Here is a 52,684-nt window from a genome sequence, read left to right as displayed (position 1 = left end):
CCCTCGGCGCCGGGGGTGGGGGAGCGGTGGTCTGTGGACACGGGGACCATCCTGCCAACCGCGACCGGTCGCGTGCGGCAGGATGGTGATGTGTCCGATCCCGCCGCCGCCTCCAGCGCGCCCGCCCCCGACTCCGCCGCCGAACCCGACCAGGACCTGGTGATCGACTTCCGCGGCGTGAGCCTGCGGCGCGACAGCCGAACCCTGGTGGGCCCCATCGATTGGCGGGTCGAGCTCGACGAGCGGTGGATCGTCATCGGCCCCAACGGCGCGGGCAAGACCTCGCTCATGCGGCTCGCCTCCGCGCAGGACTTCCCCAGCGCGGGCACCGCCCACATCCTGGGAGAGGTGCTCGGGAAGACGGTGGTGCAGGACCTCACCGCGCGGATCGGCGTGTGCTCGGCGGCCCTGGCGTCGCGGGTGCCGGACGACGAGCTGGTGACCGACCTCGTCGTCTCCGCGGGCTACGCCGTGCTCGGCCGGTGGCGCGAGCGCTACGACGAGGTGGACATCGGTCGCGCCGTCGACGTGCTGGAGTCCATGGGCGCCGAGCACCTCGCGAACCGCCGCTTCGGCACGCTCTCCGAGGGCGAGCGCAAGCGCGTGCTCATCGCCCGCGCGCTCATGACCGACCCCGAGCTGATGCTCCTCGACGAGCCCGCCGCGGGCCTCGACCTCGGCGGCCGCGAGGAGCTGGTCGCCCGCCTCGACACCCTGGCGCAGGATCCCGACGCCCCCGCGACCGTGCTCGTGACGCACCACGTCGAGGAGGTGCCGCCGGGCTTCACGCACGCGCTGATGCTCAAGGAGGGCGGCGTCGTGGCGCAGGGCCTGATCGGCGACGTGCTCACCGCCGAGGTGCTCTCGGAGACCTTCAGTCAGCGCATCCTGCTCGACGAGGTGGACGGCCGGTTCTTCGCCCGACGGGCCTCGCGCCCCGGACGCCGGAGGCTGCAGGCATGAGCGGCGACGAGGCGGCGCGGGCGCACCGCGCGGAGGGCGCCGACCATCGGCGTGACCTCCCGGACGTGCCCATCCGGCCCGCGGCCACCGTCCTGCTGCTGCGGACGGCATCGTCCGGCCTGGAGGTCTTCGTGCAGACCCGCGCGAGCGGGATGGAGTTCGCGCCCGACGTGACGGTCTTCCCGGGCGGCGGCATCGAGCCGTCGGACGGCGACGACTTGCGGGTAACCGCGGCGCGGGAGACGCACGAGGAGTGCGGCGTGCGCGTGCACCCGGATGACCTGGTGCCGCTGTCGCGGTGGGTGACGCCGCCCGGGCGGCCGCGCCGGTACGACACGATGTTCTACCTGGCCGCGCTGCCCGCGGGGCAGGAGGCGACGTGCGTGACCACCGAGGCCGTGTCGGCGGGCTGGCACGCGCCGCAGGCCGTGATCGACGCGTGGCTCGCGGGACGCAACAAGCTCATGGCGCCCACCTACTCCCAGCTGTTCCAGCTGCTGCCCTTCGACACCGTCGAGGACGTGCTGGGCTGGGCCGCGGAGGCGGCGGACCTGACGCCCGTCGCCATCGTCGACGGGATGACGCGCGAGGAGCGACGGTTCCCGGGCTGGGCGGAGTACGCCGAGGGCTCGACGATCTACTGACCGTGGCGCCCGCCGGATTTACGTGGACGTCCAACTAAATTTTCCGGCACCCGGTAGCCTCTGGGGTCATGACTGAATTCGTGACCCTCGAGACCTCCGACGAGCACCCCGGCATCGGCACGATCCGCCTGAACCGCCCGCCGATGAACGCCATCAACTCGCAGGTCCAGGACGAGCTCATCGCCCTCGCCGCCGAGGTGAACACGCGCGACGACATCAAGGCCGTCGTGGTCTACGGCGGGCCGAAGGTCTTCGCGGCCGGCGCCGACATCAAGGAGATGCAGGCGATGGGCTACGCGGACATGAGCGAGGCCATCGCCAGGCTGCAGGGCGGCCTGTCGGCGATCGCGTCGATCACCAAGCCGACCGTCGCCGCCATCACCGGCTACGCCCTCGGCGGCGGCCTCGAGGTGGCCCTCGGCGCCGACCGCCGCATCGTCGGCGACAACGCCAAGGTGGGCGTCCCGGAGATCCTGCTCGGCGTGATCCCCGGCGGCGGCGGCACGCAGCGCCTCGCCCGCCTCGTCGGCCCGGCCAAGGCCAAGGACATGGTCTTCACCGGCCGCTTCGTCGGCGCCGAGGAGGCCCTGCAGATCGGCCTGGTCGACGAGGTCGTCGCCCCGGACGACGTCTACAACGCCGCCCTGACGTGGGCGAAGCAGTTCTCGGGCGCCGCCTCGCAGGCGCTGCGCGCCGCCAAGCAGGCCATCGACCAGGGGCTCGACACCGACCTGAACACCGGCCTCGCCATCGAGCGGCACCTGTTCGCCGGGCTGTTCGCCACCGAGGACCGCACCATCGGCATGACCTCGTTCATCGAGAACGGACCGGGCAAGGCGAAGTTCGTCGGCAAGTAGCCCGAACGCCCCGCGGCGGGCCGCCCGGCGCTCCGGGCGGCCCGCCGGGGGAGAACCTGTTCTCATCACGCGGGTTGGCGGTGATCTGACCGGGCGGTAACCTGGCGGGAACAATCTTCTCGAAAGGCCTTCATGACCGACCAGCAGCCGGCCCCCAACCCGCACGCCACGGCGGACGAGGTTGAGGCCGCATTCTCCGATACGAAGCTCGCCCAGGTGCTCTACCACGACTGGGAAGCCGAGACGTACGACGAGAAGTGGCACATCAGCTTCGACGAGCGGTGCATCGACTACGCCCGCGAGCGTTTCGAGGCCGCCACCGGCGGGGAGAACGAGAAGCCCTACGGCCGCGCCCTGGAGCTGGGCTGCGGCACCGGCTTCTTCCTGCTCAACCTCATGTCCGCGGGGGTCGCGGAGACCGGCTCGGTCACCGACCTCTCGCCCGGCATGGTGAAGGTCGCGCTGCGCAACGGTGAGGCCCTGGGCCACACCGTCGACGGGCGCGTCGCGGACGCGGAGACGATCCCGTACGAGGACAACACCTTCGACCTGGTCGTCGGCCACGCCGTGCTGCACCACATCCCCGATGTGGAGCAGTCGCTGCGCGAGGTCCTGCGCGTGCTCAAGCCGGGCGGCCGGTTCGTCTTCGCGGGCGAGCCGACGACCATCGGCGACTTCTACGCCCGCTGGCTGGGGCGGATCACCTGGGGCATCACCACCAACGCGACGAAGCTCCCGTTCCTCGCGGACTGGCGCCGCCCGCAGGCCGAGCTCGACGAGTCCTCGCGCGCCGCGGCGCTCGAGGCCGTCGTCGACATCCACACCTTCGACCCCGACGAGATGGAGGCCATGGCGGCCCGCGCCGGCGCCGTCGAGGTCGAGGCCACCACCGACGAGTTCACCGCCGCCTTCCTCGGCTGGCCCGTGCGCACCTTCGAGGCGGCCGTGCCGCCGTCGAAGCTCGGCTTCGGCTGGGCCGGCTTCGCCTTCGGCGGCTGGAAGAAGCTCTCCGCGCTCGACGAGGCCGTGATGCGCCGCGTCGTCCCGCGCAAGTTCTTCTACAACCTGGCCATCACGGGCACCAAGCCCGAGTAGTCCGGGCACGCCGGGTTTGGACGGGGCCGATCTCGCCTATCTGCGCACGGCCGACGGCGCCGCCGCCGTCGCCGCGGCGGGTCGGCTCGCGTTGACCGATCGCACCCTCCTCGCGGACGTGGGGACGGTGCGCGGCATCGCGGGTGCGCACGCCCCGGCCGTCATCGAGCAGGTGCGGGCCCGCCGCCGCGCGGCCGCCAAGCTCGGCGACGTCGACGGCTGGCTGCTCACCGACGAGGCGGTGCAGCAGGCCACACCGTCGGCGGTCGCGGAGCACCGCGCCCGCCGCCTGGCGTGGCTGTCGGTGCACGACGTCACCTGCTCGATCGGCGCGGAGCTGCGCGCGCTGGTGCAGGTCTGCCCGCGGGTCGTCGGCAGCGACCTGGACCCGCTGCGCGCCCGGATGGCCGCGCACAACGTGCCCCGCGCGCTGGTCTACGTCGCCGACGCGCTCACCCCCACGTCCACCGCCGACGTCGTCATCGCCGACCCGGCGCGCCGGGCGGGCGGGCGGCGCATCGTCGATCCCGAGCAGATGTCGCCCGCGCTCTCGGCCCTGCGCGCCGCCTACGCCGGACGCTCGCTGGCCGTGAAGACGGCGCCCGGCATCGACTACGACGGCCTGCGGCGGGGCGGCTTCGACGGGGAGGTGGAGATCGTCTCCCTCGACGGCGGCGTCCGGGAGGCGTGCCTGTGGTCCGGCCCCGTCGCCGTCCCGGGCCTGACCAGGGCGACGGTGCTGCACGGCTCCGGTTCCGGCGGCTACGAGGTCTTCTCCACCGACCCGCACGACGTGGACCCGGAGCCGGCGGGGAAGTACCTCCTCGAGCCCGACGGCGCCGTCATCCGCGCCGGCCTGGTGCGGCACTACGCCGCGCGCCACGGGTTGTGGCAGATCGACCCGCACATCGCCTACCTCAGCGGCGACGCCGTGCCCGCGGGGGAGCGCGGCTTCGAGATCCTCGAGGAGCTGAAGTTCTCCGAGAAGGCGCTGCGCGCGGAGCTGCGCCGGCGCGACGTGGGGTCGGTGGAGATCCTCACCCGCGGCGCGGGCGTGGATCCCGACGTGCTGCGCAAGCGGCTCAAGCTCCAGGGCTCGCTGCCCATGACGGTGGTGATCACCCGCATCGGCCGCGAGGTCGTCGCCTACCTGACCCGCCCGACGCGGTGATCAGGCGGTCTTCGCGTTCTCGCGCGCTTCCTCGTCGAGCACCCGCTGCACGGCCGCGCTGATGGGTCGGCCCGTCTCCTCGCTGATGTCGCGGACGATGTGCGCGGCGTGCTGCAGCGCTCGCTTCCGCCAGAACTCGTCGCGCGCGCTTCGCCGTGGGGCTTCGGCTCGCTCGGTCATGGACGTTCTCCTTCGGCCTGCTCGTCCTCATTCTTGCTGGTGACCCACTCGTCGGCAAGTGACCGGAGCATCTCCCGGTCTTCCTGTGTTGCTATCTCCGACTCCTTCAGTCGGCCGATCACTGCCCATCCGAACGACATGCGGTCACTGTCGTCGCTGAGGACCTGATCGAACGACCAGCTGACTCGCCGCCACCACTCCGCCCGACGGTCCGCCTCGACCTTCTGTCGCCACGACACCAGTACGCCGATCGCCGCGAACATCCCGACCGCCAACGTGACCCACGCCTGTGCCGGCATCGCATCGCCCCCTCTTCCATTGGACGCGTCAGCGGCTCCGACGGTTCCCGCGGCGGCCGGATCCGCGGATGACACCATGGAGCGCATGCACGAATCCCGCCGCTCCGATGTCGAGATGTTCCACGTCATGGACGTGCTGGCCGCGGCGGCGCGGCGCCGGGAGACCCACGGGGACGTGATCTCGCTGGCCGCGGGCCAGCCCAGTGCGGGGGCGCCCAAGCCGGTGCTCGCCGCCGCGCACGCGGCGCTGGACGCCGGGCCGCTCGGCTACACCGAGTCGATGGGCATCGCGCCGCTGCGCGAGACCATCGCCGCGCACTACGGCCGCGCCTACGGCCTCGACGTCCCGCCGGAGGCGGTGGCCGTGACCACCGGCTCGTCGGGCGCGTTCACGCTGATCTTCCTGGCCGCCTTCGACGCGGGCGACACCGTCGTCATGGCCCGGCCCGGCTACCCCGCGTACCGGAACACGCTGAAGGCGCTGGGCTGCGAGGTCGTGGAGCTGGACTGCGGCGCGGCCACCCGGTTCCAGCCGACCGTCGCGATGCTGGAGGCGCTCGAGACGCCGCCGAAGGGCCTCATCGTCGCGAGCCCGGCGAACCCGACCGGGACGATCCTGGCACCGTCGGAACTCGCGGCCCTGGCGCGCTGGTGCGAGGCGCACGGCACGCTGCTCATCTCCGACGAGATCTACCACGGCGTGAGCTACGGTCGGCCCACGTCGTGCGCGTGGGAGACCTCCCGCGAGCAGGTCGTCATGGGCTCGGTGTCGAAGTACTTCGCCATGACCGGCTGGCGGCTCGGCTGGATGCTGTTGCCGGAGTACCTGCGACGCCCCGTCGAGCGGCTCACCGCGAACATGACCATCTGCCCGCCCGCCATCAGCCAGTACGCGGCGGTCGCCGCGTTCTCCGACGAGGCGCGGGTCGAGCTGGACGCGCACGTCGCAGGGTACGCGCGCAACCGCGAGGTGGTCCTCGCCGGACTGCGGGAGCTGGGCGTCACGGAGGTCGCGCCGCCGGACGGCGCCTTCTACGCCTACGCCGACATCGGCCACCTCACCGACGACTCCCTTGCCTGGTGCGCGCGGGTGCTCGACGAGACCGGCGTCGCGATCACGCCCGGCCTGGACTTCGACACCGTGCGCGGCCGGCGGACCATCCGCCTCAGTTTCGCCGGCGCGACCGCCGAGATCGAGGAGGCGCTACACCGCCTGCGGCCCGTGTTCCGACACTGAGTGTCATATCCGGTGATCCATGTCACACTGGGACGGTGGAGACCTCCCCGCACCGCCCGGTGATCGCGGCCTCGTGGCTGCGGTCGGACCGCGCGGGCCTGCGCCCCGACGCGCATCCCGACCCCGAGATCGGCGCCATCGAGGCCGCCGACACCCTGCTCGACGCCGCCCGGCCGGTGCTCGCCCGGGCCGCCACCGCGCTCAGCGGGTCGAACACCGCGCTCCTGCTGGTGGACCACCGGTCCCGGCTCGTCTCCCGGGTGACGGCAGATCTGACCCTGGAGCGCCGCCTCGAGGGCCTGGGCGCCATCGCGGGCGCGGGCTTCGGCGAGGAGGAGATGGGCACGACGGCGCTGGGCACGCCGCTCGAGGTCCGGGGCGACGTGGCGATCAACGGCGCGGAGCACTACCTCGAGCAGTTCCGCACGCTGAGCTGCTTCGGGCGCCCGATCATCCATCCGGCGACGCGGCGCCTCGCCGGCGTCATCTGCATGGCGGAGATCGCGGACCGGATCAACCCGTTGTCGATCCCGCTGGTGCGCGGCCTGGTCGACGACATCTCGGGCCGGCTGCTCGACCGCTCCCATGCCTCGCACCGCGCGGTCATCGCCGCCTATCAGCGGCTGGCGCGACGCCGGGACGTCGCCGTGGCCGCGATCGGCGACGACCTGCAGCTCACCAATGCCGCCGCCGCGCAGCTGCTCGCGCCCGGCGACTTCGGCACGCTGCGGCTGTTGCTCGCCGACGGCGCGCCGCGCACGGCCGTGCTCACGCTCGTCTCGGGCGTCGTCGCCGACGTCGTGGTCAGCAGGCCCGACGGTGCGCCGCACGCCGCGGTCTTCCGGCTTCGACCGCGCCCCGGCGGGCCTTCCGCGCCGGTCATCGCCCCGCGGCCCGCGACCGCGCCGACCGTCGCCGTCAGCGGCGAGCCCGGCACTGGCCGGAGCACGCGCGCCCTGACCTGCGTCGCCGAGGACGCGCACACCGTCCTCGACGTGGCCGGCGCGATCCTCGCCGGGCGCGAGCCGGACGTTCCGGCGGTGCTGCGCGCGTGCCGGGAGGCGGGCCGCGGCCTCGTCGTCGACGGCGCGGACCTGCTCGACGAGCGCTCGGCGAGGCTGCTGCACGCGGCCGTCGCGAACCCGGCGGCGGGCCCCGCGGTCTCGATCGTGGTGGTGACGGGGCCGGCCGAGTCGCTCTCGCCCGCCGTCGGCGCGCTGGTCGCCTGCTGCCGGCGGCGGATCGTGCTGCCGCCGCTGCGGGAGCGGACCACCGAGATCGCCTCCCTCGGCCAGGGGCTCGTGGCCGCGGTGGACCCGCACCTCGAGCTCGGCGCCGACGCCGCGGACGCCCTGCTGTCGCAGGAGTGGCCGGGCAACCTCGCGGAGCTGTCGATGGTGCTCACGGAGGCGGCGGACGCCGTCCTCGCGCGGGGCGGGCGCACCGTCACCGCCGAGGACCTGCCGGCCGAGTACCGCGGCTCGACCCGTGCGGCCCGGCTGCGGGGGATGGAGCAGGCGGAGCGCCAGGCGATCCTCGCCGCGCTCGCGTCCGCCGACGGCAACAAGAGCCGCGCCGCCGCGGAACTCGGCATCAGCCGCACCACCCTGTACGCCCGCATCCGGGCGCTCGGCATCCGGGGCTGACCGGACCGTTTCGGCTGGTGAGGAAGGGTGCGCGGCCCGGCGCCGCCCGGTGACCGTCCACCCGGAGTGTCCAGTTTCCGAACACGGCCGCCCGCTCGCTCCGTGCGAGAACTGTAGGTGACGCCACGTGGCGTGCATCACATCCACGGTTCGCAAGGAGAATCCGATGACCACCATCGCCGTGCCCGATCTGCTTCCCGCCGTCGCCGATTTCGTCTCCCGGGATCGGAGGATGCTGATCGGCGGGCAGTGGGTCGACGCCCTGTCCGGCCGCACCTTCGACACCCACGACCCGGCGACCGGGCAGGTGATCACCCGGGTCGCGCACGGCGAGGCCCCCGACATCGACCGCGCCGTCGCCGCCGCCCGCGCCGCCTACGAGGGACCGTGGTCGCGGATGAAGCCGAACGAGCGGGAGCGCCTGATCTGGAGGGTCGGCGACATCCTCTCCGAGCGTGCCGAGATCTTCGGTCAGCTCGAGGCACTCGACAACGGCAAGTCGGTCGCCATCGCCACCGGCGTCGACGTGGGCTGGTCGGCCGACGTCTGGCGCTACAACGCCGGCCTCGTCACCAAGATCCGCGGCGCCGCGGTCACTCCGTCGATGCCCTTCGCGCCCGGCGGCGAGTTCCACGCGTACACCCGCCGAGAGTCGCTCGGCGTGTGCGGCCAGATCGTGCCGTGGAACTTCCCGATCCTCATGGCCACGTGGAAGCTGGCACCCGCGCTCGCCGCCGGGAACACGGTGGTGCTCAAGCCCGCCGAGCAGACCCCGCTCACGGCGCTGATGCTCGGCGAGGTCTTCGAGGAGGCGGGCTTCCCGCCGGGCGTGGTGAACATCGTCCCCGGCTTCGGCGACGCCGGCGCCGCGCTGTCGGGTCACCCCGACGTCGACAAGGTGGCCTTCACCGGCTCCACCGAGGTGGGCAAGAAGATCGTCTCCGCCGCCACCGGCAACCTCAAGAAGGTCTCGCTCGAGCTGGGCGGCAAGAGCCCCAACATCGTCTTCGCGGACGCCGACCTGGAGGCCGCCGTCGCCGGCTCGGTCGCCGCCTGGACCTTCAACCACGGCCAGTGCTGCGTCGCCGGCACCCGGATGTACGTGCAGCGGTCCATTTTCGACGAGTTCACCCAGGCCGTTGCCGACGCCGCGGCCGCCGCCAAGATCGGCCCCGGGCTGGACCCGACCACCGAGCTCGGCCCGCTCGTCTCGCAGGAGCAGTTCGACCGGGTCAACGGGTACATCCAGCAGGGCCTGGCCGACGGTGCGCGGGCGCTGACGGGGGGCAAGCGCTGGGGCGACGAGGGCTACTTCATCGAGCCCACGGTCTTCGTTGACGTCGAGCCCGGCTTCTCCATCGTCGAGGAGGAGATCTTCGGCCCGGTCGTCGCGGCCCTGCCCTTCGACGACGAGGACGACGTGGTGCGCGCCGCCAACGATTCGATCTACGGCCTGGCGGCGGGGATCTGGACCAAGGACGTCTCCAAGGCGCACCGCACCGCCGCCGCCGTCAAGGCCGGATCGGTGTGGGTCAACCAGTACAACGGCTTCGACACTGCGCTGCCCTTCGGCGGCTTCAAGCAGTCCGGCTGGGGCCGCGAGCTCGGCGACTCCGCGATCGACCTCTACACCCAGACCAAGTCCGTCAACATCGCGCTCTGACGCGGAAGGGAACATCATGAAGACCAAAGCCGCAGTGCTGCTCGAGGCCGGAAAGCCCTTCGAGATCATGGAACTCGAGCTCGACGGCCCCGGCCCCGGCGAGGTGCTCATCAAGTACACCGCCGCCGGCCTGTGCCATTCCGACCTGCACCTGACCGACGGCGACCTCCCGCCGCGCTATCCGATCGTGGGCGGCCACGAGGGCTCCGGGATCATCGAGGAGGTCGGCCCCGGCGTCACCAAGGTCAAGCCCGGCGACCACGTGGTCTGCAGCTTCATCCCGAACTGCGGCACCTGCCGCTACTGCTCGACGGGCCGCCAGAACCTGTGCGATCTCGGCGCCACCATCCTCGAGGGCTCGATGCCCGACGGGACCTTCCGGTTCCACGGCGGCGGGCAGGATTTCGGCGCCATGTGCATGCTCGGCACGTTCGCCGAGCGGGCCACCATCAGCCAGCACTCGGTGGTGAAGATCGACGACTGGCTCCCGCTGGAGACCGCCGTCCTCGTGGGCTGCGGCGTCCCGTCGGGCTGGGGGACCGCGGTCTCGGCCGGCGGCCTGCGCCCCGGCGACACCGCCGTGATCTACGGCATCGGCGGCCTCGGTATCAACGCCGTGCAGGGCGCCGTGTCGGCGGGCTGCAAGTACGTCGTGGTGGTCGATCCGATCGCGCTCAAGCGCGACACGGCGCTGAAGTTCGGTGCGACGCATGCCTTCGCGACCGCGGAGGAGGCGCAGGAGAAGGTGACCGAGCTGACCTGGGGGCAGGGCGCCGACGCCGCGCTGATCCTGGTGGGCACCGTCGACGAGAAGGTGGTCCAGGACGCGACCGCGGCGATCGGCAAGGGCGGCAAGGTGGTGATCACCGGCCTCGCCGACCCGGAGAAGCTCACCGTGCACGTCTCCGGCACCGATCTCACGCTGAACCAGAAGACGATCATGGGCACGCTGTTCGGATCGATGAACCCGCAGTACGACATCGTCCGGCTGCTGCGTCTTTACGATGCGGGGGAGCTCAAGCTCGACGAGCTGATCACCACCCGGTACTCGCTGGAGGACGTGAACCAGGGCTACGCGGACCTGCGCGAGGGCAAGAACATCCGTGGCGTGATCATCCACGACTGACCGAACGCGGGCGACGGCCCCGGGCACGCGCCCGGGGCCGTCGCGGCATGCGGAGGGACTCGACTCAGGCGAGCGCGCGGCGGAACGCGGCGATGGCGAGGTCGAATCCGGCCTGCGCGCCGTGGGTCTCGCGCAAGGCGTTGAGCATCATGAAGTCGTGGATGACGCCGCCCACGCGCACGGCGGTCACCTGGTTGCCGGCTTCGCGGAGCTTCGCCGCGTAGGCCTCCCCGGCGTCGCGCAGCACGTCGGCCTCGGCGGTGATGACGGTGGCGGGCGGCAGGTCCCGCAGCTGCTCGACGGTGGCGTTCAGCGGCGAGGCGAAGATCTCGGCGCGCTGCGCGGGGTCGGTCGTGTACTGGTCCCAGAACCACTGCATGGCGTCGCGGCGCAGGAAGTAGCCCTCGGCGAACTCGCGGTACGAGCCGGTCTCGAAGTCCGAATCGACCACCGGGTACAGGAGTACCTGCGCGGCCAGCCGCACGTCACCGCGGGCCTTGGCCTGCAGGGCGAGGACGGCCGCCATGTCGCCGCCGACGGAGTCGCCGGAGACCGCGATGCGGGTGCCGTCGAGGTTCTTCTCGGCGCCGGAGTTCACGACCCACTGCGCCACGGCGTAGTTCTGCTCGATCGCGATCGGGTAGCGCGCCTCGGGGGAGAGGTCGTACTCGGGGAAGACGACGGCCGCACCGGTACCGACGGCGAATTCGCGGACCAGGCGGTCGTGCGTGTGGGCGTTGCCGAAGACCCAGCCCGCGCCGTGGACGTAGAGGATGACGGGCAGGACGCCGGTGGCGCCCTTCGGGCGGACGATGCGGGTGCGGACCTCGCCGGTGGGGCCGCCGGGCACGGTGATCCACTCCTCGTCGACCTCGGGGAAGGTGACGCCCTCGCCGGACTGGACCTCGTCGACGGTCTTCCGGCCCTCGACGGGGCCGAGGTCGAACAGGTAGGGCGGATTCGCGGTGGCGTCGGAGAAGGCCTGGGCGGCGGGCTCGAGGACGGTCTTGCTCATGATCTGCTCCTTGTCGACTTCGCGGAGAACGAACGTTCTCGCGCTGGGTGCTACAGTAGGGGAACGATCGTTCTCTCGTCAAGGGGTCATGCGGAATGGATACGGATCAGCAGCGCGCCGCCGTGCTGGAGGCGGCGGAGAAGCTGTTCTACGGCAAGGGGATCCAGGCCGTCGGCATGGACGAGATCCGCACCGCCGCGGGCGTCTCGCTCAAGGCGATCTACAAGCTCTTCCCCTCGAAGGACGCGCTCGTCGCCGAGGTGCTGACGATCCGCGACCGCCGCTGGACCGACGGGCTGCACAAGTACGTCGACCGGGCGGTCGCGCCGGAGGAGCGGGTGCTCGCCGTCTTCGACTGGCTCGACGAGATGTTCGCCGAGAACGACTTCCGCGGCTGCTCGTTCATCAACAGCTACGGCGAGTTGGGCGCGACCTCATCCACGGTCGCCGAGGCCGCTCAGCACAACAAGTCCTGCTACCAGGACGAGCTCGCCGCACTCGTCGCCGAGGCGGGGCTGCCGGACCGCGTCGCGATCCAGATCGGGCTACTCACCGAGGGCGCGCTCACCACCGCCGCCATTCTGGGCCCGGACGGCGTCGTCGACGGTGCCCGGGATGCGGCGAGGGTCCTCATCGCCTCGCAGCGAGCGGCTACGCCGGGGCGGTGAGGACGAGCGGACCGTCCTCCGTGATGGCGACGGTGTGCTCGCTGTGTGCGGCGCGGGAGCCGTCCGCGGAGCGCAGGGTCCAGCCGTCCGGATCGAAGATGATCTTCTCGGTGGTGGCGCAGAACCAGGGCTCCAGGGCCAGCGTCGTGCCGGTCTGCAGGAGCATGCCCTTGCGGGCCTTGCCGGTGTTCGGCACGTGCGGGTCCTCGTGCATCGTCCGGCCCAGGCCGTGTCCGCCGAACTGCGTGTTCACCGGGTAGCCGTACTTCTTCGCGACCTCGCCGATGGAGGCCGAGACCGTGCCCAGCTTGGTGCCCGGGCGCATGTGGTCGATCGCGGCGTCGAGGGCCTCGCGCGTGGCGAGGATGAGCCGCGTGTCCTCGTCGCGTGCGGTGCCCACGCTCACGCTGCGGGCGGCGTCGGCGACCCAGCCGTCGATCGACACCGCGATGTCCACGGTGAGCAGGTCGCCGTCCTCGAAGACGTACTCGTGCGGAAGTCCGTGCAAGCAGGCGTCGTTGACCGACAGGCAGGTCACGTTGCGGAACGGGCCGCTGCCGAAGGACGGCGCGTAGTCCCAGTAGCAGGAGGCGGCACCGCGGTCCTCGATCATCTTCCGCGCGCGGTACTCGAGCTCCATGAGGTTCATCCCGGGCTCGGCCATCGTGGTGAGCTCCTCGAGGAGCTCGGCGATGAAGATGCCGGTGGTGCGCATCTTCGCGATCTCGGCGGGGGTCTTGAGCTCCATCATGGTATTAAAATACCACGCACTAACCGGTGGGGCTGAATCGTTCCGCGTCCAGGTACTCCGCCGCCAGCCCGTCGAGGGGCTCGCCCAGCACGGCCGCCAGCGCGACGACGGTGCCGAACGCGGGGGTCGCCATCCGGCCGGTCTCGATCTTGCGCAGCGTCTCCGGGGAGATCCCCGCCGCGCGGGCCACCTCGTCGGGCCGGCGATCGCCCCGGGCCGCGCGCAGCCGCGCCCCCAGGCGCCGACCCGCGGCGATCTGTTCGGGGGTGAGGGGCTGCCGGACCATGCGCCCAGCTTAGCCGGTCAGATCGCCACCATCCGGGTCGCGGCCGAGGCGCTGCGCCGGCCGCGGATCGCGATCAGCTCGCGGGCGTGCGCGTCGAGCGCCACGTCGCCCGGCAGCTGCGGCGCCCACGGGCGGACCGCGGTGGCGTCCCCGTCGGCGTCGAGCGCGGCCAGCACGTGCAGCGCGTGCGCCGCCGGCTGGGGCTCGTGCTCGTGCGGCCAGCAGGTCGCGAGGTGCACCGAGACGTGCATCGTCTGGCGGCCCGTGTGCAGCAGCCGCGCCGTCACCTCGATGACCTGTCCGATCTGTACCGGGCGGTAGAAGCGCACGCCGCCCACGTAGACCGTGACGGCCTCGCCGCCGCTCCAGCCCGCCGCGCAGAGGTAGGCGGCGTCGTCCATCCAGCCCATCACCCGCCCGCCGTGCGCCTTGCCACCCCAATTGATGTCGGTGGGCGCGGCGAGGAACCGCGTGGTGCGCCGCTCCGCCTCGCTCGGCAGCGAGTAGTCGGCGCCGTTCATCGCCGCCGCGATCCGCCGCCGCACGTCGGTGCGGGCCTCGGCCTCCTCCGCGGCGCGTACGTCTTCGGCGAGGACGGGCTGCCACTGGCGCACCGGCGTCGGCTTCCCGGCCTCGTCGACCGCGACGAAGACGAGCAGGCAGGTGCTGGCGACGGTGAACGTGCCGACCCGCGGATCGGCCGAGGCGACCTCGCACCGGATGTGCATGCTGCTGCGCCCCGTGTAGACCAGCGTGGCCCGCACCTCGACCACGTCGCCCGAGGCGATGTCGCGGCCGAAGCCGATGTTGCCGACGTACGCGGTCACGGAGTAGCCGCCCGACCAGGCGGCGGCGCAGGCGTAGGCGGCCTTGTCGATCCACTCCAGGACGCGGCCGCCGCGGACGCCGCCACCGAGGGTGGCGACGTCGGTGGGTGCGGCCAGGAACCGCAGGGTGATCCGGCGATCGGTGATGGGCATCGGGCTGAGCTCCTTCGCAGAGCGGTGAACGGATCGCACCATGGTGGAGAGGTCCACGAACGCACTCGACACCGGGGGAGCGCGATGAGGAGTCGGTGATCGGGCGGTAACCGCGCAGGTCGTCCGCGCGTAACACCGCGAGGCGGGCGCCGTACCTACCGAGCGACGGGTTCGCGCGCCAGGACCACGTCGAAGCGCGTCCGCGACCACGCGACGCCGCCCAGGTCGCGGCCCGCCGGCGCCGGGGTGCCCGCCGGCTGCCGGTCGAAGCGCTTGATCAGCGAGTCCTTCACGCCGAAGACGCTGTCGCCGACGGCGAGCTGCTCGTCGCCATCGACGAAGATGTGCGTGACCAGCGTCCGGAACCCGGGGGCGGAGACCATGAAGTGCAGGTGCGCCGCGCGCATCGGGGACCGGCCGGTGGCCGCGAGCAGGCGGCCGACGGGGCCGTCGGCCGGGATCGGGTAGGGCGTGGGTCGCAGACCCCAGAACCCGTACCCCCCGTTCCCGTTGGCCGCGATCCAGGCCCGTGCCGCGGTGCGGTCGTCGCCGTACTGCACGTCGTAGAAGCCGTCCTCGTCCGCCTCCCAGACCTCGATGCGGGTGCCGGGGACCGGCGCGCCGTCGGTCCCGATGACGGTGCCCTCCACCCAGCACGGCTCGCCGACGGCGCCGCCCGCGATGTCCCCGCCGAACGGGATCTCCGGGGCGTCGTCGACGAAGAAGGGCCCGAAGACCGTGGCCTCCGTGGCGTCGCCGTCGAGCTCGTTGTTGACGGTGACGGTCTGCATCGACGCGCCGAGCACGTCGGAGAGCAGGATGAACTCCTGCCGCTTGTCGTCGGTGATGTCGCCGCACGCGGTGAGGAAGGCGATCGCGGCCTCCCACTCCGCCTCGGTGAGCCGGACCTCGCGGACGAGGGCGTGCAGGTGCCGCACGAGCGCGGCGAGCAACTCCTTCAGGCGCGGATCGTCGGTCGCGGCGAAGGATCGCAGGACGCGGTCGGTGAGTGCCTGCTCGGCCGCCGACTGCTCGGGGGTGACGGTGTGGTCCATGGCGAACTCCCTAGACGGTGCCGGGCGCGGCGCCGGACCACGCAGCGGAGAGGATGCGGTGCAGGTCGGCGGCGGTGACCGGGCGCGGATTCCCGGACGGGACGAGGGGCGCGATCGCCTCGACGGCGGGATCGATGTCGTTCTCCGCCATGCCGAGGTCGCGCAGCGGCCGTACCCCGCCGAGCTCGGCGTAGAGGGCCGCGAGGCCGGCGACGGCGTCGTCGGCGCCGAAGGCCTCCGCCAGCCGGGCCTCCGCCTCCGGCGCGCCGGTCGCGTTGAAGGCGAGGACGTGGGGGAGCACCGCGGCGTGCGTCGGCGCGTGGGGGAGGTCGAAGGCGCCGCCGAGGACGTGGCAGATCTTGTGGTGCAGGCCGGATCCCGCCGAGGAGAAGGCCGACGCTGCGAGGTACGCCGCGTACAGCACCTGCTCGCGCCCCGGGAGCCCCGACGGGTCGGCCGAGACGGCCGGCAGACCCTCGCGCAGGGCACGCGCGGACTCGGCGGCGAGCACCCGGTCGATCGGGTCGGCCCGGGGGCCCCACATCGCGTCCACGCAGTGCGCCAGGGCGTTGAGCCCCGACGTCGTGCTGGTGGCGACGGGCAGGCCGAGGGTCAGCTCGGCGTCGTAGACGATCGCGCGCGGCGCCACCCTCGGGTCGACCCCTGTGGTCTTGCGGCCGTCCTCCGTCAGGCCCCACACCGACGTCGCCTCGGACCCCGAGTACGTCGTCGGGACCGCGACGATCGGCAGGGACGAGGTCAGCGCCACCGCCTTCGCGAGGCCGATCGCGGAGCCGCCGCCGAAGCACAGCAACAGGTCCGCCTGTGCGTCGGCGGCGGCGGTGCGGGCGCGGTCCGCGACCTCGATCGGGACGTGCATCGCCACGTCGTGGTGGGCGAGCGCCACCGGCAGGCCCGCGGTGATGGCCGCAGCCCGCTCGGACTCCCGGGGCGTGCAGAGGAGCATGATCCGCTGCGCGCCCGAGGTGACCTCGGCCAGGGCGTCGCCGACGGTGCCGGATCCGAAGCGGACCTGCTGGGCGAGGGTGTCGTGGGTGAACCTCATGCGCGTACCTCCGTGAGTCGCTCGGCGAACCAGTCCGCGGCCACCGCGTTCCGTTCGTCGGCGTGGTTGTAGATGGTGTGTTCCCCGTCGTCCCAGACTCGCAGAGTCGCGTCGTCGGCGCCGTCGAGGAACGGCTGCTGATCGGCGAGGTCCACGAGCGGATCCGCGCCGCCGTGCAGTACGAGCAGCGGACACGCGATCCGGTCGGCCGAAGGATCGAAGCGCAGGCGCGCGAAGTTCGCGGTGACCGCCGCGTCGTCGTCGGTGCCGAGCATCGCGCGCGCCTGCTCCGCGAAGGTCCGGAAGGGGAGCAGCCGCGGCGCGGCGAAGGCGCCGTTGACGCAGCACGCGCCGACCCCGTCGTGGCGGGCGGCGGTGAGCGCCGCGAAGAGGCCGCCGACGCTGTTGCCCCACACGCCGACGGGGCCGTCGGCGCGCGCGAGGTCCACGAACGTCCCGATGGCGGCGGCGACGTCGACGTCGAGGTACACGCTGTGCTGGAGGCGGGAGTCGCCCTGGCCGGGGCCCTCGGCGAGGATCACCGCGAGCCCGCGCGCCAGCAGCGCGTCGGCGTAGCGCAGGTAGGTAGCGCCCCAGCCGCTCTGGCCGCCGAAGACGACGACGGTGCCGCGCGGCGCCGGGGGCCGCAGGTGCCAGCCGGCGAGCCGGCGGCCGCCGAACGCGGGCTCGATCCGCCACATCGGCACGGGGGAGTGCGTCGCCGCAGCGGCGACGGCCCCGTCGAAGCGCGCGTACAGCGCCCGCTTGCGATCGGTGTCGGCGTTGAAGGCCATCTGCGCGAACAGGAAGCACGCGGCGGCGGCCCGGAAGAGCTCGTACGAGGTGACGCTCCGCCCCGCGGCCGCGGCGTCCGCGGCCTGCGCCGCGCGCGCGGCGCCGAGTCGTTCGGCGACCCCGTCCCACGGCTCGCCCGCGTCGGTGCCGGCGCGCAGCGCGAGCACGTCGTCGTAGCGCATGCCCGCGTCGAGCAGGCGCGTGACGCCCATCGCCCGCCAGTGCGCCTCGTTGGCCGCGGTCGCGCCGGTCATCGGGCCACCGCCTCGGGGCGGGCGGCGGCGCGGCGCAGTGCGGCCCCGAGGCCGTCGATCAGCCGCGGGAGATCGTCGAGAGCGCCCGCGCCGTACAGGTGGAAGTCGGGGCGTACGACGATCGTCTCGGTCCCGGTGGCGGCGAAGTACGCCGCGTACGCGCCGCCGGTGTCCTCGACGGAGTGCTCGTGCCCGGGTTCGACGGTCACGACGGTCGCCCCGAGCCCCGCGAGGGAGGCCAGGCGGTCGGCGCCGAGTACGGCGGTCGCGTCCGCCGTCGTGATCACCGCGAATCCCCACGGATGAAGATCGTCGAACCGCCCGGCGCGGTCGCCGCGGCGCACCACGCCCTGGGGCGCGAGAGTTCCCGCGAGGCAGTTGCGGTCGTCGTGGTCGACGACGCCCGCGGTGATCGTCGGGAAGGGCGGCAGCGACGGGACCTCGCCGCGCAGGAACGCGGCGTCGCGCTCCGCGGCCGCAGCCGGATCCTTGAGGTTCGCGACCCGGCCGAGCTCCACGGCGCAGGCCTGAATGACCTCGACGTGGGGCCGGCGCTCCTGCTCGTAGGTGTCGAGGAGGGCCTCGTCCGCCCGGCCGGACAGCACTAGGTCGAGCTTCCAGGCGAGCGTGATCCCGTCGCGCATGCCGGAACACGCGCCCTGCCCCATGTAGGGCGGCATGGTGTGCGCGGCGTCGCCGGCGAGGAAGACGCGGCCCACGCGCCATGCGTCCGCGGTGCGCGCGGAGAAGGTGTAGACGATGTGCCGCAGGATGGTCAGGTCCTCCGGTCCGAGGCCGTGCTGCGCCCGCAGCCACCGCCACGCGAACTCCTCGGTCGCCATCTCGTCGGCGTCGTCCTCGGGGCGGACGGCCACTTCGAACCGCTGGCGGCTCCGGCCGATCGGCATGAACATGTGCGGCTGGACCGGATCGCAGAACTGCCGGGCCACGGCGAACCGATCGCCCAGGGGGCGCGCGCATTCGGTGTCGATGTTGAGCCATCGATCATCGACGTGGAGGTCGGTGAGGCCGACGCCGAGGATGTGCCGGACGGTGCTCGAGGCACCGTCGGCGCCGACCACGTACGACGCGGTGATCACCCGCTCGGGGGCGTCCGCCCACTGCGCGTCGCGGTCGCGCGTGAACGGCCGCACCGCGAGCTCGACGCGGTCCTCGTGCTGCTCCATGCCGACCACGATCGTGCCCTGGAGCACGTCGACGTTCGGGTACGTGCGGTTGCGGTCGTCGATCGCCTGCTCGATGTGGGGCTGGTACATCGAGTAGTGCGCGGCGAAGCCACTGGACTCGCCCGACCAGTCCACCGCGATGAGCAGATCCTCGGCGCCGTTGCGCCACTCGTACACGGACGCGGGGGCCGCGTCGCGGAGCGCGGCGTCCACGTCGCCGGCGGCCTGGATGATGCGGGCCGTCTCGCCGTCGATGTGGGTGAGCCGGGGCATGCCGTACAGGCCGGGCCAGCGCTCGACCACGACGACGCGGTGCCCCGCGCGCGCCAGCATCGACGACAGGACGAGACCCGTCGGGCCGTAGCCGACGACGGCGACGTCGTACTCGGTGGTGCTTCTCGGTTCCGCGTTCACGGGTCTCCTCCAGGGGCTGGACGGTGGGCTGGACTGTGCGATGGGAGGGACGCTACGAAGCTGTGACCGGCGCCACTATCCGCTGTGCGACGCGACCGGCCGATTCGCGTCGCGAGGTGGTGTCGCGGACCGCCGGTGGTGGGGACGGCCGGGTGTAACGTGCTGGTGAGGGCGCCTCCGGGGTGCCCCGCGGAGCTGTGGAGGCGAGTGCGATGTGGGGTGGCGCGGAGGTGGGCGGCGCGACAGCGCCGTCCCCGCTCGGCCGCTTCGGGGGCCTGCGGACCCGCGATGTCGACGCCTTCCGGAGCGCGGCGGGCGGGCTGCTGAGCACCCATTCGATCGTCGTTCCCCGCGGCGACGGTGCGCCGTTCGACGGCGAGGTGCGATCGGCCCGGATCGCCGACCTCGGCATGATCTACCTCGAGCAGGGCGTGCCGGTCGACGTCGACATCCTCGATCGGATCGACTACTACGACCTGATGCTGGCGGTCGGGGGCAGCAACCGGCTGGAGCTCGTCGACGCCGACGAGGGCGCGGTGATCGACGGCGCCGGCGCCGCGCTGCTCTCGCCCCGGATGCGGGCGCGGATGCGGATGGACGGCTCGTACCGCCAACTGCACCTACGGCTCGAGCGCGCGGCCGTGCACGAGCGCCTGGAATCCCTCATCGGGCGGCCCGTCGGCGGGCCCGTCGTCTTCGACGTCGCGTTGGACCTCGGTGGTCCGGGGATGCGCAGCTGGTCGAACGCGCTGCGCCTGCTGCTGCGCGACCTCGACGACGAGGCCGGGCTCGCCGCCGAGCCGGCGATGTCCCGGCACTGGCGGGACCTCCTGATCACGGGGCTGCTCGTGGCGCAGCCGCACAGCCACTCCGCGCTGGTGCACGAGTCCGGTCCGGACCGGGTGCACCCGAAGGTCTTCCAGCGCGCGCTCGACCACATCGACGCCGGCCTGTGCGGGCCGCTGTCGGTGCCGGACGTCGCCGCGCACGCCGGGGTGGGCGTGCGGTCGCTGCAGCGGGCCTTCCAGGAGCGACTGGGGATCACGCCGAGCGCCTACATCCTCGGGGAGCGGCTCGACCGGGTGCGTGCCGAGCTGCTGGACGCGCGCGTCGACCGGACCGTCACGGACACGTCGTACGCGTGGGGGTTCACGCATCCGTCGCGGTTCGCGGCGATGTACCGGCGGCGGTTCGGGGAGTCCCCGTCGCAGACCCGCGACCGGGCGATCCGGTAGTGCTCCCTGCTAGTCCGCCGTCAGGTCGGCGATGAGGTCTGTGACCCGCTCGAGGTGGCGATCGGTGCGGTCGGCCAGGTGCGCGACGGCGAGCTCGACGCCGCCGCCGGCCCCGGCCAGTGGTACGTAGGTGATGCCGTCGAGCCGGAGCGCCGTGATCGGCTCGGGCGCCAGCGCGATGCCGAGCCCCGCCGCGACGAGGGTCCCGAGCGTCGAGGTCTCGCCCACCTCGTGCCGGATCGTGGGGGCCACGCCGCCCTCGCGCAACAGCGCCACGACGCGGTCGTACATGGCGGATCGCCGGCCCGCGCTGTGCACGATGAACGGCTCCCCGGCCAGGTCGGCCACCCGCAGCCGCTTCCGGCGCGCGAGGGCGTGATCGGAGGGCAGCGCGACCACCCATGGCTCGCGCCGCAGGACTCGGACCCGCAGCGACGGGTCGGCGACCGGCGGGCGCAGCAGCGCGATGTCGATCGCGCCGGTGCGCAGGGCCTCGACCTGGTCCGGCACCAGCATCTCGCCGCGAAAGGCGAAGTCGATGCCGGGCAGTTCGTCCGCGAGCCGGCGGGCCAGGGGCGGCAGCAGGCTGTAGGTCGCCGTGCCGACGCAGCCGATGGTCAGGTGCCCGGTGGCGCCGGCGGCCACGCGGCGCGCGTGGTCCGCCGCGTCGTCGACGGAGGACAGCACGGCCCGCGCCCGCTCGAGGTAGGCGCGCCCCGCGTCGGTGAGTTCGACCCGGCGGGTGGTGCGGTGCAACAGCTCGACGCCCAGACCCTGTTCCAGCTGCCGGATCTGGTGCGAGAGCGGCGGCTGCGCCATGTGCAGGCGCTGCGCCGCGCGGCCGAAGTGGCGCTCCTCGGCGACCGCGACGAAGTACTGCAGCTGGCGCAGATTCATACGACAAGAGTATCAATTGGCCATCATTTTGGTACTTCAATATCTGTATGTCTCGCCCTACGGTCGAAGCCATGGAAGCTTTCGTCTACACAGCCGCACGCACGCCCTTCGGGCGGTTCGCGGGTGCCCTCGCCGGCGTCCGACCCGACGACCTGGCCGCGACCGCGATCCGGGCCGTGCTCGACCGCGCCCCCGGCCTCGGCGCGGGCGCGTCGGTCGACGAGGTGGTCTGGGGCAACGCCAACGGCGCCGGGGAGGACAACCGCAACGTCGGGCGGATGGCGGCCCTCCTCGCCGGGGTCCCGGTCGGCGTCCCCGCGACCACCGTGAACCGCCTGTGCGGCTCCGGCCTCGACGCCGCGATGATGGGCAGCCGCGCGATCGAGACCGGCGATGCCGAGGTCGTGCTCACCGGCGGCGTCGAGTCCATGACCCGTGCGCCCTGGGTCCTGCCCAAGAGCGCCAAGCCCTTTCCCGCCGGCGACGTCACCGCGGTGTCGACCACCCTCGGCTGGCGCCTGGTCAACCCGGCGATGCCGCCCGAGTGGACGGTGAGCCTCGGCGAGGCCAACGAGCAACTGGGCGAGAAGTACTCCGTCTCCCGGGAGCGGCAGGACGCGTTCGCGGCGTTGTCGCACCGTCGGGCCCACGCGGCGTGGGAGGAGGGCTTCTACGACGACCTCGTGGTCCCCGTCGACGGGCTCGAGCGCGACGAGAACGTCCGGCCCGGGTCCACCGTAGAGAAGCTGGGGGCGCTCAAGCCCGCCTTCCGCCCCGACGGGACCATCACCGCGGGCAACGCCAGCCCGCTCAGCGACGGTGCGGCGGCGGTCCTCCTGGGCTCGGGCGCGGCGGCGGAGACGATCGGGCTCGACCCCCTCGCTCGGATCGCTGGCCGCGGCGCCGCGGCGCTGGAGCCGCAGCTGTTCGGGTACGCCCCGGTCGAGGCGGCGAACCGGGCCCTCGCCCGCGCCGGGATCTCCTGGGACGAGGTCGGCGTCGTCGAACTCAACGAGGCCTTCGCGGTGCAGTCGCTGGTGTGCGTCGACGCGTGGGGGATCGACCCCGCGATCGTCAATCCCTACGGCGGCGCCATCGCGCTCGGGCACCCGCTCGGCGCGTCCGGCGGACGACTGCTGGGCACCCTCGCGAAGGCCCTCCGGGCGCGCGGCGAGCGGTACGGCGTCGCGGCCATCTGCATCGGCGTGGGCCAGGGCCTCGCCGTCGTCCTGGAGAACGTCTCGGAGAACACGGAGGCAAGCGCATGAGCAAGGCAGTGGTGCACGGGAGCGTCGACGACGCCGTCGCGGGCATCGAGGACGGTTCGACGGTCCTGATCGGCGGCTTCGGCCTGGCGGGCATGCCCTTCGACCTCATCGACGCCCTCATCCGGCAGGGCGCGACCGACCTCACCGTGGTCTCCAACAACGCCGGCAACGGCGACGTCGGGGTCGCGGCGCTGCTCGCGGCCGGCCGCGTCCGCAAGGTCGTCTGCTCCTTCCCCCGGCAGAGCGACTCGTACGTCTTCGACGAGCTCTACCGCGCGGGGAAGGTGGACCTCGAGGTCGTCCCGCAGGGCAACCTGGCCGAGCGGATGCGCGCCGCGGGCGCGGGCATCGGCGGCTTCTACTGCCCGACGGCCGTCGGCACGCCGCTCGCCGAGGGCAAGGAGTCCCGCGAGATCGACGGGCGCACGTACCTGCTCGAGTTCCCCATCCGGGGCGACTACGCGCTCATCGCCGCCCACCGGTCCGACCCGTGGGGGAACCTGCTCTACCGCAAGACCGCCCGCAACTTCGGGCCCGTCATGGCGACGGCCGCCGCGACCACGATCGTCCAGGTCGACGAGGTCGTCCCGCTCGGCACGATCGACCCCGAGGCGGTCGTCACGCCGTCCATCTACGTCGACCGGATCGTTCCGGTCGCCGCTCGGCACTACACCGTGGAGGGTGCACGATGACCACGCAGCAGCGCATGACGATGGACCGGCTGGCCGCCCGGATCGCGAGCGACATCCCGCGGGGCGCCTTCGTCAACCTCGGCATCGGCCAGCCCACCAAGGTCGCCGACTACCTGCCGGACGAGCGCGAGGTGGTGCTGCACACCGAGAACGGCATGCTCGGCATGGGGCCCACGGCCACGGGCGACGCCGTCGATCCGGACCTCACCAACGCCGGCAAGGTGCCCGTCACCGAGAAGCCCGGCGCGGCCTACTTCCACCACGCCGACTCCTTCGCCATGATGCGCGGCGGGCACATCGACGTGTGCGTGCTCGGCGCCTACCAGGTCTCCGAGCGCGGCGACCTCGCCAACTGGCACACCGGCCGCGAGGGCGACATCCCCGCCGTCGGCGGCGCGATGGACCTCGCCATCGGGGCGAAGCAGGTCTACGTGATGATGTCGCTGTTCAGCAAGTCCGGCGAGTCCAAGCTCGTCCCGGCCTGCACCTACCCGCTCACCGGCCTCGGCTGCGTCAACCGGGTGTACACCGACGTCGCGGTCTTCGAGACCGGGCCCGACGGTGTCCGCGTGCTCGAGACCTTCGGCACGAGCCTCGACGAGCTCCGGGACCTGCTGCCGGTCACCCTGCTCTGACCGCGTACCGCGGCCCCTCGTACCGCTGACCCGAGCGTCCGGGCACCGTCGTGCGACGGTGCCCGTGCGCGTCAATTCTTGGCGACGCTGTCGCCCGTGCGGCGGCCCGACGTGAACGCGAAGACGGTCCCGTCGTCGCCGACGGTGACCAGCTCGCCGTCGGGCCCGATCGAGACGCCCGAGGCGGACTTCACCGAGTCCGGCAGGTCGAAGGTGCGCAGCGTGGTGCCGGTGTCGGTGCGGAACTCGATGAGCTGCGACTGCACGGCCGCCCAGGAGCGGACCACCGCGTAGCCGACGCCGCCGCGGATCTGCGTGGCGGGGGAGACCATCGCGACGTCGGTGCGCTTGAAGGCCTCGCGCACGCTCGTGCCCTCGTCCTTGAGCGCGACGAACGACGCGCGGTGCAGGCCGGGCGCGGCGGGGATGATCGTCCCGTCGGGCGAGACCGACGGGGGCAGCGTGCTCTGGTACCCGAGGTCGTGCGTCCACTTCGTGGCGCCGGTCCTCGCGTCGAGCGCGGCCAGCTTCTCGCCCCGCAGGTTCACGTACAGCGTCGCGCGGTCGGCCGACAGCGCGGGCGAGCCGATCGCACCGTCGGGCAGGTCCGCGCGCTCCCACGCGTACCGCAGGTCGTGCCGGTCGCCGCCGTTCTTGTCGTAGTCGACCGCCATCACCTTCGACGGTCCGCCCTTCGCCCCGACGACGACGAAGGCGCGCTCGGCCTGCGTGTCGACGGCGGGCGGCCCGGACACCGGGCAGCCGGGGCCGTTGGTCGCGCAGTCCTCGAGGCCTGCGCCGTTGGCGTTGGCCGAGACCTGCGGGAACAGCCCGATCGCGGCACCCGCGGCGTCCCCGTCGTGCGTGTCGACGAGCACCATCTGGCCGAGGTGCGTCACGGCGAGAACGGTGTTGTCGCCGGCGAGCTTGATCCACAGCGGGGTGCCCGCGGTGGGATAGCGCCAGCGCACCTGGTTGTCGGCGTTGAAGCTGTACACCCAGCCGGGGATGCCGAGGTAGGTGTAGTCGAACTGATCCACGACGGGGGCCTGCAGGTCGGCGCCCGCGGCGTCGCGGCGACAGTAGGTCTTGCGGCCGACGGTGAGCTCGAGGTTGAACGTGGTGCAGCCGGTCTCCGTGCGGGCGGTCACCGAGACCACGCCGCGGTTGGAGATCGCGGGCTGCACGGTGTTGGGGCCGACGAGGTCGCGCGTCCAGGCGGGGACGAGGGAGGAGGCGGCGTCCTTCTCCGCGTACGAGTTGTTGCGCGAGTCGCCGTACATGCCGGGCCAGGAGGCGGAGTCGTCGGCGTACACCCAAGTGTTGTCGGGCGTGCAGGAGACCAGCACCGCGGCGGCGGCCACCGTCGCGCCCAGTGTGAGCGCGCGCCTACCCAACCGCATGTGTCTCCCTCGACTATCGACTGCCACAATCGCCCCACAGACTAGCGCGGCGGCGGTACCGGACCGGCGGGGCGCACCCGCCGGATAGGCTCCCCGGCATGACGAGCATGTGGAACGCCCCGTATCGATCGCGGTGGCGGCACGCGCGGCAGGCCGATCAGCAGGCGCGATTCCTCACGCCCGCATCGCTGCGCTGGGTCCTCAAGAACAAGGCGTACACGCCCTGGTACCTGGTGCGGTACTTCCGCCTCCTGAAGTTCCGGGTGGCGAACCCGCACATCGTGCTCAAGGGCATGGTCTTCCTGGGCAAGAACGTCGAGATCCACGCGACGCCCGGCCTCGGCCGGATGGAGATCGGCCGCTGGGTGCACATCGGCGACTCGAACAAGATCCGCTGCCACGAGGGCTCGCTGCGCATCGGCGACAAGTCGGTCTTCGGCCGCGACAACGTGGTCAACTGCTACCTCGACATCGAGTTCGGGCCCGCCTCCCTCGTCGCCGACTGGTGCTACATCTGCGACTTCGACCACAAGATGGACGACATCAACATCCCCATCAAGGACCAGGGCATCGTCAAGGGGCCCGTCCGCATCGGCGGCGACACCTGGGTCGGCACCAAGGTCACCGTCACCCGCAACACCCTCATCGGCCACGGCACCGTGCTCGGCGCGCACGCCGTGGTGCGCGGGGAGATCCCGCCCTACTCGATCGCCGTCGGCTCGCCGGCGCGCGTGGTGAAGAACCGCAAGGACATGTGGGACGCGTCCATCGCCGAGCGCGCCGAGCTCGAGCGCGCGCTCGCCGACATCGAGCGCAAGAAGGCCGAGGCCCGCGGGCTGCCGGGGAACGGCTAGGGCGCGCGGACGAAGGTGGCGCACTCGGGGCAGTCGTCGAGGTAGCGGTGCCGGCAGTCGACGGTGTGCTGCAGGTACGTGATGGCCGCGCGGCGCGCGCGGACCTCGGCCTCGAGGGCCTCGATCTTCGCCACGACGACTGGCTGCGCCGCCGCCTTCGTCGGGGCCATCGCCGCGATCACCTCGGGCAGTGACAGGCCGACGGCGCGCAGCTTGAGCACCGTGCGCGCCTGCTCGACCGCGGCGGCGTCGTAGCGGCGATAGCCGTGGGAGTCGCGCGCGACGATGAGCGCGCCCACGTCCTCCCAGTGCCGCAGGACGTGCGCCTCGACGCCCAGCAGCGCCGCAACTTCACCGATCGTCATCGCGCCCTTGCCTTCAGGTCGACTTGAACCCCTACATTCTCGCCCATGAGTCGCACTTCGAATGGACTGGTCCTGGTGACCGGTGCTGCAGGGAACCTGGGACGGGAGATCGTGGCGCGCCTGCGCGCCGACGGTGCCGCCGTGCGCGGGATGGTCCGGACGCCGCCCGCCAATGCGGTGCACGACCTGGTCATGGGGGACCTCACCGACGGTGCCGAGGTGCGCGCGGCATTGCGCGACGTGGACGCCGTCCTGCTGATGTGGCCCTTCCTCGGCACCGCCCAGTCCGGGCCGGTCGTCGACGCCCTCACGGAGTCCGGGACGCGGGTCGTGTACCTCTCGTCGACCGCGATCGATGCGGCGGCGGACGTCGGTGCGGAGCCCGATCCGATCGCCCGGACGCACGCGGATATGGAGGCGCTCCTCAGCGCGACGGGCGTCCCCGTGACCGTGCTGCGCTCGGACACCCTGGCGTCGAACGCCCGCGGGTGGCGGGCTCAACTCGCGGCCGGCGACGTCGTGCGTGGACCCGCCACGGCGCCGACGGCGGTCGTCGACGAGCGGGACGTGGCCGCCGCCTCGGCCGCGGTGCTCCTCGACCCGCGGGCGGGGGAGTTGCACAGGATCACCGGCCCGCGACCGATCGACCGGGCCGAGCAGGTCGACGCGCTCGGCGCGGTCCTCGGCCGGGCGTTGCGGTTCGAGGCGGTGCCGTACGGCGCCGCCCTGGCGCAGCTCCTCGCCGACGGCCGTCCCCGCGCGTTGGCAGAAGCGGTGGTCGAGGCGGCGCGGTCGCGTCCGGCGTCCCGACTCGTGACGGATGACCTGGCAGCGCTCACCGGGCGGGTGGCCCGGCCGTTCGCGCAGTGGGCGCGCGACCGTCGTGCGGAGTTCGACGCAGGCTAGGAGTTACAGCACGTAGAACGGGCGGGCGTAGCGGAACTGGCCCCGCACGTCCGGGGTGTACGCGCCGAGCGTGCGCACCATGAACGAGTCTCCGGACCACTCCGCGACGTCGGGCTCGATGCCGACCTCGGTGCCGGGGACGAAACCGAAGCGCGGGTAGTAGTCCTTGTGGCCGAGCAGCGCGACGAGCCGCTCGCTGAGGGCGTCGGCGGCGCCGAGCGCGGCGAGGATCAACGCCGAGCCGATGCCCTGGGCCTGCGCCTCGGAGCGCACGCCGAGCGGCCCCGCGGCGAGCACGGGCGTCTCGCCGACGGCGGCGCGGGTGAGGCAGACGTGGCCGATCACGGCGCCCTCGTCGTCCTCGGCGACGAAGGAGAGCTCGTCGATCCAGGCGCCGCTGAGCCGCAGCGCCTCGACGAGGACGACCTCCAGCGGCTCCGTGCGCCCGGGCGGCGTCATGGGGGCGAACGCGCTCCGGTGGACGTCCGCGACCGCGGCGTGATCCTCCGGCGTCTCGTTGCGGATCAGCACGCGTGCTGCTTCCCGTGGTCCATGGGAAGGAGGTCTAACAAACGCGCTGTCATGAATCGACCGTGCCACAGGATTCACGATGATGCACATCGTGCAGGTCGGGGGCCCGGGCGGACCTAGAGCGGATTCGTCGGATCGCGCTCGGGGAGGGGCCGCTCGTCGATCACGCGCCGCCCGAGCGGGGTGCGCGGACGCCGCTTCGCGGCGAGGTAGACCTGCGTCGTCTCCCGGGCGACGGCCTCCCACGTGAGCTCCTCCACCTCGGCGCGCGCCGCGGCGGCCCAGCGGTGCGAGGACGCCGGATCGTCGAGCACGGCGCGGATTGCGGCGGTGAGGCCGGGCACGTCGGCGGGCTCGACGGACAGGCCCGTCTCGTCCGTGCGGATGAAGTCCGCGAGGCCGCCGGCGGTGGTCGCGATGACGGGGATGCCCGTGGCGGCGCCCTCGAGCGCGACGATGCCGAAGGGTTCGTAGCGGGACGGGATCACCAGGGCGTCGGCGGAATGCAGCTGCGCGACCAGCTCCTCGTGGTCCAGGGCGCCCGTGAACTCGACGGCCCGCAGTACCCGCTGCTCCCGCGCGACCTCGCGCAGCCACGTGGCCTGCGTCCCGTCGCCGGCCACCGTCAGCGTGGTCCCGGGGTGCGTGCGGCGGACCCGGGCCAGCGCGGCGATGAGGTCCTGGACGCCCTTCTCGTACTCAAGCCGGCCGACGTACAGCAGGCGGGGCGCGCCCCGTCGGGCGGCGGTGCGGGACCGGTCCCGGTAGGGCCAGGCCGTGGCGTCGATGCCGTTCGCGATGGTGTGCAGCTGCGCGAGTCCGGGCCCGAAGAGGCGGTTCACCTCGTCGGACATCGAGCGCGAGCAGGTGATCACCGCGTCGGCCTCGTTGGCGAGCCACCACTCGGTGGAGTGCACCTGCCGGTTGACGGGCCCGGAGACCCAGCCGCTGTGCCGGCCCGCCTCGGTGGCGTGGATCGTCGCGACGAGGGGCGCGTCGAAGGCCTCGGCGAGGCCGACGGCCGCGTGCGCGGCGAGCCAGTCGTGGGCGTGCACCACGTCGGGCACCCAGGGCCGGCCGACGGTGCCGGCGCCGTGCAGGGCGTCCTCGCCGGCGGTCGGGTTGTACCCGGCCAGCCGCAGGCCCGCCCGGAGCATGGAGTGCCCCATCGACAGCACCCACGGCATCATGTCGGTGCCGAAGTCGAGGGCCAGCGGATCCTCGGCGGCCATGATGACGCGGATCCCGTCGACGACGGCGTCGGACGTCGGGTGGCTGCGGGGGTCGGTACCCGTCGGCTGGCGCGAGACGACGACCACCTCGTGGCCCTGGTCGCGCAGCTGCAGCGCGAGGTGGTGGACGTGCCGGCCGAGGCCGCCGACCACGACGGGCGGGTACTCCCAGGAGACGAGCAGGACGCGCATGTCAGAACCCTCCCAGCGGCGCGGGGAGGCGCCGGGCGTCGAGGCCGGGGAACGGATCGTCGGCCAGCCGCCAGGTGCGGGCCAGCGCGACGGCGCGGGCCTCGTCGCCGCGCTCGGCGGCCTCGGCGATCTCCCGCAGGGCGTGGGCGTGCTTGTAGGCGCGGTCGCGGGCGTACGCCGCGGCGGTGTCCTTGGAGACCATGAACGGCCAGTCGGACTGCAGGCACATCAGCGCCTCCTGCAGCACCTGGTCGCTCACCACGTCGCGCGTGCGTCCGGCCCGCTTGTCCAGGACCCGCAGCACCGTCGTGGTGATCTCCTCGTTAAGCTCGACGAACTCGCGCACGAGCGGGCCGTCCCAGACGTGCCAGTCCTTGCCCGAGCCCCACGAGCTCGCGGGGATCTCGCGGGCCGCGCCCACGTACCCGGCCTCGGCGGCGGAGCGCAGCGTGCCGACGCGGACCCCTGCCTCCGGCAGGGCGCGCAGGACGCGCTCGAGCCAGATCGGGCCCTCGTACCACCAGTGGCCGAAGAGCTCGGTGTCGAAGGCGGCGACCACGAGGGCGTCGCGGCCGATGCGCGCGCTCTCGGAGCGGACGCGCGCCACGACGGTGTCCACGAAGTCGGCGACGTGCTTGTCGATCGCCGCGTCGGCGCGCGCGGGGTCGTACGGCGCCTTGTCGGCCTCGGCGACGTTCTTACCGGTCACTCGGCTGGGCTTGAGGCCGGTGGCGTGGTCGTGGGCGTAGAAGTCGCGGTAGGCGGCGTGGCCGGGGTAGCCGGACTTGGGCGACCACACCCGGTAGCTCACGGGCAGGTCCCGGCCGAAGGCGAGGACGGAGGAGTCGCCGACCGGGCGCGCGAGGGCGGTGTCGCCCCCGAGGGTGGGCCCGTCGACCATGAAGTGCGTGACGCCGGCGGCCTCGTAGCCGGTCTCCATGCCGGGCTTGTAGGCGCACTCGGGCGCCCAGATCCCGGTCCGGGCGGGGGAGCCGAGCCGGGACGTGCCGTAGGCGAGGCCCTCGCGCAGCGACAGCTCGCGCAGGCGGGGGTGGAGCAGGGGCTGGAAGGGGTGCGCGAGCGGCCCGCCGAGCAGTTCGACGGTGCCCGCGTCGGCCAGCCGGCGCAGCACGGGGCTGCCGCCGTGGCGCCAGCGGGTCTCGAACAGCTCGAGGGCGTGCGCGGCGTTGCGGTGCTCGCGCGCGCCGAGTTCTGCCGCGGCGGGGCGCCCGGAGAGCGCGGCCTCGTGGGCGCGGAGCTGCCAGTTGCCGAGGTAGTGGTGCATGGCCTCGAGGCAGTACGGATCGTCGAGCTGCGCGGCGAGCACGGGGGTCACGCCGAGCGTGAGCTGGTCGGTGCGGCCCTCGGCCGCGAGCCGGTCGAGCATCTCCGCCATCGGCAGGTAGCAGGCCGCCCACGACTGGTACAGCCACTCCTCGCCGACGGGCCACGCGCCGTGGTGGGCGAGCCACGGCAGGTGGGAGTGCAGGACGAAGGCGATCATCCCGGGCTCGCGCCCGGCGGTCACGGCTTCCTCGCGTAGAAGAACAGGTCGAGGCTGTCCGGAGCGTCGGCGCGCAGGTCGAAGTCCTGCGCCGCGACGGCGGCGACGTCGTTCGACAGCTCCTCCGGCCAGGGCTCGCCGGCCAGCGACCGCTCGATCTGCGCGTCGATGAAGCTGCCGCCGTGCGTGCGGTCCAGCTCGGCCAGCCGCGCGCCGTGGTAGACGCCGAGCTTCTCCGTCACCTCGAAACCCGCGTCCTCGAGCAGCTCGACCAGCTCAGCCGAGTTGAGCTCGCGGGTGTGGAACGGATTGAGCGGGGTGTCGCGGCCGGGGGAGAAGGTCACCCGGTTGGGGGTGGAGATCGCGAGCTCGCCGCCGGGGCGCAGGATGCGCGCCACCTCGCGGAGGAACTGCGGCTGGTCCCACAGGTGCTCGATCACCTGGAAGTTCACGACGGCGTCGACGGACGCGTCGTCCAGCGGCAGCTCCGCGAGGTTGCCGTGCAGCATGATCACCTTCGGGTACGCGGCGCGCACGTGCGCGACGGCCGACTCGTCGTAGTCGAGCGCCGTCACGCTCGCGCCGGCGTCGGCGAGCATCGCGGCGCCGTAGCCCTCGCCGCTGCCGGCCTCGAAGACCGACTTCCCGGCGTAGCGGTCGACGATCGCGAGATAGGCGATCTCGTGCCGGCGGAACCAGTAGTTCTCCTCGGGGATTCCGGGAACGGTTCGCTCGCCGGTCAGGGGCAGCGGGTCACACATTCTTCTCAGCCTAGTCGTCGACGGGGGTGGGCCATCCCACATGGACAGTTACCAATCGGTAACTTACTCTGGCGTTAAACAGTGTCGTGAGGCGGTGCTAAGTTCTACTCGCCGAACCTGAGGCGGGGGAGGATTTCCGTCCCTCGCGGCAGTGTGAGAATGTGCCTACGAGTATCCGATCATCGATGGAGGTCGACGAAGACCAATGACGAACGTAGTCGTACTGATCAAGCAGGTCCCGGATACGGGTTCCGAGCGCAAGCTGGCCGATGACTTCAGCCTCGACCGGTCGATCGACCCGTACCTGGACGAGATCAACGAGAAGGCCGTCGAGCAGGCCCTCCAGATCAAGGAGGCCAACGGCGGCGAGGTCACCGTGCTGACCGTCGGTCCCGCCAGCGCCACCGATGCGATCCGCAAGGCTCTGTCCATGGGCGCCGACAAGGCCGTCCACGTGCAGGACGACGCCATGCACGGCTCGGACGCCATCCAGACCTCCTGGGTGATCGCCCGCGCGCTCGGCACCATCGAGGGCGTCGAGCTCGTCATCGCCGGCAACGAGGCCACCGACGGTCGCGTCGGCGCCGTCCCGGCCATCCTGGCCGAGTACCTGGGCCTGCCCCAGCTCACGCACCTGCGCAAGCTCACCGTCGAGGGTGACGCTCTGAAGGCGGAGCGCGAGACCGACGAGGGTCTCTTCGAGCTCGAGGCCTCGCTCCCCGCGATCGTCTCGGTGAACGAGAAGATCAACGAGCCCCGCTTCCCCTCCTTCAAGGGCATCATGGCCGCGAAGAAGAAGGAGATCAACGTCCTCTCCCTCGCGGAGATCGGCGTGGAGCTCGACGAGGTCGGCGGCGCGAACGCCGGCACCACCGTCACGGGCGTGACCCCGAAGCCGGCCAAGGAGGCGGGCGAGAAGGTCGTGGACGAGGGCGACGGCGGCGACAAGGTCGCGGCCTTCCTCATCGGCCAGAAGATCATCTAAGACCCCTCGAATCCACTCATAAGGAGAGAAGCCGATATGGCAGAAGTACTCGTCCTCGTCGAGCAGGTCGACGGGAATCTGAAGAAGGTCACCGCCGAGCTGCTGACCGCCGCCAAGGCCCTGGGTGAGCCGTCCGCCGTCGTCGTGGGCGCCCCCGGCACCACCGACGCCGTCGCCGAGCAGCTCAAGGCCGCCGGCGCCGCCAAGATCTACCGCGCGGAGTCGGCCGACGCCGACGGCTACCTGGTGACCCCGAAGGTCGCCGTGCTCGCCGAGCTCGCCGAGAGCACCGGCGCCGCCGCCGTGCTCACCGCCGCCACGTTCGAGGGCAAGGAGGTGGCCGGCCGCGTCGCCGCGCGCCTCGGCTCCGGCCTGATCGCCGACGCGATCTCGTTCGGCCCGGGTGGCGCCGCCGTCCACTCGATCTTCGGTGGCTCGTTCACCGTCGACGCGACCGCGGGTGGCGACACCCCCGTCGCCTCGCTGCGCCCCGGCGCCATCGAGGCCGACGGTGTCGCCGGCGCGGGTGAGATCGTCGACGTCGCGGTCCCGGCCGAGGCCGAGAACGCGGTGAAGATCACCTCGAAGAACCCGATCCAGGGCGGCAGCCGTCCGGAGCTCACCGAGGCGACGATCGTCGTCTCCGGTGGTCGTGGTGTGGGCTCGGCCGAGAAGTTCTCGGTCGTCGAGGAGCTCGCCGACTCGCTGGGTGCCGCCGTCGGCGCCTCGCGTGCCGCCGTCGACTCGGGCTACTACCCGGGCCAGTTCCAGGTGGGCCAGACCGGCAAGACCGTGTCGCCGCAGCTGTACATCGCCCTGGGCATCTCGGGCGCCATCCAGCACCGCGCCGGCATGCAGACCTCGAAGACCATCGTGGCCGTCAACAAGGACGAAGAGGCCCCGATCTTCGAGATCGCCGACTACGGCATCGTGGGCGACCTGTTCGACGTCGCCCCGCAGCTCACCGCGGCCGTCAAGGCGCACAAGGGCTGATAGCAGTACCTCGTACGTACGAGCCCCGTCCGGATCCGTCCGGGCGGGGCTCGTTCGCATTCGCTACCGTGGGGAGAGGACCCCGCTTCCGCTCGTCGACCAGCCCGACGGGTGTGAACGGTCCTGAACGACAACCACATACGCGGAGGAGAACAGCCATGTCCGAGAACGCGAACTTCACCACTTCCGATTCCGGAGCGCCCGCCGGGAGCGACGAGCTCTCGTTGACCGTCGGCGCCGCCGGCCCCATCGCCCTGCACGACCACTACCTCATCGAGCAGATGGCGCAGTTCAACCGGGAGCGGATCGCCGAACGCCAGCCGCACGCGAAGGGCAGCGGCGCCTTCGGCACGTTCGAGACGACCGCCGACGTCACCGCCTTCACGTGCGCGGAGGTCTTCGCGCCCGGCGCGAAGACCGAGATGATGGCCCGGTTCTCGACGGTGGCGGGGGAGCGCGGAAGCCCCGACACCTGGCGCGATCCGCGGGGCTTCGCGCTCAAGTTCTACACGCCCGCGGGCGTGTACGACATGGTCGGCAACAACACCCCCGTGTTCTTCATCAAGGACCCGATGAAGTTCCAGCACTTCATCCGTTCGCAGAAGCGCCGCGCCGACAACAACCTCCGCGACCACGACATGCAGTGGGACTTCTGGACCCTGTCGCCGGAGTCCGCGCACCAGGTCACCTGGCTGATGGGCGACCGCGGGATCCCGAAGTCGTGGCGGCACATGAACGGCTACAGCTCGCACACGTACCTGTGGGTCAACGCCGAGGGCGTCAAGCACTGGGTCAAGTACCACTTCGTGTCCGAGCAGGGCGTCGAGACGCTCACGCAGGACGAGGCCGATCGGCTTGCGGGGGCCGACGGCGACTTCCACGTGCGGGACCTCTTCGACGCCATCGCCCGCGGCGAGCACCCGAGCTGGACGCTCAAGGTGCAGCTGATGCCCTTCGACGATGCGGCCGACTACCGGTTCAACCCGTTCGACCTGACCAAGGTGTGGCCGCACGCCGACTACCCGCTGCAGGAGGTCGGTCGGATGACGCTGCACACCAACCCCACCGACAACCACAGCCAGATCGAGCAGGCGGCGTTCGAGCCCAGCAACATCGTCCCCGGTATCGGATTCAGCCCGGACCGGATGCTGCTCGGGCGCGTCTTCGCGTACGCCGACGCGCACCGCGCGCGGCTCGGCGCGAACTACAAGCAGATCCCCGTGAACCGGCCGCGCACCGAGGTGCGGAGCTACTCCAAGGACGGCGCGATGCGGATCGATCCGGTCCGGGATCCGGTGTACGCCCCGAACTCCAAGGGCGGCCCCGCCGCCGACTACCCCGGGCAGCCCGAGCCGCAGTGGGCGGCCGACGGCGAGCTGGTGCGGGCGGCGTACGTCGCGCATCGCGAGGACGACGACTGGGGCCAGGCCGGCACCCTGGTCCGCGACGTGATGGACGACGCGCAGCGCGAGCGGCTGGTGTCGAACGTCTCGGGCCACCTGCTCGACGGGGTGACGGAGCCGGTCCTCCAGCGCGCCTTCGACTACTGGCGGCGGATCGACCAGGAGATCGGGGAGCGGATCGAACGGGCCGTCCGCGAGGCGCAGGGCTGACGTCACCGACGGGGCCGGGTGCGGGCACGTCCGCGTCTAGGATCGTCTCTCGTGAGCAGTGTGTTGATCGTCGACGACCAGCGGCTGATCCGCGACGGCCTGAAGATGCTGCTCACCGCCGCCCCCGACTTCACCGTCGCGGGCGAGGCGACCAACGGCGACGAGGCCGCCCGCGCCTACCGCGAGCTCGCACCCGACGTCGTGCTCATGGACCTGCGGATGCCCGGCGCCGACGGGGTGCACGGCATCGAGAGGATCATCGCCGCGGACCCGTCCGCCCGGATCGTCGTGCTGACCACCTTCGACGACGACGATCACATGTATCCGGCGCTCGCCGCGGGCGCCGTGGGCTTCCTGGTCAAGGACATCGCCCCGGAAGCGCTGCTCGACGGCCTGCGGCGGGCGCTCGGCGGCGAGGTACCCATGTCGCCCGGCCCCGCGCGCCGGGTGCTCGACGAGGCCCTGCGCGCCCGCTCCGCCGCCGCGGAACCGTCGGGGGCGGAGCCCGCGGTGCCGCTCACCGACCGCGAGCGCGACGTGCTCGCGCTGGTCGCCGACGGGTTGGGCAACGCGGCCATCGCCGGTCGGCTGCACGTCGCCGAGTCGACGGTGAAGGCGCACATCGCGAACCTGCGGCAGAAGACGGGCGCCCGGTCCCGGGTCGAGCTGGCGCGCTTCGCCTCCGGGTAGCCGCGGCCGCTGCGTCAGGCGGCGCGGATCGGCACGGACAGCGCGACCACCCACCGGTCACCGTCGGGTCCGGTGGTGATGGTGCCGCCGGCGAGCTCCGCGCGTTCGGCCATCCCGGTGAGCCCGTAGCCGTGCCCGCGGTGTCCGTGCGCGGGAAGCGGACTCGTGACTCGGGCCTCCCAGGCGCCGTCGGCCGCGCCCACGTCGACGGTGACCGTCGCGCCGCGGGGCGCGTGCTTCATGACGTTCGTGAGCGCCTCCTGCACGACCCGCACCAGGGTCAGGGCGTCGATCGCGGCGGGGCCGGCTTCACCCAGGTCGATGCGCGCGCGGACGTCGAAGCCCGCGTCGACGGTGCGCTCCACCGCCCGCCGCAGCTCGGCGTCGGTGTCGTCGATCGTCCGGTCCTGCACGGGCTCCCGCGCCCGCATCGCGGCCAGCAGCCGCCGGATGTCGGCGAGGGAGTCCGTCGCCGTCCCGTGGATGTCCGCGAGGACCTCGTCGAGGCCGGGGTCGATGCCCGCGTAGACGGTGCGCGCGACGCCGACGCGCAGCGAGATCGCCGACATGTGGTGGGCCATCAGGTCGTGCAGCTCGCGGGCGAGGGCGGCGCGCTCGTCGCGGCGGGCCTGGAGCGCCTCCTCCGCGAGAGCTCGCCGCTCGCGTTCCGCCTGCGCGAACCGCTCCCGCATGTACAGCCCGCCCACGACGGGGAGCCCGACGAAGCTGAGCGTCTCGGCCAGCACCCGGATCAGCGTGTGCTGCTCGTTGTCGAACAGCGATCCGGTGATGTAGCAGGCCGCCCACACGAGCGTCGCCGTGACCACCTGCCACCGCGGCCGCTGCGAGGCCGCGAGCTCGGCGAGGGCGAGCGCTGCGAGGTAGGGCACGAGGCCCGCCGGCCCCCAGGCCTCCGCGGAGAGCAGGCCGCCGCACAGCACGGACAGGGCGAGCGAGACGGCGAACGGCGCGCGGCCCCCGAGGGCGAACAGGGCGGCGGCGAGCATCGATCCCGCGATGTACGCGGGCGAGGCGTGGAAGCGTCCGGGGTACACGCTCACCGCGAGCAGCACGGGCACCACCACGAGGGGAGCGACCCGTACCCCGACGGTCCATCTGGTGCGCGACATGGCAGCACCGTACGGCACCGCGGGGCCGGGGGAGAAGCCGTGACCTGCGCACATAGCGTCGGGCCAGGGGATTGTCAACCCCCTCCCGGCTAGTCCCGCGCCCGGTTTCCGTGTCCGAAGGGCGGAGTCGCGCGCGGGCGCCGCCGACGACGCTGGAGTGCATGATCACCGATACCGCCGCGCGGCCACGAGCCGTCGCCGGCACCAACCGCCGTCGCTTCCTCACCGCCCTGATCGCCGCCCCACTCGCGGGTGCCGCGGTCGCCGGATGCCGTGCGACGGCGGCACCGTCGAGCACCGGCGCGCCCGTCCTGCCGGGCGGCCGCCGGGCCCTGCCGATCCCGCCGCTCGCGCGGTCCGTCGTGGGCGCCGACGGCGTGCGACGGTTCGATCTCGCCACGCAGGCCGGATCGACGGAGATCGTCGCCGGCCGCCGCAGCGCGACGTGGGGATTCAACGGCGACATCCTCGGCCCTACGCTGCGCGCCCGGGACGGCGAGAAGGTCGCGGTGACGGTGCGGAACGGTCTCGCCGAGGCGACCAGCGTGCACTGGCACGGCATGCACGTCCCCGCCCGCGCCGACGGTGGCCCGCACCAGATGGTCGAGCCGGGCGCCACGTGGAAGGCGGAATGGACGGTGCGGCAGCGCGCCTCGACGCTCTGGTACCACCCGCACCCGCACGGCGTGACCGAGAAGCACGTCTACCGCGGGCTCTCCGGCTTCTTCCTCGTCGACGACGACGCGCAGGACGCGCTGGGCCTGCCGTCCGAGTACGGCGTCGACGACGTCCCCGTCGTCGTGCAGGACCGGAAGTTCACGCCCGCGGGCGAACTGGACGAGACGGCACCGGGCGAGACCGGGCTCATCGGCCCGACCGTGATCACCAACGGCATCGCCGGCGCGAGCCTCGTGGCGCGCCGCGACCGGATGCGGCTGCGCCTGCTCAACGGCGCGTCCGCGCGCTGCTTCGAGTTCGGCTTCGCGGACGGCCGCCGGTTCGAGATGATCGCCTCCGACGGCGGGCTGCTCGCCGCGCCGGTGTCCCTGGACCGCCTCATGCTCAGCCCGGGTGAGCGCGCCGAGATCGTGGTTCGCGTCGCCGCCGGCGAGCGCACGATGCTGCGCTCGTACCCGATCACGCAGCGCGGCAGGATCTCCGGCGAGACGGCGCGCGAGTACGGGCAGGAGGACACCCTCGACGTGCTCGAGCTGGTCGGGTCCGAGACCCTCGCCGCCGGGGCCGGCGCCGTGCCCCGCGACCTCGGCGCCATCGCGCCGCTCGCCGCGGGCGCGACGGCACCGTCGCCGGCGGCGCGGGCCTTCGACCTGCAGTGGTACATGATCAACGGCGAGCGGATGGACATGAGCCGCATCGACCTCGCGCCCGTCGTCGACACGACCGAGGTGTGGACGGTGCGCAACAAGGACAACTGGCCGCACAATTTCCACATCCACGACGTGCAGTTCCAGGTCGCGTCGTTCAACGGGAGGACCCCGCCCGCGCACCTGCGCGGCTGGAAGGACACCGTCTACCTCGCGCCCGGTGACAGCTGCGCCCTCGCCATGCGCTTCACCGACTACACCGACCTGACGATGCCGTACATGTACCACTGCCACCTGCTCTACCACGAGGACCGCGGCATGATGGGCCAGTTCGTGGTGGCGGGGAAGGGCCAGACCGCGCCCACCCGGCTGGAGATGGCGGGGATGCCGGGCATGTCGATGCCCTCGTCGTCGGCGCCCTCGTCGGCCGGGGGCTCCGCTCCCTCCGCATCCGCGGGAGCGCACGGCGGGCATTGACCGGCGGGGCGCACGGCGACACCCGGTGTAACGATCGCAAGGACGGTGCCGACCTCACCGGTGAGGAACCCTCCGTGCCGCAACCCCCTGCGGCACGGACGAGTCGGAGGAGGACGCTCATGCTGAAGAAGACGCTCGTCACCGGAATCGCCACCGCGGGCCTGGTCGCCGGAATCGGCGCCGTGCCCGCGCAAGCCGCACCGCTCGCCGTGCCGCAGGTACCGCTGGCCGCCACCCAGGTCGCGGGCCTGGGCATCCCGCAGCCCTTCACCACCCGGATCGGCGCCGACACGACGGGCCGGCCGGGCGAGGTGCGCCTCGCCGCGCACAGCTCCGTCGGCTACAACTCGTACGGTTCGCTGGTGCGGATCGACTTCCGCAACGTGCGCACCGGCGCGCGGGGTTCGGTCACCGTCAAGCCCTTCGCCAACGGACAGGTGCCCACCACGGCCGTCGCGCACACGGGGACCGGCAGGGTCACCTACGCCGCCCGCTTCGTCAGTTCCGGCACCGTGGCGGTCGTGCTGGCACCGACGCCGGGCAGCGGCTCCTTCGACGTCCGCTGAGTAGCGATCACGGCGCCAGCGCGGCGAGCGCGAGGTCGAGCACGGCGTCGAGCTCCGACGGCGGCGGCACCTCGCCGACGATCAGCCACCGGTAGACGGCTGGGCCGAACAACAGGTCGCGCACCTGCGCGTCGGAGACCCCGCCCCGGATCGCTCCCGCTTCCCGCGCCCGCGTGATGGCGTCCGCGAGGACCGCCGCGCGGGGTGCGAGGTAAGTCTCCTGCAGGGCCGCCCGAAGGTCCGGGCGGTGCGCCCCAGCGGCGTGCACCGCGAGCACGGCTCGCGCGGCGGGGGAGTGCGCGATCCCGGCGACGAAGGTCGCTGCGAGGCTCCGGAGGTCGGCGACCGGATCGTCGGTCGTCGGCGCCCGCAGCGGCGGCACCGTCGCGATCAGGGCGCCGACGACGAGGGCGTCGCGATCCGGCCACCGACGGTAGATCGTCGGCCTGCCCACGCCGGCGCGTTTCGCGACGGTCTCGATGGTCAGGCCCTGGTACCCGACGTCCTCGAGCTCGGCGAGCACGGCGTCGATGATGGCGCGTTCGGCCGCGGCGCTGCGCGGTCGTCCGGGGGTTGCTGCGGGCATGCGCCCAGTATAGTTTCGTTACATGACGGAACGTAATACAACGGTGCCGGTATCCGCGACGGCGGGCCTGTTCGCGGTCTGGGCGATCCACGACGCTGAGGAATGGGTCATGAACGGTCCGTGGGCGCGCGAGCGTGGACTACCGGTCTCGGACGAGCTGGCGCACACGGCGATCGGTGTCATGGGAGTCGTCGTCGGCGCGGCCGCGATCGACGGCCTTCGCAGCGGAGGTCGCTCAGCCTGGTACCAGACGGCGCTGCTGGCCTACGGCCTGCACGGCTTCTCGCACCTCGCGCTGGCGGCGCGGTTCGGCGGCTACGCGCCCGGCGTCGTCACCACGCCGATCACGGTGTTGCCCTTCTGGTGGTGGGCCTCGTCGCGGCTCGCACGCGCGGGGGTGCGGCGGTCCGCCGCCGGGCTGCTGCCTGGCGCCGTGGCGATGTTCGTCGGAGGCGTCGCGGGCTCCTACGGCATTGCGGCGCTAGTGCGTCGCGCCGGACACGACCGCGGATTCTGAACGGTTCGGGGCAGTTCTGCGGCCTTTCCGAGGTGGTGGCAGGACCTACGATGGGCGGAGCCGTGGGGCCCGGACGGGCGCCGCGGGCGACACGTCGAGGAGTTCAGATGGCCACCTCCGAGCTTTGTGAACCGCCGATCGCGACCGGAATGCGATGATGGCCGACCACGACGGCGAGTCTCCGCGCCTCGCGCTGGCGTCGGCCTCCGGGCGCTGGCTGATCGCCGCCGCGGCCCTCGGCTCGGGCGTCGCCTTCCTCGACGGCTCGGTGGTGAACGTGGCCCTACCGGCGATCGGGCGGGACCTCGGCGGCGGACTGTCGGTGCTGCAGTGGGTGCTCGACGGCTACCTCCTCACCCTCAGTGCGCTGCTCCTGCTCGGCGGCGCGCTGGGAGACCGGTACGACCGGCGCCTCGTCTTCCTCGCCGGGCTGGTGGTGTTCACGATCGCCTCCGTCGGGTGCGGGCTCGCGCCGACCGGCGAGGTCCTGATCCTCGCGCGCATCGTGCAGGGCATCGGCGGCGCGCTGCTGGTGCCCAGCAGCCTCGCCATGATCGAGACGGTCATCCGCCCGGAGGATCGTGGCCGCGCGATCGGGCTGTGGGCCGGGCTCAGCGGCGTCTCGTCCGCGATCGGGCCCTTCGTCGGCGGCTGGCTGGTCGACGCCGCCTCGTGGCGCTGGGTGTTCCTCATCAACGTGCCCCTCGCCGCGGCGGCCCTGATTCTCACCGTCCGCCACGTCCCGAGTATCCGCGACGCCCGGGTGCGGGGGCCGCTCGACGTGGCCGGCGCGGCCGCCGTGACGATCGGCCTCGGCGGGGTGACGTTCGCGCTGATCGAGGCGCCGGTCCAGGGCTGGACGCCCACCGTCGTGGGGGCTCTCGTCGTCGGGCTGCTCGCGGTCGCGGCGTTCCCCGTCGTCGAGCACCGCGCCGCGGACCCCCTCGTCCCGTTGCGCCTGTTCCGCTCGTCGCAGTTCAGCGGCACGAACATCGTCACGCTCGCGGTGTACACCGGGCTCGGCGGCGCGCTGTTCCTGCTGTCGCTGCACCTGCAGGCGAACCTCGGCTACAGCGCGTTGCAGGCGGGCCTGGCGTTCGTCCCGTTCACGGCGATCATGCTGGTCCTGTCCGGCCGGATGGGGGCGCTTGCGCAACGGACGGGTCCGCGCGCGCTGATGACGGCGGGCCCGCTGGTCGCGGGCGTCGGCCTCGCGCTCCTCGTCCGGGTCGTTCCCGGCGCGACCTACTGGGGCGGGGTGTTGCCCGGGATCGTCGTCTTCGGTCTGGGCATGGCCATGACGGTCGCGCCGCTCACGGCGACGGTGCTCGAGGCCGTGCCCGCCGAGTACGTCGGCGCGGCATCGGGGGCGAACAACGCGATCTCGCGTTTCGCGAGCCTGCTCGCCGTGGCCGTCCTCCCGCTCGCGGTGGGGATCACCGACCCGAGCGGACCGTCGCTGGAGAGCGGCTTCGCCCGGGCGATGCTCGTCTCGGCGGCGCTGTGCGTGATCGGCGGCGCGGTCGCCTTCGCGACCGTGCGGAACCCCGCCGAGTCGGCTCACGCCCGCGCGTAGTCGGCACCGTCGGAGACGAACTCGGGGTGGCCGTAGGTGGCGAGGCGCCGCCGTACGAGCCCGGTGAGGTATCGGTCGACCCCGTCCCGCAGGAACGGGATCTTCACACCGCGCTCGCAGACGAGGAGGCGCCCCGCGAGGAACGGGTACGTGAGCCCGACGATGCCGACGTCGACCGCCGAGAAGTCGACGCCCAGGCGGGCGGCCTCGGAGGGCTTGAAGTCGCAGAAGGCGATCGCGAAGGCGGTCTTGCTCCAGGCCTTCTCCACCCGTTCCGCGGCCCGGTCGAACGGGGTGCGCCCCGGCCGGAGGTAGGCCTCCATCGACGACCGGACCAGGGCGCCGCAGGTCTCGTCGTCGAAGTCGTCGCGCAGCAGGGCGGCCCGGCCGTTGAAGACGGCGACGATGCCCTCGGGGGTGGTCGGCAGCAGCTCCTCCGGGAGCCCGAGGAGGAAGCAGCGGTAGCGGTTGAATTCGACGATGGCGCGCTCGCCGGGGCCGAAGCCGCGCTTCGCGCGGAGCGCCTTGATCGCGATGAGGTAGCTGCCGACGGTGCCCGCCGGCATCTGGTCCACCTGCGGGATGGGGATGCCGTAGACCTCCCGGTTCCAGGCGCCCGGCCTGGTCAGCGCGTGGAAGCGCACCATCGAGTGCATCAGGCGCACCATCGCGGCGGCCTCGAAACCCTCCCGGTGGCGCTGCAGGGCGCCGGGCAGCGTGGTCACGGCGAAGAAGTTCGAGGTCTCGTTGATCCGGCGCGCCGCGCGGGCGCCGGACAGGGCGCCGGTGAGCGCCATCGGCAGCGCCGCGTAGGTGTTGAGGAAGGTGGCGAGGAAAACCCCGCGGGTGATGAACGGCGCCGTGAGGGCGGAGCCGATCCGCGCGAGGCGCGCACCCTCCTCGACGAGGTCCATGTCGACCCAGGAGGGAGTGTCCTCCATCGCGGCGACGAAGGCGCGGAGCTCCTCCGGGGCGTCCGGCACGGCGTCGATCCCCTCGTGGCAGGCGCGGCGCAGCATCGCGACCAGCGTCTTCGTGCCGTAGTGCGGCTCGAGCGAGGCGTACGGATCGGCGACCACGTCGCCGAGGAGCGTGGTGGTCGCGATGAGTTCGACGGTCCGCTCGTCGTCGAGGGTCCGCGCGCGCCGCCCCAGCCGCGGGCGCAGGGTGGACCGGACCTCGGGGTCCGCGGTGTGGCGGAAGGGCGCCGCGGTGAAATCGATCGCGCCGTACAGGCCGGGCTGCAGGGCCGCCTGGGAACGCACCCGTTCGGCGAGTCCGGGGTAGTGCCGCATGGGAACGCTCCTTAACTTTCATTCCGTAAGTACGACGATGACAGGGTGTAAGTTATCCTGTCAAGGGAATGACGCGAACTCGTATGAGCGCCACCGAGCGGCGCGAACAGATCCTCGACGTGGCGCACGACATCGTCGCCACGGAGGGCTTCCACGCGGCCACGCCCAAGCGCATCGCCGACGAGGCCGGCGTCACGCGGACGGTGCTCTACCAGCAGTTCGGTGATCTCGCGGGGCTGTTCGTCGCCCTCATCGACCGCGAGGCCGATCGGATCGGCGAGCAGTACCTCCGCGCCGTCGCCGAGGTGGCGCCCGACTCGGGCAATGATCCCTTCGTCTCGGCCTTCGAGGGTGCGGTGCGCGCCATCGACGAGAACCCCGCCGGCTGGCGGCTGTTCCTCCTGCCTCCCGAGGGGGCGCCGCCCGCCCTGCACGAGCGCCTCGCCGAATCGCGGGACGCGGTGGTCGCGTTCATGGAGCTGAGCCTGCGCAGCACTTTCCCGGGGATCGAGGATCCCGAGTACCTGGCGCGCGTGGTGCACGCGACCGCGCGGGAGCTGCTATGCCTGCACCTGACCGATCCGGACAATGCCACCGTCGAGCGGCTCACCGGCCTCATTCGCCGGCTCCGCACCTTCGCGCCGCCGCCCGCGTAGCGGGCGTCCGGCTATTCCGGCAGGAGCCGGGCGAGCAGGCGGCGGAGCGTCGCGGCTTCCTCGTCGGACAGTCGGGCGGCGAGGAGTTCGTCCTCCGCGGCGCGGATCCGCTGCTTCGCCCGGGCCTGGACCGCCGCGCCGTCGGCGGTCGCCGCCACGGTGCGGCGGCGCGCGTCGTCCGCCTGTTCGCGCGCGACGAGGCCGCGCGATTCGAGGTCGCCCAGGTGCTTGCCGAGGCGGGTGGTGTCGCGGCCGGTCCGCCGCGACAGCTCGACCTGGGAGACCGCACCGCCCCGGAGCAGCGTGGTGAGGATGGCGTACTCCCACATGGATACCCCGGTGTCGCGCAGGATCGGCTCCTCCAGCGCCAGCAGGCGGTGCCCGAGGACGCCGACCGCTTCGGCGAGGTCGGGTCCGGGCGTGGGGTCGTCTGTGACCACGATTCCTCCATGTCCTCTACTGCGGTGCACGAATATCGTCTACCGTGGTGCACGGTGCAGCTGCACCGTCGATCATTCGAACCTACGTGGAGGCCACATGGACACCGCGGATCTGGACCGCGCCGCGCGGGAGTACGCGGCCCTCCTATCGGAGGCCGCGGCGGCGGACCTCGCGGCACCCGCCGGGAAACGCACCGTCGGCGGGCTGACGGACGACCTGATCGGGCGGGTCGCGCACCTGGCCACCGCCCTCGGCGCGGGCCCGCCGTCGCCCGACGACGCGGCGGAAGGGGTGTCCGACGGTATGGGTTCCCCCGACCTCTACGGCGGAGGCTTCGAGCGTCCGTTCCGTCGCGCGATCCGGCGGCTCGGCACCGCGGCCGAAAGCGCACCGTCGGACCCGCGCACCGCGACGGACCTCGCGGCCCTGACCCGGGACATCGACGCCGGCGCGCGGGCGCTCGGGCGGGCACTGGGGCTCACCTGAATCGGCCCGACCGAACCGGACATCGGCGCGGACGGGTCGGATACGGTGAGCGAATGTCTTCGAACATCGAATCTCCCGCGGCGCCGCCCCAGCCGAAGGACGCGGCGACCGTCGTCCTCGTCCGCGACGGCGCGGACGGCATCGAGGTCTTCCTGCAACGCCGCGTGCAGCAGATGGCCTTCGCCGGCGGGACGACCGTCTTCCCCGGCGGGGGCGTGGACCCGCGGGACGGCGAGGCCGACCTCGCCTGGCAGGGCCCGGCCGCCCCGTGGTGGGCCGAGCGCTTCGGTGCCACCGAGCGCGACGCGCGCCAGCTGGTCTGCGCCGCCGTGCGCGAGACCTTCGAGGAGTGCGGCGTCGTGCTCGTCTCCGCGGCCGACGGCGGCGCGCCCGACGTGGCGGCCCTCGCGCCCGCCCGCGCCCGGCTCGAGGCCAAGGAGCTCTCCCTCGCCCAGTTCCTCCGCGACGAGGACCTCGTGCTCCGCGCCGATCTGCTGCGGCCCTTCGCGCACTGGATCACGCCGAAGAACGAGAAGCGCCGCTACGACACCCGCTTCTTCCTCGCGGCCCTGCCCGCCGGCCAGCGCGCCGACGACCGCACCAGCGAGGTCGAGGAGGCCGGCTGGCGGACCGCCGCACAGGCCCTCGCGGACTGGTCCGCGGGCCGCTGCTTCCTGCTGCCGCCCACCTGGTCCCAGCTGCGGGCCGTGGCCGAGCACCGCACCGTCGCCGAGTTGCTCGCCGCCGAGCGGGCGATCGAACCCGTGGAGCCCGAGCTGCCGCTCGGCGGCGCGATCGACTCCCTGCAGTTCGCGGAGGCCGCCGAGTACGTCGCGTCGATGCCGTCGAACATCCCGCGCCCGACGCTGTGACGACGGGGCGCGGCACCGGGGCGTAGCCCGCTATTCACCTGCGTTCTCACAGGATTCACCGACCCGCTCGGTCGCGGTTCACCGGCAGGTCGCCTGACCGGCCCACTGTGAGGTCATGAGTACACCGGGAACACTGCTCATCGGCCGGACCCCCGCACGCGAGACCCTGATCCACGGCGCCGAGTACGAGGTGGTGCTCACCACCCGCGCCGACGACGTCGACACGGTGCAGCGGCTGCGCTACGAGGTCTTCGGCTCCGAGCCGGGCTTCGAGGCCTCGATGGCCGGGGTCTCCGACGGCCGCGACGCCGACCGCTTCGACGAGTTCTGCGACCACCTCGTGATCCGGCACAAGCCGAGCGACGCGATCGTCGGCTGCTACCGGATCCTCCCGCCGCCCGGCGCGATCGCCGCAGGCGGCCTCTACCTGGCCACCGAGTTCGAGCTCGGCGCCCTCGACCACATCCGGCCGGAGACGCTCGAGATGGGGCGGGCCTGCGTGCGCGCCGACCACCGCACCGGCGGCGTCCTGTGCCTGATGTGGGCGGGCCTGCTCGCCTACAGCGACCTGCGCGGCATCCGCTACGCGATGGGCGCGGTCAGCGTCCCGATGCAGTACGAGGGGTACGGCCGCGGCGCGACGGTCCGCGCGGTCCGCGAGCTGGTCGACGCCAAGCACCGCGCCCAGTGGGTCGTCACCCCGCGCACCACGGTCGAGGAGATCACCGCGGAGCCCGCCTCCCGCCGGACCTTCCCGCCGCTCGTCACCGGCTACCTGCGGATGAACGCGGAGATCCTCGGCGCCCCGAGCTTCGACCCGGTCTTCGACGTCGCCGACTTCCCGATGATCATCGACCGCACCCGGTTCAACGTGCGGTACCTCGAACGCCTCCAGCAGGCGGCGGGAAGCCTCTAGCCGTGATCCCCGTCGCCGAACTGGCCCGGCATCCCTGGCAGCAGGTCGCCCCGTGCGACGCGGGCTGCTCCGCCGGCGAGCCGCAGGAGGCCGCGGCCTGGCTCCGGGCGGTGCGGTGGGCCGCGCTCGTCACGGTGATGGTGATGGGCCTGCTCGCGCTCGGGCTCACCTACCCGTGCGGCGCCACCACGCGCCGCGTCGTCATTCGCGGCGGTGCGCGGGCGATGCTGTGGTCCCTCGGGATGCGCGTCGAGCCGGTCGGCAACGTGCCGCTGCGCTCCCTCGTGGCCGCGAACCATCAGTCGCTGCTCGACATCGTCGCCATCGCGTCGATCGCGCCCGCCGCCTTCATCGCCAAGGCCGACATCTTCGACGTCCGCCCCGTCGCGGTGCTGATGCGCGCATTCGGCGCGATCCCGCTGCGCCGGGAGCGCCTGCGCGAGCTCCCCGCCACCGTCGACCACGTCGCGGGCCTGCTCCGCGGGGGCCGCACCGTGGCCCTCTTCCCCGAGGGCACCACCTACTGCGGCGTCCACCGGGGCGATTTCCGGCCCGCCTTCTTCCAGGCCGCGATCGACGCCCGCGCCGACGTGGTGCCCGTCTCGCTGCGGTACTCGATCCGGCTGCCCGGCCCGGCGCGCGGCGCGCGGCAGAGCACCGTCGCGGCCTACGTCGGGTCCGACACCGAGATCAGCACGCTCGCCCGTGTGATCGCCGCGCGCGGCGTCGCGGTGCGGGTGCACGCGACCGAGGTGATCGACGCCGGTCAGTGGGTCACCGCGGGCCGCGGGGCCCTCGCGGCGCGGGCCGAGGCGGCCGTCTTCGCCGATGCCGAGTTCCTCGACGCCGCCGCGCCGCTGCCGCTCGCGGCCTGAGCCCGGAAACGGGGAGGACCGCCGATATCGGTGGCGCCGCCGTCGCGCGTATTCTTGGGACGCGATGACTCCCGACCGCGAGAACCCCGTCTACCTCGACCACGCCGCGGACACCCCGATGGTGCCCGAGGCATTGGCGGCGATGGCGCAGGCCGCGGCCCGGCCGGGCAACGCCTCTTCGCAGCACGGCTCCGGCCGCCGGGCGCGCCGCATCCTCGAGGAATCGCGCGAGTCCATCGCCCGCGACCTGGGCGCCCGGCCCTCCGAGGTGATCTTCACCGGCGGCGGCACCGAGGCGGTCAACCTCGCGGTGAAGGGCCTGTACTGGGCCCGCCGCGCCGAGAACCCCGCCGCGGTCACCGTGATCGCCTCCGCGATCGAGCACCACGCGGTGCTCGACGCGATCGAGTGGCTCGGCGAGCACGAGGGCGCCGTGGTGCGCCTGCTGCCCGTCGACCATCGCGGGCTGGTCGACCCCGCCGACCTGCGCGCCGCGCTCGACGAGGCGGCGGGCACCGTCGCGCTGGTCAGCGTCATGTGGGCCAACAACGAGGTCGGCACGCTGCAGCCGATCGCCGAGCTGGCCGCCGAGTGCGCCCGCGACGGCGTGCCGATGCACTCCGACGCCACCCAGGCCGCGGGGCACGTGCCCATCGACTTCGGCACCAGCGGCCTCGCCGTGCTCACCAACGCCGCGCACAAGTTCGGCGGCCCGCAGGGCGTGGGCACCATGCTCATCGGCCGCAGCGTCGCCCTCGTGCCGCTGGCGCACGGCGGCGGCCACGAGCGGGACCTGCGCTCCGGCACGCCTAACGTCGCGGGCGCCGCCGGCATGGCGGCCGCGCTCACCGTGGCGATCGGCCGGATGGACGAGGAGTCGCCGCGCCGCGCGGCGCTGCGCGACCGCCTCCTCGCGGGCGTCCGCGGCTTCGAGGGCGCCGTGATCAACGGTGGCGCCGCGCACGGCATCCCCGCGCTGCCGGGTATCGCCCACGTCTCCTTCGCCGGCTGCGAGGGCGACTCGCTGCTCATGCTGCTCGACGCCCGCGGCATCGAATGCGCCACCGGCTCCGCCTGCAGCGCCGGCGTCGCGCGGGTCAGCCACGTCCTCGAGGCCATGGGCGCCGATCCCGGCGTCGCGCGCGGCTCGCTGCGCTTCTCCTTCGGCCCCGAGAACACGGAGGCCGACGTCGACGCCGTGCTCGACGCCCTCGCCCAGGTCGTCGACCGCGCCCGCGCCGCGGGGCTCAGCTTCACGGGGGCCCGCTGATGCGCGTGCTGGCCGCGATGAGCGGCGGCGTGGACTCCGCCGTCGCCGCGGCGCGGGCCGTCGAGGCCGGGCACGACGTTGTCGGCGTGCACCTCGCGCTGTCCGAGGCCCCGGGCACCCTGCGCACCGGCTCGCGCGGCTGCTGCTCCAAGGAGGACGCGGGCGACGCCCGCCGCGCCGCCGACGTGCTGGGCATCCCGTTCTACGTCTGGGACTTCGCCGACCGCTTCCGCGAGGACGTGATCGACGACTTCGTCGCCGCCTACGCCGCGGGGGAGACCCCGAACCCCTGCCTGCGCTGCAACGAGAAGATCAAGTTCTCCGCGCTCGCGGAGAGGGCCTACGCGCTGGGCTTCGACGCCGTCGCCACCGGCCACTACGCGCGTCTCGAGGGCGGCGAGCTGCGCCGCGCCGTCGACGCCGACAAGGACCAGTCCTACGTGCTCGCCGTGCTCACGGCCGAGCAGCTCTCCCGCGCGCTGTTCCCCGTCGGCGACACCCCGAAGCCCCAGATCCGCGAGGAGGCCGCCCGCCGCGGCCTCGCCCTGGCGGACAAGCCCGACAGCCACGACATCTGCTTCATCCCGTCCGGCGACACCCAGGCCTTCCTCGGCGCCCGGATCGGCGTGCGGCCCGGTGCCGTCGTCGACGGCGAGACCGGCGAGCGCCTCGGCGAGCACGCCGGCGTCCACGAGTTCACCATCGGCCAGCGCAAGGGCCTCGGCCTGCCCGGCCCCGCCCGCGACGGCGAGCCCCGCTACGTCACGGCGATCGACGCCGCCACCGGCGACGTCACCGTGGGGCGCGGCGAGCGCCTCGACGTCACGCGCATCGTCGCCGACGGTGCCGTGTGGACGTCCGGGAGCGCACCGTCGGGCCCGGTCGAGGCGATGGTGCAGGTCCGCGCGCACGGCGGGCTCGCCCCGGTCACCGTGTCCGCCGACGGCGACCGGCTGGTCATGGACCTGGAGACGCCGCTCCGCGGCGTGGCCCCCGGGCAGGCCGCGGTGCTGTACGCGCCGGACGCCGAGCGCGGCGACCTGGTCCTCGGGTCGGGAACGATCCGCTCGACCGCGCACGACGCCGCGCATGTCTGATCCCCTCGCGCCGCTGGTCGGGGGAGTGACGGGGATCGGCTCGGTACCGGGCACGGACCCGCGCGAGGCGGCCGCCACCGTCGTCGGCGAGCTGGAGGTGCCGTTCCTGCCCGAGCTCCCGGACCGGGGGATCGGCGCCGACATGATCGGCCGCGGCGCCGGGCTCCTCGTCGATATCGGCTTCGACGTCTCCACCACCGGCTACCGGATCGGCGTCCCCGACGGGCGCGTCGCGCGGCTCACCGCCGACTACCTGGAGCGCGACTTGGACGCCTTCGAGGAGGCCTACGAGGTCGCGCGGCGTCGGGGCGGCGGCCTGGTCAAGGCCCAGGTCGCGGGCCCGCTGACCCTCGCGGCCGGGCTGGAGCTGCCGAACGGCCACCGCGTGGCCCGCGACCGCGGGGCGATGCGCGACGTCGCCGCCTCGCTCGCGGAGGGCCTCATCCGGCACGTCGCCGACCTGCGGCGCCGCCTCGGTGCCGACGTGGTGCTGCAGCTCGACGAGCCCTCGCTGTGGTCGGTCGTGCACGGCACGGTCCCCGCGCTCACCAAGCTCGACCCGGTGCGGGCCGTTCCCGCGCCCGAGGCGGCCGAGATCCTCGCGTCCGTCGTCGAAGCCGTCGACGCGCCCGTCCTACTGCACCTCTGCGGCCCGATCGACTGGGACGTCGTGCGCCGCGTCCCCGTCGACGGTGCGCTGCTCGACGCGACCCGCCTGACGGCGGCCGACTACGAGGGCTTCGGCGAGCTCGCCGAGTCGCGGACCGTCGTGGGGCTCGGCCTCGCACCGGCGACACCGGCGCCGCGTCGTCGCTCGCCCGCCGACCTGGCCGCCCCGGCGATCCGCCTCTACGACGAGGTCGGCCTGCCGCGCCGCGATCTCACCCGCGCCACCGTCACCCCCGTGTGCGGTTCGCCCGGTTCGCCCGGAATTCGACCGATTCTCGACGCCTGCAAGGAGATTCGCGCCGTCTTGGCGGAGGCGTCGGCGGAGTAGCCCGCTACACTTCGGCGATGTTCCCGACCACCGGGGCAGTCGATGGTGCAGATACCGCCTGGCTGCTCGCCGCGTTCGCGCTCGTGCTGTTGATGACGCCGGGGCTCGCCCTGTTCTACGGCGGCATGGTCCGCAGCAAGAGCGTCCTCAACATGATGATGATGTGCCTCACCGCCATCCCGGTGGTGTGGCTCCTGTGGGTGGCCTTCGGCTACTCGATGACCTTCGGGCCCGACCGGGGCGGCGTCGTGGGCGACCCGACCACGTTCGCGGGCCTGCGCGGGCTGCTCGGTGCGTTCGGCGCCGACGGCTCGGACGCGGGCGCGGTGCCGCTGGTCGGGCAGGTTCCCGCGCTCCTGTTCGTCGCGTTCCAGGCGGGCTTCGCCATGGTCACCGTCGCCCTGATCGCCGGCGCGGTCGCGGACCGCATGCGGTTCGTCTCCTGGCTCGTCTTCGCCGCCCTCTGGGCGACGCTGGTCTACTTCCCGGTCGCGCACTGGGTGTTCTCGGTGCCGGGGCTGACCGCCGAGCACGGCGGCTGGATCGTCGAGAACCTCAAGGCGATCGACTTCGCGGGAGGTACCGCGGTCGAGATCAACTCCGGCGCGTCCGCGCTGGTCATGGCGCTCCTGCTGGGGCGCCGCGCGGGCTGGCCGCGGGATCCGATGCGGCCGCACAACCTGCCCTTCGTCATGCTCGGGGCGGGTCTGCTGTGGTTCGGGTGGTTCGGCTTCAACGCCGGCTCGACGCTGGCGGCGAACGGCTCGGCGGCGCTGATCGTGGTGAACACTCTCGGGGCCGGCGCGGTGTCGATGGTCTCGTGGCTGATCGTCGAGAAGGTGCGGCACGGCAAGCCGACGTCCTTCGGCGCTGCGTCCGGCGTGGTGGCGGGGCTGGTGGCGATCACGCCGTCGTGCTCGGCGGTGACGCCGATCGGCGCGCTCGCGGTGGGCGCCGCCGCGGGCGCGATCAGCTCGTACGCGATCGAACTCAAGTACCGCTGGCGCTACGACGACTCGCTCGACGTGGTCGGCGTGCACCTGGTCAGTGGCGTCGTGGGCATGCTCATGATCGGCCTGGTCGGCAGCGCCTCCGCCCCGGCCGGGCGCGACGGCCTGCTGTACGGCGGCGGCGTCGATCAGCTGTGGCGGCAGGCCGTGGCGGTGGTCGCGGTCCTCGGCTACGCCATGGTGGTCACGCTGGTCATCGGCCTGGTCCTCAAGGCGACCATCGGGCTGCGGGCCGATCCGCAGCACGAGGCCGACGGCCTCGACGACGGGCAGCACGCCGAATCCGCCTACGACCTGCACGTGCGCGGCGGACGGCTCGAACCCGGACGCTGATGCGGCCGCAAAGGTATCGTGCCGCTATGACCGGATCGCACCGTTTCTCCGCCCTCGTCGTCGCCCTGATCGCCGCGGGCGCGCTCGCCGGATGCTCGTCGAACTCGGGCTCGGACGCGGCCTCCACCCCGGCCCCCGCGTCCTCCTCCAC

General features: G+C 72.9%; 54 protein-coding genes. 33 read left to right on the top strand and 21 right to left on the bottom strand.

Annotated elements, in window-relative coordinates; translation table 11 throughout:
• Positions 1 to 90 precede the first annotated feature (90 nt).
• The 5 genes from LB823_RS15855 to LB823_RS15835 all read left to right on the top strand — a co-directional run bounded on the left by LB823_RS15855 (position 91) and on the right by LB823_RS15835 (position 4,730).
• A complete protein-coding gene (locus tag LB823_RS15855) occupies positions 91 to 963 on the top strand; it encodes an ABC transporter ATP-binding protein (protein ID WP_224648419.1) in 873 nt (290 codons plus the stop codon).
• The gene (locus tag LB823_RS15850) at positions 960 to 1,607 is read left to right on the top strand and encodes an NUDIX hydrolase (protein ID WP_224648417.1); all 648 of its coding nucleotides are present in this window, start codon (positions 960 to 962) and stop codon (positions 1,605 to 1,607) included. The genes LB823_RS15855 and LB823_RS15850 overlap by 4 nt, the downstream gene beginning before the upstream one ends.
• A gap of 68 nt (positions 1,608 to 1,675) precedes the next feature.
• Positions 1,676 to 2,464: an enoyl-CoA hydratase/isomerase family protein gene (locus LB823_RS15845; protein ID WP_224648415.1), complete on the top strand. Its 789-nt coding sequence runs from the start codon at positions 1,676 to 1,678 to the stop codon at positions 2,462 to 2,464.
• A 132-nt stretch (positions 2,465 to 2,596) separates the two neighbouring features.
• Positions 2,597 to 3,559, top strand: a complete 963-nt coding sequence (locus LB823_RS15840) for a class I SAM-dependent methyltransferase (protein WP_224648413.1) — start codon at positions 2,597 to 2,599, stop codon at positions 3,557 to 3,559.
• A 16-nt stretch (positions 3,560 to 3,575) separates the two neighbouring features.
• A complete protein-coding gene (locus tag LB823_RS15835) occupies positions 3,576 to 4,730 on the top strand; it encodes a class I SAM-dependent methyltransferase (RefSeq protein ID WP_224648412.1) in 1,155 nt (384 codons plus the stop codon).
• Here the strand turns inward: LB823_RS15835 and LB823_RS15830 are convergent, their stop codons facing one another.
• Together LB823_RS15830 and LB823_RS15825 are read right to left on the bottom strand one after the other, a co-directional pair.
• Entirely contained in the window at positions 4,731 to 4,910 is a 180-nt protein-coding gene (locus LB823_RS15830) for a hypothetical protein (RefSeq protein ID WP_224648410.1), read from the bottom strand. It abuts the gene before it with no gap.
• Positions 4,907 to 5,296, bottom strand: a complete 390-nt coding sequence (locus LB823_RS15825) for a hypothetical protein (protein ID WP_224648408.1) — start codon at positions 5,294 to 5,296, stop codon at positions 4,907 to 4,909. Before LB823_RS15825 ends, LB823_RS15830 begins: the two co-directional genes overlap by 4 nt.
• On the opposite strand from LB823_RS15825, the gene LB823_RS15820 reads away from it, so the two are divergent.
• The 4 genes from LB823_RS15820 to LB823_RS15805 all read left to right on the top strand — a co-directional run bounded on the left by LB823_RS15820 (position 5,286) and on the right by LB823_RS15805 (position 10,881).
• Positions 5,286 to 6,446 (top strand): pyridoxal phosphate-dependent aminotransferase, encoded by a 1,161-nt coding sequence (locus LB823_RS15820; RefSeq protein WP_224648406.1) that lies wholly within the window; start codon positions 5,286 to 5,288, stop codon positions 6,444 to 6,446. The two genes, LB823_RS15825 and LB823_RS15820, sit on opposite strands and share 11 nt — an antisense overlap.
• Before the next feature lie 35 nt (positions 6,447 to 6,481).
• Entirely contained in the window at positions 6,482 to 8,092 is a 1,611-nt protein-coding gene (locus LB823_RS15815) for a helix-turn-helix domain-containing protein (RefSeq protein WP_224648403.1), read from the top strand.
• A gap of 166 nt (positions 8,093 to 8,258) precedes the next feature.
• Complete coding sequence (locus LB823_RS15810; RefSeq protein ID WP_224648401.1) at positions 8,259 to 9,755, top strand: aldehyde dehydrogenase family protein; 1,497 nt, start codon at positions 8,259 to 8,261, stop codon at positions 9,753 to 9,755.
• Between the two features lie 16 nt (positions 9,756 to 9,771).
• A complete protein-coding gene (locus LB823_RS15805) occupies positions 9,772 to 10,881 on the top strand; it encodes an NDMA-dependent alcohol dehydrogenase (protein ID WP_224648399.1) in 1,110 nt (369 codons plus the stop codon).
• Between the two features lie 64 nt (positions 10,882 to 10,945).
• Here the strand turns inward: LB823_RS15805 and LB823_RS15800 are convergent, their stop codons facing one another.
• Entirely contained in the window at positions 10,946 to 11,896 is a 951-nt protein-coding gene (locus LB823_RS15800) for an alpha/beta hydrolase (protein ID WP_224648397.1), read from the bottom strand.
• A gap of 95 nt (positions 11,897 to 11,991) precedes the next feature.
• Here LB823_RS15800 and LB823_RS15795 point away from each other — a divergent pair, with 95 nt between their 5' ends.
• Positions 11,992 to 12,564, top strand: a complete 573-nt coding sequence (locus LB823_RS15795; protein WP_224648395.1) for a TetR/AcrR family transcriptional regulator — start codon at positions 11,992 to 11,994, stop codon at positions 12,562 to 12,564.
• Here the strand turns inward: LB823_RS15795 and map are convergent.
• From map to LB823_RS15760, 7 genes are all read right to left on the bottom strand, one after another.
• Entirely contained in the window at positions 12,548 to 13,315 is a 768-nt protein-coding gene (gene map, locus LB823_RS15790; protein WP_224648392.1) for a type I methionyl aminopeptidase, read from the bottom strand. The two genes, LB823_RS15795 and map, sit on opposite strands and share 17 nt — an antisense overlap.
• Positions 13,316 to 13,334: 19 nt before the next feature.
• The gene (locus LB823_RS15785) at positions 13,335 to 13,601 is read right to left on the bottom strand and encodes a helix-turn-helix domain-containing protein (protein ID WP_224648390.1); all 267 of its coding nucleotides are present in this window, start codon (positions 13,599 to 13,601) and stop codon (positions 13,335 to 13,337) included.
• A gap of 17 nt (positions 13,602 to 13,618) precedes the next feature.
• Entirely contained in the window at positions 13,619 to 14,581 is a 963-nt protein-coding gene (locus LB823_RS15780; protein ID WP_224648388.1) for an acyl-CoA thioesterase, read from the bottom strand.
• A 155-nt stretch (positions 14,582 to 14,736) separates the two neighbouring features.
• On the bottom strand, positions 14,737 to 15,636 hold the full coding sequence (locus tag LB823_RS15775; RefSeq protein ID WP_224648386.1) for a dioxygenase: 900 nt from the start codon (positions 15,634 to 15,636) through the stop codon (positions 14,737 to 14,739).
• A 10-nt stretch (positions 15,637 to 15,646) separates the two neighbouring features.
• The gene (locus LB823_RS15770) at positions 15,647 to 16,702 is read right to left on the bottom strand and encodes a maleylacetate reductase (protein ID WP_224648384.1); all 1,056 of its coding nucleotides are present in this window, start codon (positions 16,700 to 16,702) and stop codon (positions 15,647 to 15,649) included.
• Positions 16,699 to 17,751, bottom strand: a complete 1,053-nt coding sequence (locus tag LB823_RS15765) for an alpha/beta hydrolase (protein WP_224648382.1) — start codon at positions 17,749 to 17,751, stop codon at positions 16,699 to 16,701. Before LB823_RS15765 ends, LB823_RS15770 begins: the two co-directional genes overlap by 4 nt.
• On the bottom strand, positions 17,748 to 19,352 hold the full coding sequence (locus LB823_RS15760) for a bifunctional 3-(3-hydroxy-phenyl)propionate/3-hydroxycinnamic acid hydroxylase (protein ID WP_224648370.1): 1,605 nt from the start codon (positions 19,350 to 19,352) through the stop codon (positions 17,748 to 17,750). The genes LB823_RS15765 and LB823_RS15760 overlap by 4 nt, the downstream gene beginning before the upstream one ends.
• A 212-nt stretch (positions 19,353 to 19,564) precedes the next feature.
• On the opposite strand from LB823_RS15760, the gene LB823_RS15755 reads away from it, so the two are divergent.
• Positions 19,565 to 20,587: an AraC family transcriptional regulator gene (locus tag LB823_RS15755; protein ID WP_224648368.1), complete on the top strand. Its 1,023-nt coding sequence runs from the start codon at positions 19,565 to 19,567 to the stop codon at positions 20,585 to 20,587.
• A 9-nt stretch (positions 20,588 to 20,596) separates the two neighbouring features.
• Here LB823_RS15755 and LB823_RS15750 read toward each other — a convergent pair whose 3' ends face one another.
• Positions 20,597 to 21,484 carry a LysR substrate-binding domain-containing protein gene (locus LB823_RS15750; protein WP_224648365.1) on the bottom strand — a complete coding sequence of 296 codons (888 nt, stop codon included), beginning with the start codon at positions 21,482 to 21,484 and terminating at the stop codon, positions 20,597 to 20,599.
• A 71-nt stretch (positions 21,485 to 21,555) separates the two neighbouring features.
• On the opposite strand from LB823_RS15750, the gene LB823_RS15745 reads away from it, so the two are divergent.
• Genes LB823_RS15745 through LB823_RS15735 form a run of 3 tightly spaced genes read left to right on the top strand, consistent with a single transcriptional unit; the run spans position 21,556 to position 24,079 of the window.
• Positions 21,556 to 22,752: a thiolase family protein gene (locus tag LB823_RS15745; RefSeq protein ID WP_224648363.1), complete on the top strand. Its 1,197-nt coding sequence runs from the start codon at positions 21,556 to 21,558 to the stop codon at positions 22,750 to 22,752.
• Positions 22,749 to 23,444 (top strand): 3-oxoacid CoA-transferase subunit A, encoded by a 696-nt coding sequence (locus tag LB823_RS15740; RefSeq protein ID WP_224648360.1) that lies wholly within the window; start codon positions 22,749 to 22,751, stop codon positions 23,442 to 23,444. Before LB823_RS15745 ends, LB823_RS15740 begins: the two co-directional genes overlap by 4 nt.
• On the top strand, positions 23,441 to 24,079 hold the full coding sequence (locus LB823_RS15735; RefSeq protein ID WP_224648358.1) for a 3-oxoacid CoA-transferase subunit B: 639 nt from the start codon (positions 23,441 to 23,443) through the stop codon (positions 24,077 to 24,079). Before LB823_RS15740 ends, LB823_RS15735 begins: the two co-directional genes overlap by 4 nt.
• A 71-nt stretch (positions 24,080 to 24,150) precedes the next feature.
• Here the strand turns inward: LB823_RS15735 and LB823_RS15730 are convergent, their stop codons facing one another.
• A complete protein-coding gene (locus LB823_RS15730) occupies positions 24,151 to 25,482 on the bottom strand; it encodes a PQQ-binding-like beta-propeller repeat protein (protein WP_224648355.1) in 1,332 nt (443 codons plus the stop codon).
• Between the two features lie 98 nt (positions 25,483 to 25,580).
• On the opposite strand from LB823_RS15730, the gene LB823_RS15725 reads away from it, so the two are divergent.
• On the top strand, positions 25,581 to 26,336 hold the full coding sequence (locus tag LB823_RS15725; RefSeq protein ID WP_224648353.1) for an acyltransferase: 756 nt from the start codon (positions 25,581 to 25,583) through the stop codon (positions 26,334 to 26,336).
• Here LB823_RS15725 and LB823_RS15720 read toward each other — a convergent pair.
• On the bottom strand, positions 26,333 to 26,701 hold the full coding sequence (locus LB823_RS15720; RefSeq protein ID WP_224648351.1) for a MerR family transcriptional regulator: 369 nt from the start codon (positions 26,699 to 26,701) through the stop codon (positions 26,333 to 26,335). The two genes, LB823_RS15725 and LB823_RS15720, sit on opposite strands and share 4 nt — an antisense overlap.
• A 45-nt stretch (positions 26,702 to 26,746) precedes the next feature.
• On the opposite strand from LB823_RS15720, the gene LB823_RS15715 reads away from it, so the two are divergent.
• Positions 26,747 to 27,607: an SDR family oxidoreductase gene (locus LB823_RS15715; RefSeq protein ID WP_224648349.1), complete on the top strand. Its 861-nt coding sequence runs from the start codon at positions 26,747 to 26,749 to the stop codon at positions 27,605 to 27,607.
• A gap of 3 nt (positions 27,608 to 27,610) precedes the next feature.
• Here LB823_RS15715 and LB823_RS15710 read toward each other — a convergent pair whose 3' ends face one another.
• The 4 genes from LB823_RS15710 to LB823_RS15695 form a co-directional block, all read right to left on the bottom strand.
• A complete protein-coding gene (locus tag LB823_RS15710; RefSeq protein WP_224648347.1) occupies positions 27,611 to 28,138 on the bottom strand; it encodes a GNAT family N-acetyltransferase in 528 nt (175 codons plus the stop codon).
• A 116-nt stretch (positions 28,139 to 28,254) separates the two neighbouring features.
• Entirely contained in the window at positions 28,255 to 29,562 is a 1,308-nt protein-coding gene (locus tag LB823_RS15705) for a glycosyltransferase family 4 protein (protein WP_224648345.1), read from the bottom strand.
• 1 nt (position 29,563) lies between these two features.
• Positions 29,564 to 31,066 (bottom strand): glycoside hydrolase family 57 protein, encoded by a 1,503-nt coding sequence (locus LB823_RS15700; protein ID WP_224648421.1) that lies wholly within the window; start codon positions 31,064 to 31,066, stop codon positions 29,564 to 29,566.
• Positions 31,067 to 31,086: 20 nt separating this feature from the next.
• Positions 31,087 to 31,827: a bifunctional 2-polyprenyl-6-hydroxyphenol methylase/3-demethylubiquinol 3-O-methyltransferase UbiG gene (locus tag LB823_RS15695; RefSeq protein WP_224648343.1), complete on the bottom strand. Its 741-nt coding sequence runs from the start codon at positions 31,825 to 31,827 to the stop codon at positions 31,087 to 31,089.
• 205 nt (positions 31,828 to 32,032) lie between these two features.
• Here LB823_RS15695 and LB823_RS15690 point away from each other — a divergent pair, with 205 nt between their 5' ends.
• The 4 genes from LB823_RS15690 to LB823_RS15675 all read left to right on the top strand — a co-directional run bounded on the left by LB823_RS15690 (position 32,033) and on the right by LB823_RS15675 (position 36,108).
• Positions 32,033 to 32,812, top strand: a complete 780-nt coding sequence (locus tag LB823_RS15690; RefSeq protein ID WP_224648341.1) for an electron transfer flavoprotein subunit beta/FixA family protein — start codon at positions 32,033 to 32,035, stop codon at positions 32,810 to 32,812.
• A 36-nt stretch (positions 32,813 to 32,848) separates the two neighbouring features.
• Positions 32,849 to 33,805, top strand: a complete 957-nt coding sequence (locus tag LB823_RS15685) for an electron transfer flavoprotein subunit alpha/FixB family protein (RefSeq protein ID WP_224648339.1) — start codon at positions 32,849 to 32,851, stop codon at positions 33,803 to 33,805.
• Positions 33,806 to 33,963: 158 nt separating this feature from the next.
• Positions 33,964 to 35,418 (top strand): catalase, encoded by a 1,455-nt coding sequence (locus LB823_RS15680; RefSeq protein WP_224648337.1) that lies wholly within the window; start codon positions 33,964 to 33,966, stop codon positions 35,416 to 35,418.
• Positions 35,419 to 35,469: 51 nt separating this feature from the next.
• A complete protein-coding gene (locus LB823_RS15675) occupies positions 35,470 to 36,108 on the top strand; it encodes a response regulator transcription factor (protein ID WP_224648335.1) in 639 nt (212 codons plus the stop codon).
• A gap of 14 nt (positions 36,109 to 36,122) precedes the next feature.
• Here the strand turns inward: LB823_RS15675 and LB823_RS15670 are convergent, their stop codons facing one another.
• The gene (locus tag LB823_RS15670; protein WP_224648333.1) at positions 36,123 to 37,238 is read right to left on the bottom strand and encodes a sensor histidine kinase; all 1,116 of its coding nucleotides are present in this window, start codon (positions 37,236 to 37,238) and stop codon (positions 36,123 to 36,125) included.
• 161 nt (positions 37,239 to 37,399) lie between these two features.
• Between LB823_RS15670 and LB823_RS15665 the strand changes: the two genes are divergently transcribed.
• Positions 37,400 to 39,040 (top strand): multicopper oxidase family protein, encoded by a 1,641-nt coding sequence (locus LB823_RS15665; RefSeq protein WP_224648330.1) that lies wholly within the window; start codon positions 37,400 to 37,402, stop codon positions 39,038 to 39,040.
• A 119-nt stretch (positions 39,041 to 39,159) separates the two neighbouring features.
• Positions 39,160 to 39,606, top strand: a complete 447-nt coding sequence (locus LB823_RS15660; protein WP_224648328.1) for a hypothetical protein — start codon at positions 39,160 to 39,162, stop codon at positions 39,604 to 39,606.
• 7 nt (positions 39,607 to 39,613) lie between these two features.
• Here the strand turns inward: LB823_RS15660 and LB823_RS15655 are convergent, their stop codons facing one another.
• Complete coding sequence (locus LB823_RS15655; protein WP_224648326.1) at positions 39,614 to 40,192, bottom strand: TetR/AcrR family transcriptional regulator; 579 nt, start codon at positions 40,190 to 40,192, stop codon at positions 39,614 to 39,616.
• A gap of 22 nt (positions 40,193 to 40,214) precedes the next feature.
• On the opposite strand from LB823_RS15655, the gene LB823_RS15650 reads away from it, so the two are divergent.
• The gene (locus tag LB823_RS15650; protein WP_224648323.1) at positions 40,215 to 40,709 is read left to right on the top strand and encodes an HXXEE domain-containing protein; all 495 of its coding nucleotides are present in this window, start codon (positions 40,215 to 40,217) and stop codon (positions 40,707 to 40,709) included.
• A gap of 157 nt (positions 40,710 to 40,866) precedes the next feature.
• Positions 40,867 to 42,285, top strand: a complete 1,419-nt coding sequence (locus LB823_RS15645; protein ID WP_308011458.1) for an MFS transporter — start codon at positions 40,867 to 40,869, stop codon at positions 42,283 to 42,285.
• Here the strand turns inward: LB823_RS15645 and LB823_RS15640 are convergent.
• Complete coding sequence (locus LB823_RS15640) at positions 42,270 to 43,580, bottom strand: oxygenase MpaB family protein (RefSeq protein WP_224648319.1); 1,311 nt, start codon at positions 43,578 to 43,580, stop codon at positions 42,270 to 42,272. The genes LB823_RS15645 and LB823_RS15640 overlap by 16 nt on opposite strands.
• An 83-nt stretch (positions 43,581 to 43,663) precedes the next feature.
• On the opposite strand from LB823_RS15640, the gene LB823_RS15635 reads away from it, so the two are divergent.
• Entirely contained in the window at positions 43,664 to 44,236 is a 573-nt protein-coding gene (locus tag LB823_RS15635; protein WP_224648306.1) for a TetR/AcrR family transcriptional regulator, read from the top strand.
• An 11-nt stretch (positions 44,237 to 44,247) separates the two neighbouring features.
• On the opposite strand, the gene LB823_RS15630 is transcribed toward LB823_RS15635, so the two are convergent.
• Complete coding sequence (locus LB823_RS15630) at positions 44,248 to 44,676, bottom strand: MarR family winged helix-turn-helix transcriptional regulator (RefSeq protein WP_224648304.1); 429 nt, start codon at positions 44,674 to 44,676, stop codon at positions 44,248 to 44,250.
• 97 nt (positions 44,677 to 44,773) lie between these two features.
• Between LB823_RS15630 and LB823_RS15625 the strand changes: the two genes are divergently transcribed.
• The 8 genes from LB823_RS15625 (at position 44,774) to LB823_RS15590 (ending at position 52,533) form a co-directional block, all read left to right on the top strand.
• Complete coding sequence (locus tag LB823_RS15625) at positions 44,774 to 45,163, top strand: hypothetical protein (RefSeq protein WP_224648302.1); 390 nt, start codon at positions 44,774 to 44,776, stop codon at positions 45,161 to 45,163.
• A gap of 53 nt (positions 45,164 to 45,216) precedes the next feature.
• On the top strand, positions 45,217 to 46,035 hold the full coding sequence (locus LB823_RS15620) for an NUDIX hydrolase (protein WP_224648300.1): 819 nt from the start codon (positions 45,217 to 45,219) through the stop codon (positions 46,033 to 46,035).
• A 115-nt stretch (positions 46,036 to 46,150) separates the two neighbouring features.
• Positions 46,151 to 46,951, top strand: coding sequence for a GNAT family N-acetyltransferase (locus LB823_RS15615; protein ID WP_224648298.1), 801 nt, complete (start codon positions 46,151 to 46,153; stop codon positions 46,949 to 46,951).
• 2 nt (positions 46,952 to 46,953) lie between these two features.
• Positions 46,954 to 47,826 (top strand): 1-acyl-sn-glycerol-3-phosphate acyltransferase, encoded by an 873-nt coding sequence (locus LB823_RS15610; RefSeq protein WP_224648296.1) that lies wholly within the window; start codon positions 46,954 to 46,956, stop codon positions 47,824 to 47,826.
• Positions 47,827 to 47,890: 64 nt separating this feature from the next.
• Positions 47,891 to 49,096, top strand: a complete 1,206-nt coding sequence (locus LB823_RS15605; protein WP_224648294.1) for a cysteine desulfurase family protein — start codon at positions 47,891 to 47,893, stop codon at positions 49,094 to 49,096.
• Positions 49,096 to 50,193 carry a tRNA 2-thiouridine(34) synthase MnmA gene (mnmA, locus tag LB823_RS15600; protein ID WP_224648292.1) on the top strand — a complete coding sequence of 366 codons (1,098 nt, stop codon included), beginning with the start codon at positions 49,096 to 49,098 and terminating at the stop codon, positions 50,191 to 50,193. Before LB823_RS15605 ends, mnmA begins: the two co-directional genes overlap by 1 nt.
• A complete protein-coding gene (locus LB823_RS15595) occupies positions 50,186 to 51,190 on the top strand; it encodes a hypothetical protein (protein WP_224648290.1) in 1,005 nt (334 codons plus the stop codon). Before mnmA ends, LB823_RS15595 begins: the two co-directional genes overlap by 8 nt.
• Before the next feature lie 17 nt (positions 51,191 to 51,207).
• Positions 51,208 to 52,533 (top strand): ammonium transporter, encoded by a 1,326-nt coding sequence (locus tag LB823_RS15590; RefSeq protein WP_224648288.1) that lies wholly within the window; start codon positions 51,208 to 51,210, stop codon positions 52,531 to 52,533.
• Positions 52,534 to 52,684 lie beyond the last annotated feature (151 nt).

Origin of the sequence: Tsukamurella sp. M9C (genome assembly GCF_020169415.1) — a bacterium.
Lineage (GTDB): Bacteria > Actinomycetota > Actinomycetes > Mycobacteriales > Mycobacteriaceae > Tsukamurella.
Note: the sequence above shows the minus strand (reverse complement) of the source record. Positions and strands in the feature narration are given on the sequence as shown.

Excerpts from the sequence above, each read along its gene's own strand:
- LB823_RS15850 (WP_224648417.1), top strand. The coding sequence starts at position 960 with ATGAGCGGCGACGAGGCGGCGCGGGCGCACCGCGCGGAGGGCGCCGAC.
- LB823_RS15845 (WP_224648415.1), top strand. The coding sequence starts at position 1,676 with ATGACTGAATTCGTGACCCTCGAGACCTCCGACGAGCACCCCGGCATC.
- LB823_RS15840 (WP_224648413.1), top strand. The coding sequence starts at position 2,597 with ATGACCGACCAGCAGCCGGCCCCCAACCCGCACGCCACGGCGGACGAG.
- LB823_RS15830 (WP_224648410.1), bottom strand. The coding sequence starts at position 4,910 with ATGACCGAGCGAGCCGAAGCCCCACGGCGAAGCGCGCGCGACGAGTTC.
- LB823_RS15820 (WP_224648406.1), top strand. The coding sequence starts at position 5,286 with ATGGAGCGCATGCACGAATCCCGCCGCTCCGATGTCGAGATGTTCCAC.
- LB823_RS15825 (WP_224648408.1), bottom strand. The coding sequence starts at position 5,296 with ATGCGCTCCATGGTGTCATCCGCGGATCCGGCCGCCGCGGGAACCGTC.
- LB823_RS15810 (WP_224648401.1), top strand. The coding sequence starts at position 8,259 with ATGACCACCATCGCCGTGCCCGATCTGCTTCCCGCCGTCGCCGATTTC.
- LB823_RS15805 (WP_224648399.1), top strand. The coding sequence starts at position 9,772 with ATGAAGACCAAAGCCGCAGTGCTGCTCGAGGCCGGAAAGCCCTTCGAG.
- LB823_RS15800 (WP_224648397.1), bottom strand. The coding sequence starts at position 11,896 with ATGAGCAAGACCGTCCTCGAGCCCGCCGCCCAGGCCTTCTCCGACGCC.
- LB823_RS15795 (WP_224648395.1), top strand. The coding sequence starts at position 11,992 with ATGGATACGGATCAGCAGCGCGCCGCCGTGCTGGAGGCGGCGGAGAAG.
- map (WP_224648392.1), bottom strand. The coding sequence starts at position 13,315 with ATGATGGAGCTCAAGACCCCCGCCGAGATCGCGAAGATGCGCACCACC.
- LB823_RS15785 (WP_224648390.1), bottom strand. The coding sequence starts at position 13,601 with ATGGTCCGGCAGCCCCTCACCCCCGAACAGATCGCCGCGGGTCGGCGC.
- LB823_RS15780 (WP_224648388.1), bottom strand. The coding sequence starts at position 14,581 with ATGCCCATCACCGATCGCCGGATCACCCTGCGGTTCCTGGCCGCACCC.
- LB823_RS15775 (WP_224648386.1), bottom strand. The coding sequence starts at position 15,636 with ATGGACCACACCGTCACCCCCGAGCAGTCGGCGGCCGAGCAGGCACTC.
- LB823_RS15770 (WP_224648384.1), bottom strand. The coding sequence starts at position 16,702 with ATGAGGTTCACCCACGACACCCTCGCCCAGCAGGTCCGCTTCGGATCC.
- LB823_RS15765 (WP_224648382.1), bottom strand. The coding sequence starts at position 17,751 with ATGACCGGCGCGACCGCGGCCAACGAGGCGCACTGGCGGGCGATGGGC.
- LB823_RS15755 (WP_224648368.1), top strand. The coding sequence starts at position 19,565 with ATGTGGGGTGGCGCGGAGGTGGGCGGCGCGACAGCGCCGTCCCCGCTC.
- LB823_RS15750 (WP_224648365.1), bottom strand. The coding sequence starts at position 21,484 with ATGAATCTGCGCCAGCTGCAGTACTTCGTCGCGGTCGCCGAGGAGCGC.
- LB823_RS15745 (WP_224648363.1), top strand. The coding sequence starts at position 21,556 with ATGGAAGCTTTCGTCTACACAGCCGCACGCACGCCCTTCGGGCGGTTC.
- LB823_RS15740 (WP_224648360.1), top strand. The coding sequence starts at position 22,749 with ATGAGCAAGGCAGTGGTGCACGGGAGCGTCGACGACGCCGTCGCGGGC.
- LB823_RS15735 (WP_224648358.1), top strand. The coding sequence starts at position 23,441 with ATGACCACGCAGCAGCGCATGACGATGGACCGGCTGGCCGCCCGGATC.
- LB823_RS15730 (WP_224648355.1), bottom strand. The coding sequence starts at position 25,482 with ATGCGGTTGGGTAGGCGCGCGCTCACACTGGGCGCGACGGTGGCCGCC.
- LB823_RS15725 (WP_224648353.1), top strand. The coding sequence starts at position 25,581 with ATGACGAGCATGTGGAACGCCCCGTATCGATCGCGGTGGCGGCACGCG.
- LB823_RS15720 (WP_224648351.1), bottom strand. The coding sequence starts at position 26,701 with ATGACGATCGGTGAAGTTGCGGCGCTGCTGGGCGTCGAGGCGCACGTC.
- LB823_RS15715 (WP_224648349.1), top strand. The coding sequence starts at position 26,747 with ATGAGTCGCACTTCGAATGGACTGGTCCTGGTGACCGGTGCTGCAGGG.
- LB823_RS15705 (WP_224648345.1), bottom strand. The coding sequence starts at position 29,562 with ATGCGCGTCCTGCTCGTCTCCTGGGAGTACCCGCCCGTCGTGGTCGGC.
- LB823_RS15700 (WP_224648421.1), bottom strand. The coding sequence starts at position 31,066 with ATGATCGCCTTCGTCCTGCACTCCCACCTGCCGTGGCTCGCCCACCAC.
- LB823_RS15695 (WP_224648343.1), bottom strand. The coding sequence starts at position 31,827 with ATGTGTGACCCGCTGCCCCTGACCGGCGAGCGAACCGTTCCCGGAATC.
- LB823_RS15690 (WP_224648341.1), top strand. The coding sequence starts at position 32,033 with ATGACGAACGTAGTCGTACTGATCAAGCAGGTCCCGGATACGGGTTCC.
- LB823_RS15685 (WP_224648339.1), top strand. The coding sequence starts at position 32,849 with ATGGCAGAAGTACTCGTCCTCGTCGAGCAGGTCGACGGGAATCTGAAG.
- LB823_RS15680 (WP_224648337.1), top strand. The coding sequence starts at position 33,964 with ATGTCCGAGAACGCGAACTTCACCACTTCCGATTCCGGAGCGCCCGCC.
- LB823_RS15670 (WP_224648333.1), bottom strand. The coding sequence starts at position 37,238 with ATGTCGCGCACCAGATGGACCGTCGGGGTACGGGTCGCTCCCCTCGTG.
- LB823_RS15665 (WP_224648330.1), top strand. The coding sequence starts at position 37,400 with ATGATCACCGATACCGCCGCGCGGCCACGAGCCGTCGCCGGCACCAAC.
- LB823_RS15660 (WP_224648328.1), top strand. The coding sequence starts at position 39,160 with ATGCTGAAGAAGACGCTCGTCACCGGAATCGCCACCGCGGGCCTGGTC.
- LB823_RS15655 (WP_224648326.1), bottom strand. The coding sequence starts at position 40,192 with ATGCCCGCAGCAACCCCCGGACGACCGCGCAGCGCCGCGGCCGAACGC.
- LB823_RS15650 (WP_224648323.1), top strand. The coding sequence starts at position 40,215 with ATGACGGAACGTAATACAACGGTGCCGGTATCCGCGACGGCGGGCCTG.
- LB823_RS15645 (WP_308011458.1), top strand. The coding sequence starts at position 40,867 with ATGGCCGACCACGACGGCGAGTCTCCGCGCCTCGCGCTGGCGTCGGCC.
- LB823_RS15640 (WP_224648319.1), bottom strand. The coding sequence starts at position 43,580 with ATGCGGCACTACCCCGGACTCGCCGAACGGGTGCGTTCCCAGGCGGCC.
- LB823_RS15635 (WP_224648306.1), top strand. The coding sequence starts at position 43,664 with ATGAGCGCCACCGAGCGGCGCGAACAGATCCTCGACGTGGCGCACGAC.
- LB823_RS15625 (WP_224648302.1), top strand. The coding sequence starts at position 44,774 with ATGGACACCGCGGATCTGGACCGCGCCGCGCGGGAGTACGCGGCCCTC.
- LB823_RS15620 (WP_224648300.1), top strand. The coding sequence starts at position 45,217 with ATGTCTTCGAACATCGAATCTCCCGCGGCGCCGCCCCAGCCGAAGGAC.
- LB823_RS15615 (WP_224648298.1), top strand. The coding sequence starts at position 46,151 with ATGAGTACACCGGGAACACTGCTCATCGGCCGGACCCCCGCACGCGAG.
- LB823_RS15605 (WP_224648294.1), top strand. The coding sequence starts at position 47,891 with ATGACTCCCGACCGCGAGAACCCCGTCTACCTCGACCACGCCGCGGAC.
- mnmA (WP_224648292.1), top strand. The coding sequence starts at position 49,096 with ATGCGCGTGCTGGCCGCGATGAGCGGCGGCGTGGACTCCGCCGTCGCC.
- LB823_RS15595 (WP_224648290.1), top strand. The coding sequence starts at position 50,186 with ATGTCTGATCCCCTCGCGCCGCTGGTCGGGGGAGTGACGGGGATCGGC.
- LB823_RS15590 (WP_224648288.1), top strand. The coding sequence starts at position 51,208 with ATGTTCCCGACCACCGGGGCAGTCGATGGTGCAGATACCGCCTGGCTG.